This window comes from Nucisporomicrobium flavum (assembly GCF_016464385.1).
Lineage (GTDB): Bacteria > Actinomycetota > Actinomycetes > Mycobacteriales > Micromonosporaceae > Actinoplanes > Actinoplanes flavus_A.
This window is the reverse complement of sequence record NZ_JADMLH010000026.1, coordinates 17,587-73,411: the sequence shown is the minus strand read 5'-3', so window position 1 is coordinate 73,411 and position 55,825 is coordinate 17,587. Positions and strand designations below refer to the sequence as shown.

Genomic DNA, 55,825 nt, shown 5'->3' with positions numbered 1-55,825 from the left:
CTGCTGGTCGAAGGCCGTGATGGCGAACATGACGCCGGTGAAGCCGCCGAGCACGAAGGTCACGATGAACCCGACGACGAACAGGAACGGCGTACGCACGACGATCCGGCCGCGCAGCATCGTGAACAGCCAGGCGAAGATCTGGATGCCGGACGGGATGGTGATCAAAGTGCTGGCCGCGCTGAAGAAGCTGTAGGACAGCTGCGGCAGCCCGGTGGCGAACATGTGGTGCACCCAGACGCCGAAGCTGATGATCGAGATGGTGACGATCGCCAGGACCATCAACGGGTACGCGACGACGCCGCGGCGGCAGAACGCGGGCAGCACCGCCGAGACGATGCCCAGCGCCGGCATCACGATGATGTACACGTCCGGATGCCCGAAGATCCAGAACAGGTGCTGCCACAGCAGGGTGCTGCCGCCGTGCCCCGGGTCGAAGAAGTGGGCGCCGAAGCGACGGTCCAGGAACAGCATGGCGTTGGCCAGGTTCAGCGCCGGTAGCGCGAAGATCACCATGAACGAGGTGCCGACGATCGCCCAGACGAACAGCGGCATCCGGTTGAGCGACATCCCGGGTGCGCGCATCTTGACCACGGTGACGATGAAGTTGATCGCGCCGGCGGTGGTCGAGACGCCGAGGAACAGCAGCCCGAGCGAGTAGACGTCGAGGTTGATGCCGGTCGAGTACGGCGTGTCGGTCAGTGGCACGTAGCCGAACCAGCCGCCGTCCGGGGCCCGGCCGACGAGCTGGCTGGTGAACATGACGGTCCCGGCGAACACGAACACCCAGTAGCCGAAGGCGTTCAGGCGGGGGAAAGCCATGTCGCGGGCGCCGATGAGCAGCGGCACCAGGAAATTGCCGAAACCGAAGAACATCGGCGTCGAGAACAAGAAGATCATCGCGGTGCCGTGCATGGTGAACAGCTGGTCGTACGCCTCCGGCGACAGCACCGTCGCGTTCGGCCGCGCCAGCTGCGTGCGCAGGATCATGGCGTCGGTGCCGGCCAGGATGAAGAAGACTCCGGCGGTCACCATGTACCGGCGGCCGATGCGCTTGTGGTCCACCGTGCTGAACCAGCTGCGCAGCGACGGCCGTTCACCCCAGTCCTGCTCGAGCTCGGCAACGGCCTCGTCGCGAGAGGTGGAGCGCGACTGTTCCTCGGTGTCGACGGACATGCGGCTCCTACTTCAGTGATTGCAGGTACGACAGCAGGTCCTGGAGGTCCTGCGCGGGGACGGGCTGCGGCGGCATCTTGTTGCCCGGCTTGATGGTCTGGGAGTTGACGATCCAGCCGCCGAGGTGGCCGGCGTCGTTCGGGGCGGCGCCGGCGCCGATGCTCCAGCGGGAGCCGATCGTGGTCAGGTCGGGCCCCACCTCGCCGGTCGCGGGGGTCCCGCGCACGGTGTGGCAGGACGCGCACGAGCTGCGCTCGAAGACCTCCCGGCCGCGTTGCTGGGCGGCGCTCAGCGTCGTCGTCGCGGGACGCGCGAGGGATGCCACCCACGTGTCGAACTCCGCGCGGGGCTGGGCAACCACCATCAGCGCCATGAACGCGTGCTGCTTACCGCAGTACTCCGCGCACTGGGCGCGGTACTGCCCCACGTTGTCGGTCTTCAGCCAGGTCTGGTTCACCTTGCCGGCGATCAGGTCGGTCTTGGGCATGAGCTGCGGCACCCAGAAGCTGTGCTGCACATCCGCCGTCCGCAACCGCACCCGGACCGGTTCGCCCACCGGGATGTGCAGCTCGTTGGCGGTCACGGCACCGGCGGGGTCGGTGTATCGGATCTCCCACCACCACTGGTGCCCGATCACCTCGACGGTCGCCGAGGGGTCCTGACGCGGCGCGGCCAGGGCGTTGAGGTCACGCAGCCCGAGACCGTAGACGGTGACCAGGATGGCGAACGGGATGACGACACCCAGCACCGCGATGCCGCCGATGGCATCGCCACCGCGGATCGTCGCCCGGGCCCGGCGGCGGCGCCACAGAGCCCAGCCGAGCAACAGCATGACCTCGGCGAAGACGGCCATCGCGATCCAGAACATCAGCCACCACAGGCCCTCGATGCGCTGGGCACCCTCGCCCGAGGCCTGCAACGTGGACTGCTGGTGGCGCGCGCAGCCGCCGAGGACCAGCGCGCACCCGACGGCCGTCAGTCGCCACGGTGCACGGGCCCCGCGCCGCGATGGGTCACGCCGCATCCGTTCCTCCTCTCGTCGCGGGGCGCACCCCTGCCCCGCACCGCCGACGCTCAAAACGGCCGGTCGACAGAAATTCAGCCGCCGGGTTTCGCCGGGCCCGGCCGTTTGAGCCGCTGTGGCCGGGGCAAGGGCGCGCCCCGGAGATTCGCGGAGGAGCAACCATGCCGAACAACTTGCCGACACCGCTGCTCGACGGCCGCCGGGCGGCACGGGACCGGCGCAACCTCGGCTGGGGTGCGCTGGGGCTGGGCGTGGCGGGCGCGCTGACCGGCCTGACCGTCGCCCCGCCCGACGCCGCCCAGGGCCAGGCGCAGCGGTTGATGTACCTGCACGTGCCCGCGGCGTGGACGGCGTACCTCGCGTTCTTCGCCGTCCTGGTCGGCAGTGGGGCGTACCTCGTCTGGTCGGATCCGCGCTGGGACCGGGCCGCGCGTGCCGCGGCCGAGATCGGTCTGGGCGCCACCGCGGTCACCTTCGCCGCGGGGACCGTCTGGGGACGAGCGACCTGGGGGGTCTGGTGGGCGTGGGATCCGCGCATCGTCAGCACGATCGTGCTGTTCCTGGTCTACGCCGCCCAGCTGACCCTGCGCTGGTCCAAACCGGATCCGCACCGCGGCGCCCGGCACGCGGCCTGGCTCGGCGCGGCCGGCTTCGTCACCGTGCCCGTGGTGCACTTCTCGGTGGTCTGGTGGCGGTCACTGCACCAGCAGGCCACGGTCCTGGCGCCGAGCGTGAGCCCGCCGATCGACACCATCATGCTGGCCTCGCTGCTGGTGTGCGCCGCAGCCGCCAGCATCACCGCGGCCTGGTTGTTCCTATGGCGCCTCGCCGTCCTGGAGGCCCGTACGGGCGTCCGCGCCGCCGCACCACACGCGGTACCGGCGGGCCGCCGATGAGCCCGCGACGCAGCCGTGCGCTCCTGCTCCTGCTCGTGGTCGCCGGCATCGCCCTGCTGATGACAGCCGGCCTGCAGAACACCCTGACCTTCTACCGCTCCCCCAGCGAGGTCACCCAGGGCTCCTCCGCGCACGAACGGGTCCGGCTCGGCGGGCAGGTGGTGCCGGGGTCGCTGCGCACCGACGCCGGTCTCACCCGGTTCCGGATCAGCGACGGCACCACCGAGATCCCGGTCGAACAGGTCGCCGATCTGCCGGGCACCCTGCGCGAAGGCCAGCAGGCCGTCGTCGAGGGCACCCTCGACGACCGGGGCGTCTTCCGCTCCGACACGGTCATGGCCAAGCACGGCAACGAGTACCGGCCCGCCGAGGCGGGCGGACAGGACAGCCGGTGATCGGCCAGGCGGGCAGCGTCGTGCTGGGCGCCGGGCTCGTCGCCGCGGTCGCCACCACCCTGTTGTGGTCACGGGTGGCGCTGCTGGGCGTCTCCGCCCGGCCGGCCCGCGCGGCCACCTGGACCACCCTCGCCATGGCGGCCGCAGCCTGCGGCGTGCTGGAGGCGGCGCTCATCGGTCACGACTTCAGCGTCCGCTACGTCGCCGAGAACGGCGGCCGCGACGTCCCGCTGTACTACACCGTCACCAGCCTGTGGGCGGCGCTGGACGGATCGCTGCTGCTGTGGCTGCTGATCCTGGCCGGCTGTGCCGTGGCGATGGGCGGCCGACGGCCCGGGCGGGCGGGTCCGCTGCGGCCGTACGCGATGGCCGTCGCCGGTGCCGCGACGGTCTTCTTCTTCGCCCTCACGTACTTCGCCGCGAACCCGTTCACGGCAGTGTCCCCGGTCCCGGCCGACGGGCCCGGGCCCAACCCCCTGCTGCGTGAGCACCCGGCCATGGGCGTCCACCCGCCACTGTTGTACGCCGGCTACATCGGCATGGTGGTGCCGTTCGCGTACGGTGTCGCCGCCCTGCTCGCCGGGCGCACCGACCGGCTCTCCGTGGCGCTGATGCGCCGGTGGACGCTGATCGCCTGGGCGCTGCTCACCGCCGGGATAACGATGGGCGCGTGGTGGTCGTACGCGGTACTCGGCTGGGGCGGCTACTGGGCCTGGGACCCGGTGGAGAACGCCTCGCTGCTGCCGTGGCTGACCGCGACCGCCCTGCTGCACACGCTGGCGGCACGACGCCGGACCGGCGCCCTGCACCCTTGGACGGTCGCGCTGGCCTGCAGCAGCTTCCTGCTGGTGCTGATCGGCACGTTCCTGACCCGCTCCGGCGCCGTGGCAAGCGTGCACGCGTTCACGACCTCACCGCTCGGCCCCATGCTGCTGGGCTTCGTCCTGGCGAGCGTCGCCGGCGTCCTCGGGCTGCTGGTCTGGCGGTCCCGCGAGCCCGATTCGGTTCCGGCGTCGCCGCTGCTGGCCCGCGAGTCGGTGATGACGGGCAACGCCGTGCTGATGGTGGCCCTGGCGGCGATCGTGCTCACCGGGACCCTGTTCCCGTTGCTGGTGCAGGCGGTTCAGGGCGATGCGGCGTCCGTGGGGCCGGGGTACTTCAACCGCTCGGCCGTACCCGTGGCGCTGGTGGTGCTGCTGCTCATGGGCGTGGCGCCGCTGCTGCGGGCGGACCGTGCCGCGGACCTTCGGCGGCTGGCCATGCCGGCGGCGGCAGGGCTCGGCGCCGCGGCCGTGGTCGGATTGCTCAGCCGGCCCGGAGTCCTGCCGCTGACAGCCTTCGCGCTCGGCGCCTACGTCCTCACAGGACTCCTGCAGGCGGCCGTCCGGCAGCGGAGGAGCCTGCGCCGGTCGGGTTGGCTGCTCGCGCACGCCGGGATCGCCGTCGTGGCCGTCGGGGTCGCCGCGTCGTCGGCGTACACGGTCAGCACCGAACAGCAGCTCAAGGTCGGCGAGACAGTCACCGCCGGCGATGTGACCGCCCGGCTGGTGCGGGTCGACCGTACGGCCGGACGCGGCGACATGAGCAGCCGCGTCCACCTGGAGCTCGGTGGCGGCGCCGACGGCCGCAGCGAACCGGCGTTGCGCTACTACCCGGCCCGGGACCTCACCGTCAGCGTCCCGGCCATCCGATCGCACATCAGCGGAGACGTGTACGCCACCGTCCTTGCCGCCACACCGGACGGGACCGCGGCCACCGTACGCCTGGCCGTGAATCCCCTGGTCTGGCTCGTCTGGCTCGGCGGCGCCCTCACCGCCCTCGGCGCAACGGCGGCGGCGCTACGGCCACCGTCTCGGCGGCGAGCCCGAATCCCGGCGGCGGATGCCGAGGCACCGGTCGGTGCGGCATGAGGCGGGGACGGGTTCTCTCGGCGCTGCTGGCGGCTGCGGCCGTGACTGCCCTGGGTGTCACGTTGGCGTCCGGCGTCGGGCGGCCCTCAGGGGATGCGGCACCGACGGCGGCCGGCCCGGTCACCCAGGCGCGCAGCGGAACCGCTCCGGCCCTCACCGGAACCACCCTGACCGGCGCCACGTTCGATGCGGCGGCGCTGCGCGGCAAGGTGGTCCTGGTCAACGTGTGGGCGTCCTGGTGCGACCCGTGCCGGCAGGAACTGCCCGTGCTGGCCGCCGCCCAGCGCCGGTGGGCGGCCCGCGGGCTGGCGGTCGTCGGCATCGACATCCGCGACAACGCGGAATCGGCCCGGGCGCTGCTCTCCGGCCTCGGCGTGCAGGACCTGCAGAGCATCGCCGATCCCCAGGGCACCACCGCGGTCGCGTGGGGTGCCCGTGGGGTGCCGGAGACCTTCGTGGTCGACCGGTCCGGGCAGGTGCGCTGGTGGGCTCAGGGTGCGGTGGACGCCGCCTGGATGGAGCAGCGGGTCAGCCCGCTGATGAGCTCATGACCCTCCGCCGGTTCCTCACGCTCGGCCTGCTCGTCGTGCTCCTGGGCGCCGCCGGAACGGCGGTGTGGCGCTCGGCCGGACCACGGCCCGAGAGCGCCCACAGCATCGCCGAGCAGCTGCTCTGCCCAACCTGCCAGGGCGAGTCCGTGGCCCAGTCCCAATCCCCCATGGCTGCCGCCATGCGCGACACCATCGATCAACAACTCGCCGCCGGACGAACACCGGAGCAGGTCCGCCGGTTCTTCGTCGACCGGTACGGACCGGACGTGCTGGCCGAGCCGTCGTACCGCGGTCTCGGGCTCCTCTTGTGGCTGCTGCCGGGGCTGACCGTCGCGCTCGTCGCCGGGCTCGCCCTCCGCCGGCGACGACGAAAGCCCGACGGGCCCTCGCCCGCAGAGGCCCCCGCCGAGGCACCGCCGGCACGCAGAAGACCGTCACGCGCCTGGGACGCCGTCGCGGTCGCTGTGATCGCCCTCGTCGCCGCCGTGGCCGTCGCGAGCCCGCACCGCGCCTCCGACACGCGGCCCGCTCCGACGGCCGACCGAAACACGTCCCTGCAGTCGCTGGCACAGTCGCTGGAAGACCAGGGACGCTACGCCGAAGCAGCGGAGGTGTACCGCGACGTGGTGACCCAGCGCCCGGACGACCGCACGCGGCTCAAACTGGCGTTCGCCCTGCTGCGCGCCGAGCGGGCAACGGAGGCCGCTATCACCGCCGAGCAGGTGCTCCACGACTCCCCCACGAGCACCGACGCCCTGCTGATCCTCGGCCTGGCCCAGCGCGCCTCCGGATCACCCGCGGCGACGGCGACGCTGCGCCGGTTCCTGAAGGCCGCACCCGCGGACCCGGCCGCCGCCGAGGTCCGCCGGCTACTCGCCGCACCCTGAGGGCCGCGCCCGCGTATCCGCACCCTGGCAAGGTCGCCGCGGCGCGACGGGATGCACGAGCACTGCCGGATCTGCGCGGACACGTGCCGCCGCTGCGACCAGGCGTGCCCCGACCTCCTCGGCGCCATGAGCTGACGCCGCGCCGCGTACCGGGGTGTCTGCTGCGTACCGATCAGCAGGCGTCCGGTACGAGCATGTTGCAGACGTCCTGCACGCCGGGAACCGCCCACACCCGGCGTCCGGCTGCCTCCCGGATGTCCACCGAATCCACCATCCCCTCCAGGATGACGACGCCGTTCTGCACGGTCACCTGGACGTGGCGGCCCCGGATCCGGGTGTCGGCCACCAGCTCGTCGGCGACACACTCCACCAGCTCCTGGTCGTACTCGTCCCACGGTCCGGACGGACACGGGTTCATCAGCGACTCCTCGTACCGGAAAGCGGTGGCGCCACGGACCCGGGACGCCACAGCGAAGAATCCTCGCAGGAGGACATCGCAGCCCCCGGGCGACCATATGACGGTTGTATGACAGAACGCGGTCAGGCCGACCGGAGAACCATGAACGCGGTCGACTCCAGGCCCCGGACGATCGCGGTCAGGCAGGCGAAGTCGACCGGCTTGGTGGCATACCCCTGCACCGGGAGGAACTCGGCCCGCACGATATGTTCGGCGGCACTGGAGTCGACGAGGATGATCACCGGCGTGTGCGCCGTGTCCGGGCGCTCGCGAAGCTGCCGCAGCAACCGGCGGCCGTCGTGGCCGGGCAGGTTGAGGTCGAGCAGCACGACGTCGGGCGGGCGTGCCGTCTCGTACGGCGGCTCCCGGTCCAAGTAGGCACGTGCCTGCCGAACATCCCGCACCGCATGCACCGGGTTGGCCACCTTGTGCAACTCCCACGTCTCTCGGAGGAAGAGCACCTCGGCCGGGTCGTCCTGCACGAGGAGGAACTCGACGGTCCCGCCACTCACCGCGCCTCCCCCGGAATACGTGCACTGATGCACGAAAGGCGATCGTAGCGTCAGAACCGGGTGCGCAGGTACAGCCGGGCCCCGGTGAAGAGGGCGAGCGCGGCCATGGCGGCCAGCACGGCCCAGAGCACACCGGTCGACAGCGGCGGGTTGATGCCCGCGTTCGCGCGGGCCATCGCCAGCGAGGAGGTGTCCTGGGCGGCGGGCAGCGCCGCCGGCGCGAGCATCTCGTAACGCACCAGGCCGGTGCTCTCCAGCATCTTCATGTGGTTCATCACGAAGGTGTTCGCGTCGTCGGCCAGCTTGCGGACCACGGGATCGCGGGTGGCGGCCCGCACGGCACCGATCACCGGGAAGATCTTGCCGTGCGCGTTACGCAGGCGCGTCACGAAGATCTGGTCGAACTGGCGGCCACGCGCGTTCTGCATCTCGTTCAGCCACCCTTGCTGCTGGGTGGTTGCGGTGGCCGGCAGGACGGCGCCCAGCTTGTTGGCCGCGTCCACCACCAGCTGGTCCAGCCGTACGTGCTGGTCAGCGATCATCTGCCCGACCTTGCGCACCTGGGCGCTGCCGCCGCGGGTGGCCGCCATCTGCCCGGCGGGTATCTCCCAGAGGCCGGCCTGGCGCACCCCGTTGAGCAGCAGCATGTCCGCGGCGTTGAGCTGCGTCGGACCCACCGGCGCGGCGGCCGCGGCCCCGGCGGGAACGGTCACGAGCACCACGACGGCGGCCAGGACGGCGAACAGGCGGGTCATCAGCACCTCCAGGAGATTCTCCCAGAGGTACGCGCCGCGCCGCCGAAGGGTTCACATGTGCACGTAAATTCTCGGCGGGGTCATACGGACTCCGCCCACCGCCGCCACCACTGGGCGTCGGTCACCTCACCTGACGCCTCCACGAGCGCCTCCACGACCGAAGCGAACGCCCGGGGCCGGGTCATCGACAGGTCACCCACCAGGCGAGCGATCTCGGTCGCGCGCCGGCGCATCACGTTCCCGACGAGGTCCCGCCCGGCGGGCGTCAACGTCACCCACGCGGCGCGCCGGTCGTCGTCGCGGTTGCGGCGGGCCACCAGCCCCTTGCGAACCAGGCGGTTGCACATCCGGGTGGCGGTCGAGGACGTCACCCCGAGCTCCTGCGCCAGATCGACGATCCGCTGCGGCCCCGGGGACACCAGCAGTACGAGCGTCCGGTACTGCGCCAGCGTGACGTCCTCGTCCAGGCCGGCGAGCGAGCGCGCGGCCAGGCCGACGAACACCCGGCTGAGCGCCAGCAGCGCCGCTGTCACCTGCTCTTCGGCCTCGTCGCGCGGATCGGCGGCGGGAACGGTCATGGGCACACTGTGGCACAGCACGCAGGGGTCACCCGGAACGGGCGCCGCCACGACGGTGGGCCCGGGTTCGGGCTGCTGGGTCATCCATCCGGACTCACCGCTGCAGGATCCGGCTGGTGCCGAGCGGACGGTCGAGCCGCGTCGATCCGCTCCCGCTGGGGTACGACGGTGTAGCGGGGGTCCGTCGCGGAGGCCGTCCCGGCGTGGAAATAGCCGAGCCGGGCGAACAGGGAGCCGGCCGCGAGAGCCAGGCCGCCGGCGACGTCCAGGGCACGGCTACGGCGCATCGCCGACACTCCGAGCAGGACCGCGCCCGCGCGGGTGGACCACCGTGACGCCCGCAGGTAGCGGCCCGCGCGGCCCTGCGACAGCGGCTCCGCGACCATACCGAGGCGCCGGTGCACCGCCCGGTCGGCCGCCTGTTCCACGACCGCACCGAGGATGCCGGTCAGCCGAGCAGGACCGGCCTGCATGAGCGGGGAGGTGGCGGCGACCAGCCCGCCTGAGCAGTGGATTGCCCAGCCAGTACGCGACGACGGCGGCGATCGACGCGCCCCGCCGCCGCAGACCCACGGCCACCGGAGCCGTGCAGCAGGTGCACATCATGGACGGGGTACCAGCCAGGCCGCCGGCCAGGGCCGACCGCAGCCGCCCCCGCCGGTTGAGCAGGCGCGGCAACCACGCCCGCGGCACCAGCGTCTGCAGGGCGGCGCTGATCAGCAAGGCGGCCAGCAGTGCCCGCCAGACCGCCCGGGCGTACGCCCCCGTGAAACTCGTCGCGGCATCCCACGACGGAGCATCGCCGGCCTGCACTCCGCCGGTTCGCAGAATGTCGGAACCCGGCCAGACGCCGCTACCGGCCAGCCCGGGAATCTTGGCCCCGTACGGCACCCACTTGGCCCACAGCAGCAACGCCGTGGTGAGCACCGCGGCGACGATCACGCCGACCGCGAGCCGGACCCGTACGGCTCCGGCAGCTGCGGGCTCGACGACCTCTTCCATGTGTTCTCCTCGGTCCGGGCACGCCTCGACGCGGCTTTCCTGATCCGCCCCCGGCCAAACCTGCGCGGCACCGTGTAGTCCACGACGGATGAGGGAAGGCACCGCCGCGTGACCACACACGCCGCTCCCCGCCGCAGAAGCCGCCCCCCGCGCTACGACGCCGTCGTCATCGGCGCCGGGCACAACGGGCTGGTAGCCGCCAACCTCCTCGCCGATCAGGGCTGGAGCGTCCTGGTGCTGGAGGCCCAGGACACTCCTGGCGGGGCCGTGCGCTCCGCGGAGGTGCTCGCTCCGGGATACACCTCCGATCTGTTCAGCGCTTTCTATCCGCTCGGCGCGGCCTCCCCGGTGCTGCGCGGGCTGCAACTTCAGGAGCACGGGTTGCAGTGGTCGCACGCGCCCACCGTCCTGGCCCATGTGCTGCCCGACGGCCGCTCGGCGGTGCTGTCCCGGGACCTCGACGAGACGGCGGCGTCGGTCGACGCGTTCGCCCGCGGCGACGGTGAAGCCTGGCGGGACCTGGTGCACCGCTGGGACCGGGTGGGCGACGCCGTGCTGGACGCGCTGTTCCAGCCGTTCCCGCCCGTACGCCCAGGCCTCGACCTGCTCCGGCGGCTCGGGGCCGCCGACGCCGCGCGCTTCGCCCGCTTCGCCACCCTGCCGGTGCGCCGGATGGGCCGGGAACAGTTCCGCGGTGAGGGAGCGCAGCTGCTGCTGGCAGGGACGGCGCTGCACTCCGACATGTCCGCCGACGAGCCGGGCAGCGCGATCTTCGGCTGGCTCATGACGATGGTCGGCCAGCGTTACGGTTTTCCCGTTCCGCGCGGCGGCTCCGGCATGCTCACCGAGGCACTGATCCGCCGGTTGCGCGCCGCCGGCGGCGAGCTGCGGTGCGGCCGGCCGGTCGAGCGGATCCTGGTGCGCCACGGCCGCGCCCACGGCGTACGGATCCGGGGCGGCGAGATCGTGCTGGCGCGCCGAGCTGTCCTGGCCGACGTGGACGTGCCCACGCTGTACCGGGAACTCGTCGGTGAGCGCCACCTCCCGAGCCGGTTCCTGCAGGACCTGCGCCGGTTCATGTGGGACCCGTCCACCGTGAAGCTCAACTGGGCGTTGACGGGCCCCGTGCCGTGGAAGGCCGGCGAGGTGAGCCGCGCCGGCACGGTCCACCTCGGAACCGACCTGGACGGCCTCACCGACTACACGGCCGCGCTCACGACCGGCCGCCGGCCCGAGAGGCCGTTCGTCCTGCTCGGCCAGATGACCACAGCCGACCCCACGCGGTCACCGCGGGGCACGGAAGTGCTGTGGGCGTACACCCACCTTCCCCGCAACCTGGCCCGCGACCAGGCAGCCGTACGCCGGCAGGCGCAGACCGTGGAGGATCTCCTGGAACGCCACGCGCCCGGCTTCCGGGACCTCGTCTCCCGGCGGCTGGTGCAGAGCCCCTCCGTTCTCTCCGGCGCCGACGGCAACCTGGTGGGCGGTGCCATCAGCGGCGGCACCACCAAGCTGTTCCAGGAGCTCATCTTCCGGCCGGTGACGGGCCTCGGCCGCGCCGAGACCCCGATCCGCAACCTCTACCTGGCCTCCGCCGGGGCGCACCCCGGCGGAGGCGTGCACGGCGGTCCCGGCGGGAATGCCGCCAGGGCCGCCCTGCTGCATGCGGGCTTCCGCGGTTCGGTGCGCTCAGCAGGAGTACGGCTGGCGCTGCGCACGATGTACTCGGGCGCCGACCGCGGTGTGCTGCCCCCGCCGGCGCCGACCACGCCGGGCGACTGAGCCCTGGTGGGTTGTCACGGCGCTCTGGTCCGGCGCCCGGCCCGTCGTCCCGTGGTCGGCCGGCGGGCGACCGCCGAGGTGCGGGTCGCCATGGGCGGCCGTCGGCGGACCGATGGCAGGACCATCCACTCGGCTGAGACGTCACATGGCCGGTGGGGCTGCACCGTGGCGTCCGCGAGAGGGCGATGCTCGTCCTCCGAGGGAAGCGATGCGCTCGCCGCGGGGGCGCAGAGAGGCCGGCACGGCACCAGCCGGGTGACCCCGAGCCGGCGCAGGACGTCGTAGAGCTCCGGGGGCACGTCCACTGCGGCGAGGCGCGCTCCGCTGGAACCGCTGGCCCGGTATGCGTCGACCAGTGCCCGCGCGGTCACCGCTCCGGCCGTCGCCGCCTGCCGCAGATCCACGACGACGCGCCCTCGACGGGCACGGACGACCGCGTCCACGAGCGCCCGGCGCAGCACCGACGCGTCCACATCGCCGTGAACTGTCAGGACGGACGCGTCCCGGGTGTGGTTCATGCTGATGCCGGTGCGCGCGCAGGACGGTTCGGCGGGTCGTTCCGCCCCGTCGTCGAGCCCGCGGCGGAGCTGATCCAGGATCCGGCGCAACAGCCGGGAGACGTTCATCTGGGACATGCCGAGGACGGCAGCTATGCGGTCCTGGGTCATCTCCGCGAAGAAGTACAGACTCAGGATGTGACGATCCCGCTCCGGCAGGTCCTGTACCAGCCGGCGCAGGACGAGCTTGTCGCACACCGACATGAGAGCAGCGTCTTCCGCGCCGATGAACTCCTGCCGTTCGGCGGCGTCATCCTCACCGGACACCCTGGCGTTCAGGGAACTGACGTCGTAGACGGCGGCGGCGCCGAGCGCCTCCACGACCTCGTGATCGGCGATTCCGAGCACCGCACCGATCTCGGCGGCGCCGGGTGCTCGCCGCAGGCGCTGGGTGAGCGCGGACTGCGTCCGGGTGACCTCGAGGTAGCGCTCCTGCAGCCGGCGCGGCACGTGCACATCCCACCCGTGGTCCCGGAAGTGACGCTTGAGCTCACCGGTCACGGTCGGGACGAGGTAGCCGAAGAAGGGCTTGCCGCGGGCCGCGTCGAACCCGTCCACCGCTTTGACGAGCCCCAGTGCCGCCACCTGCCGCAGGTCGTCGGCGCTCTGCCCACGGTTGAGGTACCGGTACGCCAGCCGCGTCGCGAGCGGCAGGTTCAGCTCGATGATCCGCGCCCGGATCCGCCTGCGTTCGTCGCTGCTTGCCGCCGCGTCCTCCATCTGCCGGAACAGAGCCGCCGTCGCGCGTTCCCTGTCGTCGACGGAGCCGTGCTGCGGCCGCTCATCGGCGGTCGCGGGCAGGGCAACAGCATGGTGAAGCGTCACGGATCTCCTCCGAGCGACAGGGAGAAGCCCGCCGGACTGCATCCGCGCGAGCCAGGGAGGCGTGGGCAGGCCACGAGAGGAAGGAGCCGACGAGTCGGCGGAGAAGGCGGCCAAGCAGGGCACGCCGCTACGACACCGGCTGTCCGGGCTCGTCCATCGGGTGCATCCACGGGGACGCATGGCGCCGCTGTCTCGACGCCGTGGTACGAGCTCGGCGCAGGGGATTCCCCCGCCTCCCGTTGTCAAACATGGGATCGGATCGAGTTTTTCAGCCCACCGCGTCCCAGCCGCGTCCGTCCGCGAGGACCAGCCGGTGCAGGGCACGCCGGTGCTCGGCCGTGGCGTGCGCTCCGGCCCAGGACGTGCACGCTTGTCTCCCCGCCCTCGTCAGCGGGAGAGGGAGCCGAGCGTGACCGGGATGTCGGTGACCGTTCCGTTCCGGTCGACCTTGACGGTGGCTTTCACGCCCGGCTTCACCTTCCGGAGGGCGGCGTAGACGTCACCGACGGTGCGTACGTTGAGGTCCTCGAAACCGACGATCACGTCGCCGGCCCGGATGCCGGCGGTCGCCGCCGGGCTGCTCGGCTGGACCTGGCGCACCAGGGCACCGCTGGTGACCTTCATGCCGAGCGCCTGCGCGATCTGCGGGGTCACGGTGGTCAGCACCACCCCGAGATAGGGGTGCGCGACTTTGCCGTCCTTGAGCAGTTGCTCGGTCACGTCGACCACCGTGCTCGCCGGGATGGCGAAGCCCAGAGACACGGCTCCGGCCGACGGCGGAATGTACGCCTCGTTGATCCCGACCAGGCGGCCCCGGGCGTCGACGAGCGCACCGCCGGAGTTGCCGGGCGAGATCGGCGCATCGGTCTGGATCAGGTCGACCAGCGGGCGGCCCCCCGTGGCGGAGCCGGGGATCTGCCGGCTGATCCCGGAGATGATGCCTTGGGTGACGGTGTTCTCGAAGCCGAGCGGGCTGCCGAGCGCCAAGGCCGTCTCGCCTTGCCGGGGCAGTTCCTGTCGTACCGTGACGGCGGGCAGCCCGGTACGGCTCACCTTCACCACGGCGAGGTCGGTCAGGTCGTCGGAGCCGGTGACCTGGCCCGGCAGCTGCGTACCGTCGGCGAAGGACACCTGCACCCGGGTCGCCGCGCCGACGACGTGGGCGTTGGTGACGATCACCCCGTCGGCGCGGTAGATGACACCGCTGCCGAGGCCCTCACCGGTATGGATCGTGACGACCGAGGGCTCCACCGCCGAGACCATGTCCACGATGCCGTTGTCCGCCGCGGCGGCCGCCGATGCCGACGGCGCCGCCACGGGCGAGGTTGCGTCGTCTGTGCAGCCGGCGGACATTGCCACGGTCATCGCCGCGATCATCGCCGCCGCCGCGGCACGCTTGGTCCTCATCGGGTCTCCTCCTCGGGATGGAGCGCTCCGGCGGTGTGTCCGCCGCGATGCCGTCCTGCCCGGTGCGGGGCCGCGAACCCGGTGCGGTCCTGTGACGATCTCGTGACAGTCCTGCGTCGGCGCGGGCTGCCGGCGGCTCCCCGGCGGCCGCTGCGGGCGGCCAGGCGGGTCGCGTACCCGGCAACCGGCACGGCTAGGGCGGCTCCGGGCGTGCCGTAGCGGATCACCAGGAGCGGCGCGAGGCATCCCAGGGCGAACGCGAGCAGCAGCCGGTGCCACGACATCCGGGCCATCGCACGGACGATCCGCCGCCGGCCCGCCCCGGTCACCCCGCGTCCCGCCGGGTGTGCTGGACCGCGGGCTCCGCAGACGTCCGCGTCGAGGTGCCGCTCAGCAGCCGCGCCGAGTTCACCAGGCCGACCAGGCTGAAGGCCTGCGGGGTGTTCCCGAGCTGACGTCCGGATCCCGGGTCGTACTCCTCGGACAGCATCCCGACGTCGTTGCGCAGCCCCAGCAGGCGTTCGAACATCCGCTCGGCGTCATCTCGGCGGCCGACCGCGTACAGGGCATCCACCAGCCAGAACGTGCAGGCCAGGAAGGCGCCCTCGGTGCCCGGGAGGCCGTCGGCGCCCTCGTGGCCGGTCCGGTAGCGCAGCACGAAGCCGTCCTGGCACAGCTCGCGCCGCACCGCCTCGACGGTGCCGGCCACCCGGGTGTCGGAGCCTGGCAGGAATCCCACCCGCGGGATGAGCAGCAGCGACGCGTCCAGGGCCGGCGATCCGTACGATTGGGTGAAGGTGCCGCGATCGCTGTCGAAACCCTTGGCGCAGACCTCCGCGTGGATCTCGTCGCGCGCCGCCCGCCAGCGGTCCACCGGCCCGTCGAGGCGGTGGCGTTCCACGGCGGTCACGGCCCGGTCGAACCCGGCCCAGGCCATGACCTTGGAGTGCACGAACTGCCGCCGGCCGCCGCGCACCTCCCACAGCCCGTTGTCCGGCTGCCGCCAGGCGCCCTCGAGGTAGTCGAGCAGGGCCCTCTGCAGGTCCCAGCCGGCATCGGTGGCGGCGATGCCGGCCTCGCGTGCCAGGTGCAGACCGTCGAGCACCTCGCCGTAGACGTCCAGCTGCAGCTGGCCGGCCGCGGCGTTGCCCACCCGGACCGGGCTGGAGTTCTCGTACCCGCTCAGCCAGTCCAGCGTGTACTCGGGAAGCCGGCGGGTGCCGTCCAGGCCGTACATGATCTGCAGATCGGCGGGATCGCCGGCGACGGCGCGCAGCAACCACTCCCGCCACGCCTTGGCCTCGGCGACGTATCCAGTGCCCAGCAGCGCCTGCAGGGTGAACGTGGCGTCGCGCAGCCAGCAGTAGCGGTAGTCCCAGTTGCGCGGGCCGCCGATCTGCTCGGGCAGCGAGGTGGTCGCGGCGGCCACGATGCCGCCGGTCGGTGCGTACGTCAGCGCCTTCAGCAGGATCAGCGACCGGCGCACCGCCTCGGGCCAGCGGCCGTCGTAGTCGCAGCGGGCGATCCAGTCGTGCCAGTACCGCCGGGTCTGGGTGAGCGCCCGGAACGGATCGGCCTGCTCGGGTCGCGGCAGGTGCGAGATCTGGTGGGTCAGCACGAACGGCACCTTTTCCCCCGCCCGTACGGTGAAATCGGCGACGGTGGTGCGGTCCCGGCCGCGCACCGGCGCGTCGGTGCGCAACCACACGGCATCGGGGCCTGCAACGGCCTCGAGGTCGTGACCCTGGCGGCGGACCCACGGCACCACCCGGCCGTAGCCGAACCGCAGGATGAGGTCCATGTGCATGGGTACCTCGCCGGAGAGGCCCTCCACGATCCGCACGACGTCGGCGGCCTCGCCGCGCGGCGGCATGAAGTCGAGCAGCCGCACGACACCGTCGGCGGTCCGCCACTCGGTTTCCAGCACCAGGGTGTCGTCGTGGTACCGGCGGCCGGTCGCCGCCCCGGCCCCGGCCGGGGCGATGCGCCAATGCCCGGCCGAGTCGTCGCCGAGCAGAGCCGCGAAGCAGGCGGTGGAGTCGAAGCGCGGCAGGCACAGCCAGTCGATGGAGCCGTCCCGGCCGACCAGCGCGGCGGACTGCAGGTCACCGATGAGCGCGTAGTCCTCGATGCGTCCAGGCATGCGATCCTCCTCAGCCGGCCAGATCCAGTACGACCTTGATGTCGTCGGGGCGGCCCCGCAGGGCTTCCTCGAATCGGGCCAGTGGCACCCGGCGGGTGATCAATCGCGACAACCAGTCGAGGTCCGCCTTGGCCAGTGCGTCGGCCGCGGCGGCATAGTGGCTCAGGTTGGCGTTCACCGACCCGACGACCACGTCGTTCTCCAGCACCATCTCCCGGTTCGCGGCACCGACGTCCACGGAGATCTTGCGGCCCACCGGCGAGACCCCGGTGAGGCACACGATCCCGTACGACGCCGTGCCCGCCATCGCCTCGAACACCAGGCTCGACACCCCCGTGGCTTCGATGATCACGTCCGGTGCGACCCGCTGGACCACCTCGGCCATGCCGGCGGAGTGGTACTGCGCGCCCAGCGCCTCGACAGCCTCGGGCTTCGGCCCCTCGGTGGCCAGGTCCAGGACATGGACCTCGAGCCCGCGCTGAACTCCCAGCAGCACCGCGAGGAGCCCGATGGGCCCGGCGCCGGTCACCAGGACGCGGCTCGGCTCGTACCATGCACGGGAGCCGACCCGGTCCACCTGCTCCCACGCCTTGGCCACCACAGTGGTGGGTTCCATCAGGACGCCCACGTGCTCGAGCCGTGGGTCGAGCTTCACCGCGTAGCCGGTCTCCACAGCCCACAGCTCGCTGCCGTACCCGTCGATCTCCTTGATGCCACGCTCGGTGTAGCGGCCGTTGCGGCACATGTCGAACTCGTCGTGGGCACAGGCTCCGCACGGCACGGGGTCCGGCCGGCGGACGACGCCCACGACGAGGTCACCGGCGGCGAAGCCGCTGCCCGGCGGCGCGGTGCGGACCCGCCCCAGCGACTCGTGGCCGAGCACGAGCCGGTCGCGGCCGGGCGGCGCCCACCCGTACTCCCCGGCGACGATCTCGCGGTCGGTGCCGCAGATGCCCAGGGCGAGTCCCTCGACCAGCATCTCCCCCGGCCCCGCCTCGGGGTCCGGCACGTCACGGACCTCGGCGGAGCCGGACGTCAATGGTTCCACGGTCAACGCACGCATGTGACTCTCCTCAGCGGGACGGGTGGGCGAGTTCGGGGGCGTCGCTGTCCAGCGGCACGGCCGGCCCCGGCACCAGACCGAGCTGCACCGCCGGGCGTGATCCCACGGCGGTGAACAGCCAGTCAGCCGCCGTACGCACCCGGTTGGCCGGCAGCGCGGTGAGGTGGTATCCGCGGGTGACCAGCCGGGCCGCCGGTCCGGACAGCGGCACGTGCAGCGGATCGGCCGCCGCCTGCCAGCCGCCCAGATCGACCACGAACCCGAGGCCGCGATGGCGGTACGGCCGGCGCCGCCCGGAGCCGTACGAGGCCGCGATGTTGTGCGCGGCGAGCCGGCCCTGGCGCAGGGCGTGCTGCGCGGTCATCGGTGTCGGCTGCCCGGGACGGGCGGGATCGGGCACGGCGGCAGCGTCGCCGCAGGCCAGGATCTCCGGGTGCCCGGGCACGGCCAGGTACTCGTCGACCCGCAACCGGCCGTCGGTCATCGGCAGGCCGGTGCTCCGCGCCAGCGGGTCCGGCCGCACCCCGACGCACCACACCAGCGTGCGCGACTCCACGAACCGTCCGTCGGTGAGCTTGACCCCGGTGCCGGTGGCCACGGCGACCGACGTGCCCATCTCCACCTCGACGCCGCGCTCCCGCAGCACGCGCTCCGCCGTGGCAGACAGTCTCTCGTCCATGCCGGGCAGGACGTGGTCGGCGGTGTCCAGCAGCATCCACCGCGCGGGGGTGCCGGCCAGCCGGGGATGCCGGCTGAGGACGTCATGCGTCAGCAGCTGCATCTGCGCGACGACCTCCGTACCGGTGTAGCCGGCGCCGACCACGACGAAGGTCAGCCGGGCGGCCCGCTCGGCCGGGTCGGTGGCCGCGTCCGCCAGCTCGATCTGGCGGATGACGTGGTCGCGCAGGTGCAGCGCCTCCGGGATGCCGCGGAAGCCGTGCGCATGATCGGCGACGCCCGGGATGGGCAGAAGCTTGTTGACGCTGCCGGCAGCCAGCACGAGCCGGTGGTAGCCCAGCGCTCCGCGTTCGCCCTCCGGCCCGGTGAACGAGACGGTACGAGCGTCGACGTCCACGCCGTCGGCCTGGCCGAGGATCAGCCGTACGCCGGGCAGGGTGTCGCTCAGCGGCACGGTCACCCGGCGCGGGTCGAGGACTCCACCGGCCACCTCCGGCAGCAGTGGCAGGTAGAGGAAGTAGTCCGCGGGGTTGAGCAGCACCACCTCGGCGGCGCCGCGGGAACGTCGTAGCAGTGTCCTGGCGGCCTCGTACCCGGCGAAGCCGGCCCCGACGATCACGATGCGCGCTCGCGCCATGCCGTGCCCCGATCATCCGTAGCGTGCGGTCCCGGGCCCGCCTACCCTGCCGCGGTGTCCGGAAACGGTGAACGGGCGGCTTCGCCGTCCACCGTCACCGTCACGTGTTCGATGGCCGGATGACGGAGCAGCTCGGAGCGCAGCTGGGCGACCCGGCGGACCAGGTACGCGGCCGGCTCCCGGCAGGTCGCCCGGGCCGGGGTGACCCAGGCGTTCACCAGCAGGCTGGACGGTCCCACGTACACGGCGTGCAGCTCATGGACCTCACCGACCCAGTCAGCCTGCGCGACCTGTGCCCGGATCGGCTCCAGCACGTCCGGCGGCGCCGACTCGTCGAGGAGCAGGGTCTTGGAGCGGCGCGCCAGCAGGAACGCCACGACGATGAGCAGGACGCCGATGCCCATGCTGCCGACCGCGTCCCACCCCGCCCAGCCGGTTGCCGCGTGCAGCAGGAGCGCCGCCAGGGCCACGACCAGGCCGATCAACGCCGCGGTGTCTTCCAGGAACACCGTCGTGGCGCTCGGATCCGACGCGCGTCTGAGGTGCTCGACCAGGGACCGTTGCCGCTGCTGCGACTCCGCTCGCAGCTGTTTGCGCGCGGTGTGCCACGAATAGCTTTCGAACCCGAAGGCGATCACCAGGACACCGATGCCGACCCACAGCGACTCCAGCGGCTCGGGCGTCAGCAGGCTGCGCACGCCCTCGCCGATCGACAGGGTCCCACCGACCAGGAAGATGCCGAGCGCCGCCAGGAACGTCCAGAAGTAGCGTTCCTGGCCGTACCCGAACGAGTGGCGGGAGTCCGGCTCCTTCTTCGCCACCGCGATCGCGAGGTTGGCGAGCACCGCCACGATCACCGTACGGGTGCTACCGCCATCGTTGTTCTCCTCAGCCACGGCGGCGGCCTACCCGGTCCTTCCGGGGTCGAACCCGCTCAACCGGCCTGGGACAGCGCGAACGCCACCAGGAAGCCGGCGACCGTGATCAGGCCGATGAGCAGGTGCGCGTTCTCGAAGGCCTCGGGGATCATGGTGTCGGCGATCATCGCGAGGATCGCGCCGCCCGCGAGCGCGGTGATGGCGGCGAGGACGGCGGCAGGTGCACCACCCAGCAGCGTGAAGCCCGCCACGGCGGCGAGACCGCTGATCACGGCGATGCCGGTCCACAGCCCGAACACGTACGCCTTCGACCGCCCGGCGTGCCGCATGCCGGCCGCGCTGGACAGGCCCTCCGGCACGTTGCTGATGAAGACGGCGGCGACCGTCACGACGCTGATCGCGCCGCCGCCCAGCAGGCTGGTGCCGATCACGATCGACTCCGGTATGCCGTCGAGCAGCGCGCCGAGCGCGAGCGCCAGGCCCGATCCGCCCTGTTCGTCCTCGGAGGGCTGCTGCTCACCGGACCGTTTGCGGTGCCGGGCGCCCCGCCGGGCGAGCAGGACGTTGCAGCCGGTGTAGATCACCGCGCCGGCGACCGCGCCGAGGGCGGTGGGGGTCAGTCCAGCCTGCTCGTGGGCTTCCGCGATGAGCTCGAAGGCCACGGCCGACAGCAGCACCCCGGCGCCGAACGCCATCACGGAGGCGATGATCTTCTGAGGTACGCGCGCCAGGTAGCCGACTGCCGCGCCGACCATGAGGGCGGAGCCGGCCAGAAGTCCCCAGCCACCCGCTTGCAACCATCCAGGCATGCGGCCGCCCTTGCCCCGCGTTCCGGCGCGCAAACGCCACCCGCGATCTTGCCCTGGCGCTCGATCGCCGGAACCGCGGCGTGAGCGCCGCGATCGATCGGGTGAAAGCCGGAGCCGCGGGGTATCGCGGGTCGACGACGGCGTCGTGAACCAGAAGCCCTTGCCCGGATCCTGCGTCTGCTGCAGGAGGTCGCGTGGCCGGGGGGCTCCGGACGGGAGGAGAGGCAGTGCGATTGGGTCTGACGTGGGGCGGCGCCGCTGCGGTGATCGTCTCCACCGTGTGCCTGTACACGGCGTTCCTGCTCATGCTCCGAGTGGTGGGGCAGCGGGCCTTCGCAGCCATGTCCAGCTTCGACATGGCCGCCACGATCGCGTTCGGCGCCGTCATGGGTCGTGCCGTCCTCGGGTACACACCGACGCTCGCGGCGGGCTTGCTCGGCATGGCAACGCTGCTGGCTCTGCGGGCCGTCTTCGGCGTCTTGCGACGCAACCACCGCATCGATCGTGCGCTCACCAACCTGCCGGTCCTGCTCATGGCCGACGGTGCGGTCCTGCACGACAACCTGCGCGCAGCGCACGTCATCGAGGATGAGCTGCGGCAGAAACTGCGGATGTCGGGCATTCACCGGTACGAGGACGTCGCCGCGGTCATCCTGGAACGCACGGGTACGATCAGCGTGCTGCGCCGGGGCGAGACCATCGCGCCCGAGCTGCTCGGCGACGTGCAGGGCCGGGAGCTGCTCGCCACACGCAACGTCCGCCCGTGACTGTCAGACCTGCGGCGTCTGCTGATGCACGAGCAGGCGCCAACCCTCGGGACGGCGTACGTAGGTGCTGCAGATGATCGCCCGGTACGGAGGTTCGCCGGGCCGGGCGGCAGTCGCCTCGTAGACCACCACGGCGGCGTCGTCGCCCAGCGGTGTCACGCGGCGTTCGACCAGGTCGTACCTCTGCCAGGGCGTCACACCGTCCCAGGACGCCAGCGTCCGGCTCTTGTCGAGCAGGGCGCCGGGCACGACGACGATCGCGTCGTCGGCGAACATCGTCGCGTAGAAGGCGGGGCCCTCACCCCGGCTGAGAGCCGCCCAGCCCGCCCGCTCCAAGGACATCAACTCGTCGGTGTCGGTTCCGGTCATCGTCGGCCGCTACCCGCACCGCATCGTGGCAAACGGGGACCGCCTGCCGCTGTCGCCTATGCCGAGCGCCACCGCTCGGCGTCGGCCTGCCGGAAGACCAGCCCGTTGCCCGGCGAGGAACGGTCGACGGCCACGGCGCCACCTTCGGCGCCGGCCGCGCCGTCGAAGAGCATGCTTTCGATGCGTACGTGGTCGTGGAACCACTCCAGGTGGCGCAGGTTCGGTGTCGCCGCGGCCACCGCCAGGTGCTGGTGGGGTGCGCAATGCCCGGACACCTCGAGGCCGTGCGCGGCGGCCACGGCGGCGGCCCGCTGGAAGCCGGTGATACCTCCGCACCGCGTCACATCCGCCTGCAGGCAGTCGACGGACGGCGCCAGGCGCTCGAAGTCGTCAAGGTCCCAGCCGTACTCCCCCGCCGCCACGTCCGCGCGGACGGAGTCACGGACCTGAGCGAGTCCCGGCAGGTCGTCGGAGCTGACCGGCTCCTCGTACCAGCGCACGTCGAGATCGGCCGCCGCATGCATGACCCGGATCGCCTGCTTGCGCTGGTAACCGCCGTTGGCGTCGACGAACAGCTCCGCCTTGCCGATGGTGGAGCGGGCAGCGGCCATCCGGGCCAGGTCCCGGGACACGTAGGTGCCCCACGATTCACCGATCTTGATCTTCACCCGTGGGATGCCCTGCTCGTACACCCAGCGGGAGAGCTGGGCGTGCTGCTGCTCCGTGTCGTAGGTGGTGAATCCCCCACTGCCGTAGACGGGTACCTCGGGACGGACCGTGCCCAGCAGGCGCGTCAGCGGCAGGTCGTGGCAGCGTGCCTTCAGGTCCCACAGGGCGTTGTCGGCAGCGGACAGCGCCAGAGCCCCGATGCCGCGACTGCCGGCGTTGCGCAGGCGCCGGTGCATCGCCGTCCACGCCGCCGGCACGTCGTCCGGGTCGATGTCCTCGACCGCCGCGGCGAGCATCCCGGTGACGACCTGCACGGTCGCGGCGGGGCCGTAGGTCCAGCCCAGGCCCGTGTGCCCCGACCCGGCGGCCCGGACGAGCACCAGGGTGGTGCTCGTCCAGGCCAGGGTGCCGTCACCCTCCGGCGCATCCGTGGGAACCGTGTAGGCGGAAGCGGTCAGCGCCGCCATCGCCGCCACCCGTATCCCAGCGTGGCCGCGGCCGTCGCGGCGACCACGGCGCTGGTCAGCCATCGCACCGGGCGCCCCGGGGCCGTGGGGCGGTCGGCCCATCTCTGTTCCGGCACGCCGCGCCCGTCGTCGCCGTCCAGCCCGGCCGCCAGCAGCTCGGCCAGGTGCACGCCGCGCCGCGCCCCGGAGTCGCTCTGCTCGACCTGCGTGCGGCAGCTGAACCCGTCGGCCAGGATCACGTCGCCGGGGTCGGCGTCGCGCACCGCCGGCAGCAGCACCCGTTCCGCGCACGCCTCCGACACCTCGTAGTGCCCCTGCTCGAAGCCGAAGTTCCCGGCGAGGCCGCAGCATCCGGAGTCGAGGACGTCGGCTTGGACGCCGGCCGCCGACAACAGCTTCGCGTCGGCGTCGTACCCCATGACCGCGTGATGGTGGCAGTGGGTCTGGATGTGCGCGGTCCGTCGCACGTGCGGCGGCTCCCAGCCGGGCGTGTGCTCGATGAGCAGTTCGGCCAGGGTCACGGTCTGCCGGCGCAGCCGTTCCACGTCCTGGTCGTGCGGGAACAGCTCTTCGGCGTCGCTGCGGAAGACCGCGGTGCAGCTGGGCTCCAGGCCGAGGATCAGGTGCCCGGCGCGCAGGTGGGGCCGTAGGACCTCGACCGTACGCAGCAGCACCCGTTTGGCCGTGTCGAGCTGCCCGGTGGAGATCCAGGTGAGCCCGCAGCAGACCTTCTGTCCGGGGACGACGACCCGCCAGCCGGCGTCCTCGACGACCTGTACGGCGGCCCGTGCGATGCCCGGGTCGAAGTGGTTGGTGAAGGTGTCCGGCCACAACACCACCTCGCCGCGCTCCCCGGAGCGGCCGGGGGTGTGCCGGGCGAACCACTCCTGGAAGGTTTCGGCCGCGAAGACCGGCACCTCCCGGCGGGTGTCGACACCGGCCGCCTTCTTGGCCAGCCAGGCGAGCCCTGGCGCGTGGGACAGCACGTTGACCAGCCGTGGCGCCGTCGCGGCCACGGCGGCGGCAGCAACCGGCAGCCAGCCCATCGAGTAGTGCGCGCGGGGCCGCAGCCGTCCCTCGTAGTGGTGGGAGAGGAACTCGGCCTTGTACGTCGCCATGTCGACGTTGACCGGGCAGTCGGCCTTGCACCCCTTGCACGCCAGGCACAGGTCGAGGGCGTCCTTGACCGCGTCGGAGCGCCAGCCGTCGCCAATCGCCCCGCCGCGGGCGGCGCCGTCGAGCATCTCGAACAGCATCCTGGCCCGGCCCCGCGTCGAGTGCTCCTCCTCCTTCGTGGCCATGTACGACGGGCACATGACACCACCCTCGTGGCGCCGGCACTTCCCGACGCCCACGCACCGCAGCACGGCACGACCGAAGCTGCCCTCGTCGTTCGGGTACTGGAAGTGCGTGGCCACGTCTCCGTGGTTGTAGTCCACGCCGAGGCGCAGCTGACCGTCGAGAGGATTGGGCGCGGTCACCTTGCCGGGGTTCATCCGGTCGTCCGGGTCGAAGATCGCCTTGAACTGGCCGAACGCGGTCACCAGCTCCTCGCCGAACATCACCGGCAGCAGCTCCGCGCGGGCCTGGCCGTCCCCGTGCTCGCCGGACAGCGAGCCGCCGTAGCGGGCCACGAGCTCGGCCGCCCGGTGCATGAAGGACCGGAACTGGGCGATGCCGTCGCTGCTGGTGAGGTCGAACGGTATGCGGCAGTGGACGCAGGCCTGACCGAAGTGGCCGTACAGCGACGTCTGCTCGTAGCCGTACTCGGCGAACAGGGCCTGGAGGTCACGCAGGTAGTCGCCGAGGTCGCCCGGGTCCACCGCCGAGTCCTCCCAGCCCGGCCAGGTGTCGGGCAGCCCCGGCACCCGGGCGGTCGCGCCCAGCCCGGACTCCCGCACCTCCCACAGCTGCTTCTCGTGCCGTTCGTCGTCGAAGAACGCCACCCGTACGTCGTCCCGGTCCAGTCCTAGGGAGTCCAGCACCCCGTCGGTGGCGCGGTCGACGTCGGCCTTGCTGTCGCCGCCCATCTGCACCATGAGGTACGCCCGTCCCTCGGGCAGCAGCTCCAGGGCGTCCGGGTGGAGATGCTTGGCCCGTTCGAAGTGGATTAGGTTGTGCTCGATGCCCTCGAGGGCGATGGGCCGGTGGGGCAGGATCCGGGGAACCGCGTCGCCCGAGGCGCCGACGTCGGGAAAGCCGATCATGACGAGGCTGCGCACCTTGACGATCGGCACGAGCTTCAGGCGCGCGCGCAGGACGGTGACGCACGTGCCCTCGGTGCCGACCAGCGCCTGCGCCACGTGGAAGTTCTTCTCGGGCAGGAGGCTGTCGAGGTTGTAGCCGGAGACCCGACGCGGGATGTCGGGGTACCGGGTCCGGATCTGCGCCAGGTACCGGTCCCGGAGGGTCCGCAGCTGCCGGTAGATCTGGGCCGGTCGGCCGCCGGCGGCGACGATCTGCTCGTACTCGTCCGTGGGCGTCTCCCCGACCCACATGCGGGTGCCGTCGTAGAGCAGCACCTCCAGCTCGACGATGTTGTCGACGACCTTGCCCGTACGCTGCGCCGTCGCCCCGCACGAGTTGTTGCCGATCATCCCGCCCAGGGTGCAGTGGTCGTGCGTGGCCGGCTCGGGGCCGAACTCCAGGCCGGTGTCGCGGAGCTGATCGTTGAGCAGGTCCAGCACGATGCCGGGCTCCACGAGGCAGGTGCGGCCCTCGGCGTCGACATCCAGCAGCCGGTGGCAGTACTTCGACCAGTCGATGATCACGGCGACGTTGGTGCACTCCCCGGCCAGGCTGGTGCCCCCTCCGCGGGAGGTGATCGGGGCGCCGTAGCGCCGGCACACCGCTACGGCGGCCACGCCGGCCTCGACGGTGCGGGGCACCACCACGCCGATGGGCACCTGCCGGTAGTTGGATGCGTCGGTGGAGTACGCGGCCCGGGACCCGGCGTCGAAGCGGACCTCGCCGTCCACCTCGGCCGTCAGGTCACGTGCCAGCGCGGCGACGTCGATGTCGCCGCCTCGGGGAACCCGGACGACGGGCGCGGGGAGCTTGACCGTGGTCATGCCCGAAGCTCGTTGATCTTGTCGCGGACCACCGTCGCCATCGTCGCCATCTTGTGCGGCTGGCCGCGCAGGAAGGCCTCGGTGAAATGCTTGGCCTGCTCGTACTTCACCTTGCCCGGCATCGGCGGCTCGTTCGGGTTGACGTCCACGTCCACCAGCGCCGGGCCCGGGTGCGCCAGCGCTTCCGCGATGGCGCTGCGCACGTCGCCCGGCTTGCTGACCTTGGCGCCGTACGCTCCGCAGCCGCGGGCCCAGGTGGAGAAGTCAGCCTCGGGCTGCTGGTGCCGGACCGCGTACTCGGGATAGCCGAGCACGATCTGCTCCCAGAGGATCTGCCCGTACGAATTGTTGTTGTTGACGACCACCTTGATCGGCAGCTCGTGCCGCACGGCGGTCAGGAACTCCGCCATGAGCATCGCGAACCCGCCGTCGCCGACGTACGCGACGACCTGCCGCCCGGGGAAGGCGTGTTGCATCGCGATCGCGTACGGCAGCCCCGGCGCCATGGTGGCGAGGTTGCCGGACAGGTAGAACTGCCGGTCGCCGCGAATCGTCCAGTGCCGCGCGGACCACGTCGCGATCGTGCCCGAGTCACAGGTGAGAATCGCGTCGTCGGCGGCGAGGTCGTCGAGCACGCCCATGACGTACTGCGGCGCGATCGGGTCCCGGCTCTCGTCCTCGAGCGCGGCCATGTCGGCGCGCCAGGAGTCCATCTCCTTGCGGTACTTCGCCAGGAAGGACCCGTCCCCGCCGGTCAGCATCGGCAACAAACCCTGCAGCGCCTTCTTGGCGTCTGCGGCGACGGGCGCGTCGATCGGCATGCGCAGGCCGATCAACGTGGCGTCGGAGTCGATCTGCACCACCTTCACCTCCCCGGGCTCGGGCAGGTACTTCCCGTACGGGAACGACGTGCCGACCATGAGCAGCGTGTCGCACTCCTCCATGGCTTCCTCGCTCGGCTTGGTGCCGAGCAGGCCCAGGCCGCCGGTGGTGACCGGGTGGTCGTCGGGGACCACGACCTTGCCGGGCAGGGTCTTGACCACCGGGGCGCCCAGCCTCTCGGCCACCGCGATGACCTCGTCGCGGGCGTGCTTGGCGCCGACACCCACGAGGATCGCCGGCTTCTTCGCGGCGTTGAGCACCTCGGCGGCCGCCCGCAGCTCGCGCTCACCGGGGGGCAGCTGCGGCCTGTCGAGAGCAGGCATGCTGGTCGTGGGCCGCCCTGGCCCGACATGGCGGTAAGGATCCTCACCGACATCGGCCACCTGGATGTCGGTGGGGAACGTCAAGTGGGAGACGGTCCGCTTGATCAGTGCGTTGCGGATCGCCAGATCCACCACTCCCGGCACCTGCTGCGGGTTGCTGATCATCAGGTTGTAGTCGGCCACGTCCTGGTAGAGCCGGTCGAGATGCACCTCCTGCTGGTACCGGCTGCCCAGCATCGACGTCTCCTGCATGCCCGTGATCGCCAGCACCGGCGCGTGGTCCAGCTTCGCGTCGTACAGACCGTTGAGCAGGTGGATGGCGCCCGGGCCCGAGGTCGCCGCACAGACGCCGAGCCGGCCGGTGGCCTTGGCGTAACCGGTCGCCATGAACGCGGCCGCCTCCTCGTGGTGCACGAGGACGAACTTCAGCCTGTCGGAGTGCCGCCGGAAGCCCTCCATGATCCCGTTGATCCCGTCGCCGGGGAGCCCGAAAACGGTGTCCACCCCCCAGGCGATCAATCGCTTTGCCAGGCTCTCCCCCACGATCTCGGGCATGGGTAACCCCTTCCGTCACGACGGTCGACATCCGGTACGACGACCGGCCGGCGGCGCACCTACCCGGGCGCGCGCCGGGCAAACGGCCGTCCCGGAAGCCCGCGCCGCCTCACCGCTCGGTGAGCACCCGGACCGCGTGATCGGCCAGATCAGCGTCGACGAGCACGTCGTAGTGGGACGCCGTCAGCGTCGGCGGGGTGGAGAAGGACCGACGCCCACGGGTGGCGGCATAGCCCACCAGGGCGATGGTCGCGCCCAGCACGGCGCCCAGCGCGGCGGCGTTGACGACCAGCCACCACGTCGACACCGACGACGTCACCAGATCGAAGAGCCCGAGAAGCCATCCCGTCAGGGCGCCGACGATCAGACCGGACACCGCCCCCCGAGCCGTCACCTCCCCGGTCGACAACCGCCCGGTCCCCCGGTCGGCGAAAGTGAGGCCGCGGCCCACGATGCTCGTGCGGCCTGCCGGGATCCCGGCCTCGGCGAGAGCCTGGACGGTGCGCTCGGCCTCGGCGTGATCCTCGTGCACCGCGATCACCCGCTGGGCCACCCCCAGCTGGGCCGCGCTGCGTGCAGGCTGATGGTCGTGGATGGTCATCGTCGCCTCCCTCATCGGTACGAAGCGGCAGCCCTACCCGGAAGCCCAGCGGTGAAATCGCTGGATCGGACGCCTGACGTCGCGTCCACCTCATGTTCGGGCGGTCGTTCGTCAGCGGCTCGCCCGGGCGAAGGTCCACGTCAGGTCCGGGCCGTTGGCACGCGTCCGCAACCGCAGCGTCTCCCCCTGGCACTCGTACGTCCCGCCGCGCAGGATCGGCTGCACGTCGACGGCGCCGCTGGCGCCCGGGAGGGCGTCACGGTCGATGTCGGCGAGGCTCACGTCGTCCAGCAGCGTCACGTCGAACGGCTTGTCGAGCCGTACGGTCGCGCTGAGATCACTCCAGCTGATCTTTCCCTGCGGATCCCACCGGCCCGTGCCGTTGTCCCCCTGGAACGCCACGGCGCCCCGGAACGAGCCCTTGTAGGCAACCTGGCCACGGACGTCGGCTCCGGCGGCCTCGGCGGTGAAAGTCAGCGGCCGGGAGGCCTTGAAGTCCACCTCGGTCCGGCCGTCGTCGCCCACGGTCAGCACGGTGCCCGTCCCGCCCGCGATGCGGCCCCGCACGTCGCCCAGGTCGCCGGTCGACGCGACCCCGGTCGCCCGCCACCGGCCGGTGACGCAGGACGGCGCCGTACCGGCGGGGGCGCTCGGGGGCACGGAGGGTTCGGCCGCCGGTGAGCTCGACGTGGCCGGCGCGGTGGTGCCGCCGCTCGCCGACGGAGTGTTCCCGCTGTCGTCGCTGCATGCTGCGGCACCGGTCAGCAGGACCGCTGAGAGCACGAGCCTGTGCACGTTCATGATGGTCACCCTCTTCGGAGTCAATCGATGGAAAGGCGGATGTCGATGCCCGGGACAACCGCCGTTTCTGTGACGGCTGCATGACGATTTGTTGACCGTTCGCCGGGTCGGCCGTCGTTTCCGCCGTCTGCCTCTCGGGTAGGCGCGGCACGAAGCCCGCACGACAACCGGGAGGGACCATGATCAGGCTGGAGACACGCCGCGATGACGCGAGCCGATGGCGACTCGTCGTCCGGACCTCGTCCAGGGCTGACGTGCTCGCCCACGAGGCCGGCGGACGGGACCGGCCGCCCTGGCCGGAGGCGGTCGCGCAGTTACGGGAGGGAGCAGGCGAGCTGGAGGTCGTCCGCGACGAAACCATGCACTTCCGCTGGCTCCTGCACGCTGCGGACGGTTCCGTTGTGGCCGAGTCGCCTGCCGTGCACCGTGACGCCGGCCTCTGCCGGATCAGCTACGCCAACGCCCGGCGCGCCGCGGGTACGGTGCTCGGACGGCTCCGGCCGACTGTCTCCGGTGCCCGGTCCGGCAGCTGACCGCGCGCCTCACCTGCTGCTCCGGCTCTCCTGACGGCATTGCTCGGCGAGGCGGTCGACGTCGGTCTGCGCGTGCTGAAGATCGTTCAAGATTCTCTGCAACTTCGCGGTCTGCAACCTGCGCAGCGCTCCGGCGGCCTCATCACCGCCCGCCAGTGCTGCGCGAGCCCGCTCCAGACCCTGAGTGCAGCTGGCCGGAACGGTGATCTGGCCCCCGCTGGGTGCGACGCCGACCGGGATGTCACGCGCAGGCCCGGAGAGCTCGGCGTCCGCGCCCGGCCGGATCAGGGCGAAGACGGCGGCGCCCAGTACGGCGCCGACAAGGAAAGTCAGAACGGGCACGAGCCACCGGGCACGCCGGCCTGCACCGGATCCGTTGTCGGCCATGACGAGTCCTCTCCGCGGGGACCCGGCCATACCCCGGCATGCGAAGCCGCAAGCGGCCGTGGCGGTGTGTGAGGCAGGCCCGTTGAGGGGTAGGACCGGCCTCGATTCCGGCGGCCTGGCCCTTCCGGGCGCGCCGCCGGACGAACGGAGGTCGCCATGTCGTGCCCGGTGCGCTCGTGAGCCGGCGTCCCGATGCACCGGACGGGCCGGCGCTGGGCTTCGCAGGGCGCCTGATCCGCGCCCGGTGGATCGTCGTGGCCGTCTGGGCCGTGCTCGCTCTGACGGCAACCGGTGTGCCGTCCGCAGGCGGCGGTGTGGACGGCTTCGTGTCCGCGGACAGCCCGCCGATCCAGACCGAGCTGCAGTCGTTCGAACGCTTCGGTTTTCCCCTGCTCAGCAGGGTGGCCGTGGTCCAGCGCGATCCGGCGGGTCTGACGAACCTCACCCAGGCCGAGGCGGTGGCCCGGGCAGCCGCCGTGACCCAGCAGCAGTACGACGACACGGGACCGATCCTCGGTGCGATCCCCGTACCCAACAGCTTCGGCTGGTTCCCCGGCAGCCGGGAGAGCGGCACCACCATCATGACGCTGCTCTTCATCCCGCCGGACGTCGGCTTCTCCGCGCAGTTCCGCGCGGCGCAGACCTTCGCCGAACGCCACTTCGGCCCGGAGGACCACGTCGTGGGCGTCACGGGAACCGTCCCGGCGCGGGTCGAGCAGGGCGAGGTGGTGGGCCGGTCCCTGCCCACCGTCGAGCTCGCGACCCTCGCGGCCGTCCTCCTGATCGTCGCGGCGGCCTTCCGTTCCCTGGTGGCACCCCTGCTCACGTTGATCACTGCCGGGGTGGCCGTCCGGGTCACGCTCCAGGTCGCCGCGATGGCCGGCGCGGCGCTGCACGTCGACATCCCCAGCGAGGTCGAACCGCTGCTGGTCGCGCTCCTGCTCGGCGTGGTCACCGACTACATGATCTTCTACCTGTTCGCGCTGCGCCGCGAGCTGGCCGACCACGACCGGCTGGCGGCCGCCCGCCGGGCCACCCGCAGCACCGGCCCCATCGTCGCCGTCGCAGGGCTGACCGTGGCGTGCGGCACCGGCGTGCTGGTCGTGGCCGAGTCGGCCCTGTTCCGGGCCTTCGGACCCGGCATGGCCCTGGCCGTCCTGGTCGGTATGGCGGTGGCGACCACGCTGGTACCGGCCCTGCTGGCCATCCTGGGGCCCGCCCTCTTCTGGCCGGGCGGGGGCAGGATCACCACCGGACGCCTCGCCCGTACGGCGCTGGACCGGCGCCGGCGCCGCATCCGCCGGCTCGTCCGGCCCCGGATCGCCCTGCCCGTCCTGCTGGCCGGACTTGTCGTGCTCACGGCCGCCGCCCTGCCGGTGCGGAACATGGACATCGGCCTGTCGTTCGTTCCGTCGCTACCCGCTGACAACGAGGTCAGCCGGGCGGCGGCGGCCGCCCGGGCGGGATTCGCCGACGGCATCGTGTCGCCCACCGTGCTGCTCGTGCAGGGCAAGGACGTGGCGCAGCAACGCGAAGCGCTAGCACGCCTGCAACGGATGCTCGGCGGGCGCTCCGGTGTGGCGGGTGTCATCGGCCCGGCCGACCAGCCGTCTCGCGAGGCGGTGGGGTTGGTGCTGGCCCGGGACGGGGACGCCGCCCGTTACCTCATAGTCTTCGACAGCGCGCCGCTGGGAGCGACGGCGATCGACACGCTCGCGGCGCTACGTACCGATCTGCCGGCGCTGCTGAGCGCCGCCGGGCTTTCCGATGTGACCGCCGACCTGGCGGGCGACACGGCGATCGGCGAGATGGTGGTCCGGCAGACCACCGACGACCTCGAGCGCATCGTGGTGGCCACGCTGCTCGTCAATCTGCTGATGGTGATGTTCTTCCTGCGGGCGCTCGTGGCGCCGGTGCTGCTGCTGGGGATGAACGTGCTCGCGCTCGGGTCGGCCCTCGGGATCACGACGTGGTTGTTCGACACCGTCCTGGGCCATGACGGGCTGACGTTCTATGTGCCGTTCGCCGTCGCGGTGCTGCTCGTCGCGCTCGGGTCGGACTACACGATCTTCACGGTGGGTCACGTGTGGCAGGAGGCTCGGCGGCGCCCGCTGCGGGAGGCGCTGGTTGCGGTCGTACCGCCCTCCTCGCGGACCGTGACCACCGCGGCGGTCACGCTCGCGGCCACCTTCGCCCTGCTGGCGGTGGTGCCGCTGCGCCCGTTCCGGGAGATCGCTTTCGCGATGTCGCTCGGCGTCCTGATCGACGCCGTCCTCGTCCGGTCGCTGCTGGTGCCGGCGATGCTGGCGCTGCTCGGCCGAGCCAGTGGGTGGCCCAGCCGGCTGCGCTGAGGCGGATCAGCGGCGCCGCGCGAGGCCGAGACCGGCGAGGGCCACGGCAGCCGCGCCGGCGAGCGCCTTCCGGTGCATCGACGTCCACGACCACATGTCGCGTGACTTCGCCTTGGCGTCGAACATGCCGTGCGCGCCCCGGTCCGCTTCGTCGTCGCGCGGCTCGAAGACGTTGCTCCCGTACCGTGGGCCCTGCGCCGCCGTGAGCTGGCCGCCCACCGTCTTGCGGGCCATGTACCAGTCCAGGAACCACGGCGCGACCCGGTTACCGAGGATCGTGTACGCCGTGGAGACCCCGACCCACATGTTCCGCCTCGGGTGTTCGGCCAGGAAACGGACCGCTCGCGCGGCGATCTCCGGCTGGAACACCGGCGGTACGGGTTGCGGGTGCTCGTCGAAACTCGTCGCGTTCCAGTCGAACTGGACGGTGTTGACCCCGGGAAGCTGCACCATGCAGACCTTGACCGCGCTGCCGCAGTGCTTCAGCTCCGTGATCACGCTCTCGGTGAACCCCTTGACCGCGTGCTTCGCCCCGCAGTACGCCGCCTGCAGGGGGATGCCGCGGAACCCCAGCGCGCTGCCCACCTGCACGATCACTCCGCGGTCACGCGGACGCATGTGCTCGAGCGCCACCCGCGTGCCGTTCACCTGACCGAAGTACGTGACCTCGGTGATCCGCCGGTACTCCTGCTCGGGGATCTCCCAGAAGTACCGCAGGTCCCCGGCGAACGCGTCGTTCACCCACAGGTCGATCGGCCCGAGCTCGCGCTCGACCGCGGCGGCCGCCGACCGGACCTGCGCCAGATCGGCCACGTCGGTCGGCACGGCCAGGCCGCGGCCGCCGGCGGTCTCGACATCCTTGACCGCGCCGTCGAGCCCGGCACGGCCCCGGGCGAGCACCGCGACATCCCACCCGTGCCCGGCCAGCTCCCGGACGACGGCGCGGCCCACACCCGCGGATCCGCCGGTCACCACAGCTGTTCGACGCTCAGCCACTTCGTCTCCTCCTCGATGAGCGGTTCGCATGACGACGCGCGTACCCGGCGGCAGCCACCGTGACGCAGCTCCGGTCGTTTCCGGATCCAGCTCCCGGGTACGGCCCCGCGGGCCGGAACGGTCCGACGGAGGGGGTAGAAGCGTGCATGTCCTGGCTGACCGGTACCGGCTCGTCACGCCGATCGGCAAGGGCGGCATGGCCGCGGTGTGGCGGGCCGATGATCTGGTCCTGGACCGTACGGTGGCCGTCAAGCTCCTCAGCCCCGGTCTCACCACCGATGCCGTGCCGGGTGACCTGATCCGCCGGGAGGCGCGAGCGGCGGCGAAGCTGTGTCATCCGCACATTGCGGCGGTCTACGACTACGGCGAGGAGGCCGTCGGGGACGCCATCCAGCCGTACATCGTCATGGAATACGTTCCCGGGTCCACCGTGGCACAGCGAATCGCACGCGACGGGCCGATGGAGTGGCCGGATGCCGCCGCTCTGGGCGCCGAGGTGGCGAGCGCTCTGGCGGCCGCACACGGCATCGGCCTCGTGCACCGCGACGTCAAGCCGGGCAACGTGATGCTGACGTCCGCCGGGGCGAAGGTGGTGGACTTCGGCGTGTGCGCGGCCGCCGGCGACCGGCCGACCGACGCGGCGGGACGCATCTGGGGCACGCCGGCCTACCTACCGCCGGAACAGCTGCACCAAGGCGAGGCACTGCCGGCCGGCGACGTGTACGGCCTCGGCCTGCTGCTGTACGAATGCCTCACCGGCCGCCCGCCGTGGCGCCTGACGGGCGTGGACGAGGTTCTGGCCCAGCGCCGCCGCATTCCCGTGCCGGAGCTGCCGGAAGCACCCAGCCTTCCTGCCGACGTGACCCGTCTCTACCACCGGTGTCTCGCGGCAGCCCCGCAACACCGTCCGTCGGCCGAGCAGGCCGCGACCGTGCTGGCGCTCGCCGCCGAGGGACGGCAGGTCCTGCGACGCGGCGTTCCGGCGATCGCCGCCCAGGCCCACGGCATGGCGGCCACTGTCGCGCACCGGCGCCCGGCGCTGTCGCGCAAGATGGCGGTGACGGTGGCGGCGCCCGTCCTCGTGGCAGCCGGGCTGCTGGCCGTGCAGCTACCCGGCTCGGGATCGCCACGCGACGTTGCTGAGGCCGACATGCCGGCGCAGGACCGGACGGCCGCGGTTCCGTCGTGCGCCGCCGAGTACACCGGCCGCCGCGACGGCGCCGGTTCGTTCACCGCACGGTTGCGCATGACGAACACCGGCGAGCGCACGATGCGGCACTGGACGTTGCGGTTCATGGTGCCGGACGGGCAGCAGGTCGCCGAGACCTCCGGCGGGACGTGGACGCAACACCGCGGCACCGTACGCATCAAGGCCGCCCAGCCGGTGGCTCCCGGCGGCACCGTCACCATGTCCCTCTCCGGCACCGTCGACGCGCACAGCGACGAGGTGCCCGACGGCTTCGCCGTCGACGGTGTGGCGTGTGCCCGCGCGGTGACCCGGGTGCGAGCGTCGACAACCCCTCATGCGGTACGGCCGGCCCGGGCGACACACACCGGCTCCTCCCCCGACGGTCCACGACGGCGGGCCACGCGCTCCACCACATCCCCGCCGTCCGCCACCGATCCCACCGCGCCGGTCTCCCCGACGAGCCGGGCACCGGAGCCTGATCAGTCATCCGGTTTCCCCTCCCCGGAGCCCCGGCCGACGAGGTCGGCCGGGGCTCCAACGGTCAGCCCGTCCACCGGCGCCACTGTCCCGGACGACCCGCCGGCCACGCGTCCGGAGCCGAGCACCTCGGCTCCGGCCCATGAGCCTGACAGCGCTCCCTCCACCGGGCCGCCCCGACCGGCCACCGAGAGCCCGAGCCCTCGATGACCGGGCGCGATCAGACCCTTCCCCACCGGTCCGGTTCACACGGCGCGCAGTCGCCCCTGCGGCACGCTTCCAGCTGGGCGCAACAAGCAAAGCCGAAGAACAGCGCCGTGCCGGTGGCATTCGCCCACAGAAGCAGAGCCATCACAGCGGTCAGCGGTCCGTAGATGTCACTGAAGGAGAGTCCGCTACCGACATATGTCGCCAGGAGTGAGGACAGCCCGAACCACAGAACCGTCGTGATGAGGACGCCGGGCATGAGACCGGCGGGCGAGGGCTGACGCCGGCGTGGAGCGTGGCGGAACAGCAGGGTGGTGCCGAGAACGATGAGCAGGACGGCAAGCGGAAGGTGCAGATGCCGCCACAGGATGCCGACCGGCACCGCCCAGTCGTAAGCCTGGTCGAGTGCGGCGTCCACCGCCGAGCCGGCGACCACCATGACGAAGCCGGCAACCGTCGGCACGCCCGCCACGATGGCGAGCACCAGAGCCCGTACGTACTTGTGCACGCTGGGGCGGTCCCGCTGGACGCCGTAGATACGGTTGGCGCCACGCTCGACCTGCGCGGTAGCGGCCGTCATCGCGACGGCGCCGGTCAGCAGCCCGAGCACCTGGGCCACTTCTCCGCTCTCGCCGGACGTGCCGGACAGCAGCCGCCGTACGAGGTCGTCGCTGCGGCCGGGCGTGAGTTCGAGGGTGACCCGGACGACGAACTGGCCGCCCTCGTCCACGCCGGCTTCGTCGGCGAGCCCGGTGAGCGCGATGAGCAGGGGCACGACGGCCAGGCAGAGCAGCAACGCCAGGGCACGGGCGTGGCTGAAGGCGTCGCCGTACCGGAAACGCAGGGCGCTCTGCCGCAGCAACGACACCGCTCCGTGATCTCTCACGATGTCACGCAGGGACGGCTCAGCTCGTTCCGTAGCCGGTGCCGATGGGACCGGGCGAACGCTGCTCATCGTGAACCTCGCCATCGGACGGCTGGACAGAGCAGGGAGTGGCCCGCGCGGCGCGGCGGAGGCGGCCGAGCCCGGCCGAGGCGGCGTCGCCGGTACGGTGGCCGCGACGCAGCTGCCGTTCCGGCAGGGGCCACCAGCGGCTGTCGCCGTCGCGGCACCTCGGCCGGCGGCGATGTCCGCGCGACAGCGGCAAGCGCGAACCCGCGCCGGTGCACTGGCACGGCGGCGAGGCCCGGCGAGGCGGTGACCTCCGGAGTGGCGGCCGGCCGGCGCGAGGTTCCCGCGCACCGCCGCGGGCCGGTAGGCGGTTTCCCGCGCCCGCCGGTCGCGGTAGCGCGCTGCGGTGCCGATCCGGCAGCCTCCGCGGGTACCGGCCCCGCATCCGCTTGGGCCTCCGGGCGGCGCGACGCGGCGACACCCCGGCACGGCATCAAGCGAGTGACACCGGTGCGCTGCAGCAGCGCCAGCAGATCGGCGGCGATGTTGACCACGCAGAGCCGCGCCCCCACGTGCCCGGCGGCGCTGTACGCCGCCATCAGCGCCTGCGCGGTGGCGACGCTCGGCTGCGTGAGCCGGCGCAGGTCCACCACGAGCGTACGGGGACGCCGGCTCACCAGGGTGTCCACCAGCGCGTACCGCAGCTCACCGCCCACCGGTGCAGCGCCGCCGACCACCGTGGCGACCACGCAGCCCACCTGCGCCTCGTACGTGTGCACCCGGACGTCCCCATTCGCGGACTCCGGCGTCGCCGGGGCGAGGCGGGACCGTAGACGCGCAAGCGCCTGATTGAGCAGGCGGGAGACGCTCATCTGGGAGACGTGCAGCTCGGCGGCGATCTCGTCCTGGGTGCGGTTGTCGAAGAAGTACCGGCGCACGGCGTAGCGGGCGCGTTCGGGGAGGCTGCGGAGAGCCGGTTCCAGCAGGACGCGGTCGGGAGCCGACTCCAGGCCGGGGTCGATGGCACCCAGCAGTTCCTGCCGCTCGCAGGGATCATCGGCCGAGCCCACGGGCCGGTTGAGCGAGTCGGCCCGGTAGGCCGACGCACCGGCCGACGCGGCTCGGACATCCGCCTCCGCCACGCCGATCACCTCCGCGATCTGCGCCGCGGTCGGTTCGTGGTGCAGCTGTTGCAGCAGATCCGTCCGGGCCCGAGCGATGTCGAGGCACAGTTCCTGCAGCCGCCTGGGGACATGCACGCTCCAGGTCCGGTCCCGGAAGTGCCGCTTCAGTTCACCGAGGATCGTCGGGTATGCGTACCCTGCGAAGCTGGTGCCCCGGTCGGGGTCGAATCCGTCGACCGCCTTCACCAGGGCCAGGGCAGCGACCTGCACGAGGTCCTCGATCGGCTCGCCGCGGTCGGCGTAGCCGTGCGCCAGGTGGCGGGCGAGCGGCAACTCCCGGCGGATGGCCTCCTGCCGCAGCCGTTCACGCCGTGCCAGCGGGCAGCCGGGATCGCGCATCGAGCGAATCGCGTCGATGGTGGCACGGTCGCGCCCAGCCGGATCGGCGTGGGTCGAGACGGCGAGCGAGGACATGGTGCCTCCTCCAGGAATTCACACGGGACGTCCACTCGGCACCCAGACACGGGCGCGGGCGAGGGACCTGGCAGCGGAGCGGCGGCGCGGACAACACCGCGGCAGCTCGTGGCTCCGATGCCGCGAAGGTGGGCCGGTACGGCCCGGGTGCCGGGGCTTGACACCGGCGGCCGGAGCTTCAGGTCCCGGGATAACCCCGGCCCGGCCCGGGAAACCCGGGACGCCTCTTCGTCACGAAGCTGTCATGAGTCCGTGTCGCAACGGCTTCAGCGGACGACGGATGCTCGTACGGTGGCCGTCCGGCGACCCGCGGGCGCTGATCGCGCCATGACGATGGCCTTCTCGCCCTCGAACGGCCCGTAGGCCTGCCGTTCGGCGAGGTCGTACTGCCGCCGGTACGCCTCATAGGTGAACACCTGAACATTGCCGTCGAAAGTGAGTGTCTGACCCTTGGCGAGGCCAGGCCGGCCGTCGCTCAGCACGAGCAGGGACAGATCACCGAACCGGTCGGCCGCCATGACGAACGATTCCGAGGTGAGGATGCTGATGATCTTTCCCGACACCGTGACGGTACGGCCGATGACGTCACGGTCCCCGAGTGCCACCGTGGGCCGTGCCGGAGGCACCTCCTCCGATCCGGAGGCGCATCCGGCCATGCCGGCCGGCAGCGCAAGAATGCAGGTCACAAGGCCTGCCTGCCAGGTTTTGCGCGCTGACATGAATGGTCCCCCGTTCCTGGGTGCGCGTCGGCGTTCCGGTCGGGGCACCGTCTTCCCCCTCGGGCCGTCTGCACACGGCCACACCGGTATTTCTCGGACGAATCGCATTCCCAGCGCAGCGTCATCAGCGGCAGTACGCTTCGTCGAGGTCCGCCCGGCGACCAGGCGGACTCCGGTCGCCAGGCCGACATCACGGCGGGAATGAGAGGGGCCCAGATGCAGCGCCGCGCCCCCGGGAAGCAAGCGGAAACGGACGTTGAACGTCTGACCACCGCCGTTCAGCGTCTGCAAGCGGAGGTTGAGGGCCTCCGGCGGTCCCAGCGGCACCGAGCCGTCATCGAACAGGCCAAAGGTTTGCTTGCGGGCCGGTTGGGCTGCACGCCCGACGAGGCCTTCAGCCACCTGTCCCAGATCTCACAGCGCAGCAACATGAAGGTGGCCGAGGTGGCCGCCGGCCTGCTGGGGATCGCCGCACCGATTCCGGAGCCGGCCTCTGGGCCATCCGACGAAGACGGATTCCGCCCGGAGCGCTACGTGACCGCGCGCCGCGGCACCACACCACCCCGGGGCGAAGCAACTCCTCCCCTGGTATCGCTGCTTCCCGAGGAGATCACGGCGCGGTACCACCTCGCCTGCGCAGCCCTGTCCGCCGCCGCCGACCCGTCCGAGCTGGCGGAGGTGGCCTGGTCGGAGGGGCTGCGCCACATCGGCGTCACGGCTGTGCTGCTGGCCGTCCTGGAGCCCGACGGCGCGGTCCGCCTCGTCGGCACCCACGGGCTGCCCAAAGGCCTGGCGAGCGCCTGGCAGCGCGTGCCGGGAACGCTCAAAGTGGCGTTCCTGAGCGCCGTGGTCAGCGGCCGCCCGCTGTGGATCGACCGCAAGGGAGCCGCCGAGCTCGGCTACGAGCTGCTCGGCGAGGGCGACCTGCGAGCGTGCATCCCGCTGCGGGACCGGGACCGCACGTTCGGTGTGGCCTCGATCATCTGGGCCGAGGGCGAACTACCCGAACCGGGCATCCGGGCCTACGTCAGCGCGGTCGCCGAGGCCTGCGGACGCCGGCTGTCCCAGCTGTTGCAGGACGGCCAGGGTGCGCCGGTGGCCTCACCCGCTGCCCACTGGGTGGAAGCGATCCTCGAGACCCTGCCCGGATCCTTCGCCCTGCTCGCCCCGGTACGCGACAGCGCAGGGGAGATCGTCGACTTCCGGTTCGACCGGTGCAGCCCGGCAGCCGTCGACGCCGGCGGGCGTCGCGCCGATGAGTTCTGCGGACGGCGGCTGCTCGACCTCTACCCGCACGTGACCGGCACCGGCGTCTTCGACGGATACCTGCACGCGCTGCGCAACGGTGAGCCGTTCCAGCTTCCACCGACGCCCATGTCGGTGCCGACCGCCCAGGGAGAAGTACTGACGGTGGTGAGCATGCGCGCCGCACGGTTCGGTGACGGGCTGCTCGTGAACTGGCAGTTCCACGACGCCGAACGACGGCTGACGTCCCATCTGGAACGGCTCCAGCGGGCCGCTGAAGCCGGCTGGGCCGAGTGGGACCTGGTGCAGGGCCAGGTCACCTGGTCGGCGGAGGCGTACCGGATCCTGCAGCGCGACCCCGGCCGGGGGCCCATCAAACTCGGGTCGCTCCCCCGCTACGTGGCCCCCGAGGACTCCGCCACACTGACCGCCGCCATCCAGCGCCTGACCGGCGCGCAGGAACCGCTCGACCTCACCGTGCGGCTGAATCGCGGCGGCACGCCGTCGGTGATCCGCCTGGTCGCCGACCCCGTGGTGGCGAACTCCGGCCGGGTGGTGGCGGTGCACGCGACCATCCGCCTGGTCAGCGGCGGCGTTTCTTGACCGCGAGGGCGTTGCACACGTCTCGCACACCCGGGACGGACCACGCCCGCGCCACGGCCGCGGAACGGCTCGCCTCGGTGTCGGCCTCGCCGTCCAGGATCACCACGCCGTTCTGCACGCTCAGGTCGAACTGCCCGCCTGTCACCGCGGCGTCGTCGAACAACGCCTCGGCCACCGCCCGGGCCAAGCGTTTCTGCGGGTCGGTGACATCACGCCCAGCCTCCGGTTCGCCGTCCGGCCGCGAACGCCCGACGTACGACTGGCCGTTGTACCAATCGGGGTACCACCAGGAATACATGGCGTTCTCCTGCCGTGGTGAATCATCGTCATCAGCGACGATGGCCGTCCGGTATGGCAACAGACACGCGACGGCATGACAGTTCGATGACGTGCGGTGACCCGAGGTCAGGCCGGCGCGATGAGACTCGCGTAGTCACCGGCAGCCAACGGGTCTCGCGACAGAGACCCGTCACCGCGCGGCACCTGCAGGACCTCACCGTCGCGGGTGAACACCACCGTGCTGACGTCCATGCGCGACGTGAGCGTGCAGACGATCTGTCCGTAGGCCAGCGTCTCATCGCTGCGCGCGTTGCCCTCGTCGGTCTCGGGGACCTCCACCCGCGCCTGCGTGGTCCCGGCCGGCACATCCACACTCAACGACGTCGTAGCGAGCGCCGTCGTGAGGCCGTTGGCGCGCTCGGCCTCGGTGGGACCGGCGGCGAGGGTCTCCAGCTGGCGCTGCACGGTGGGCGGCGCGCCGACCCGGCGGACCGCCTGCACGATGCGGGCGTCACGGACGAGGCAGAGCACCTCCACCACCTCGCCAGGCGCCTCCGTGCCGGCGGTCGTCGCCGTGGGGCTCGTCAGCGGGCGTCTCGGGAGGTCGGCCCGGCGCGGCTCGTCCTCGGGCGGCAGTCCGCAGGCGGCACTGAGCAGGCAGGTCACGAGTCCGGCGGCGAGCCGGCCGAGGCGGGTCGTCATGGGAACTCCATCCGGAACCGGGCGCCGCCACCGGGACGGTCACCGACGCTCACGACGCCGCCGTGGGCGGCGGCGTGCTGCGCCACGATGGACAGGCCGAGCCCCGTGCCGTCGCCATCCCCGCGGGCGTTCGCCGCCGAGCCGCGGACGAACCGGTCGAAGATCACCGTACGGTTCTCCGGCGCCACACCCGGCCCAGCGTCGTCGACCTCGATGACATGGCGGTCGCCGGCGCGGCCGAGACGCACCGCCACCGGCCCCCCGCCGTAGCGCACCGCGTTGTCCACGAGATTGCCGAGCGACTGTTCGATCCGGCGGCGGTCCACCGGCCAGACGCCGGGCGTCCCTGGCGCCACCTCAACCAGGTCCTCGGACAGAGCGCGGCTACGGCAGACACGCGTGACCAGCTCACGCATGTCGGTGGGCTCCCGGTGGGCCGGCTGGTCACTGCGGGCCAGCTCGAGCAGATCATCGACGAGGTCCTGGAAGCGGCTGATCTCTTCCGTGATGAGGCCGATGGCCGCGGCAGCCTTCGGGTCCAGCCCGTCACGGCGCCGGTCGACGACGCTCGCGGCGGCGGACAGCGTCTGCAGGGGCGAGCGCAGCTCGTGGCTGACGTCCGCCGCGAACCGGCGATCACGCTGCAGGCGCCGGGACAGCTGGTCGGCCATGTGGTTGAAAGAGATCGACAGTTGCGCCAGGTCCGGTTCGGTATCCGGGTCCAAGCGCGTGTCGAGGTCACCGTCGGCGATGTTCCGGGCGGCAGTGGCCACAGCGGTCAAGGGCCGCAGCGCGTGGCGGGTGACGTAGAAGCCGAGGGCCGCACCGCCGGCGGCCACCATGATCGCCACCGCGGTCAGCACGAGCGCCAGAAGCTTCAGCGTGCGCTCCAGCTCGGTGAGCGCCACCACCTCGTAGAAGACGCCCGACGACAGGGGAATCCCCACGACCAGCGCGGCCTGCCCGTCCTCGACGATGCGCTGCAAGCCGGCTTCGCCCTGCCCGGTCATCTCCTGCAGGGCCCGGGGCACGGCGGCACCGGCGGAGGGGTCGGCACTGCGCGAGTACCACTGGCCGTCGCGATGCAGCAGGACGTACCGATCCGCGCCCGTGTCCAGGGACCGCAGCACCTCGCCAACATCGGAGGAACGGCTGGGAAGCCCCGCGTCGACGACGGTCGCGTCGAAATACGTCGCGCGTAAGGCGGTCCGTTCGCGTTCGTGGATCAACGTGCTCCGAGCGAGCTCGTACGAGACCATCGAGACGCAGGCGGACAGCAGCAGCGCGCCGACGGCGAAGGCGGCGCTGACGCGGGTCCGCAGTCCGACCTTCATCGCCGCGGCTCGGCGTTCAGGCCGTCCTCGTCCTCGCCCGGTAGCGCGAATCCCATACCCGCATGATGCCCCGGGCAGCCGCGGGCCACATGCACGGCACCGTCCGCCGCCGCATTTGTCACCCGACTGTCATACCGCCGGGCATGTTCTGCCGAACCTGCCGGGCAGGCTCGATGCTGACCCGAAGCAGCCGCGGCATCGAAGGACGACGCTCATGACCACCAGCAGCCTGGTGACCGCCCTCGTGGTCGGGCTGATCCTGGGCCTCAGTGCCCGATGGATCGTGCCGACCCAGCGTGACATCCCCTTCTGGGTACCGCTCGCCGTCGCCGTCGGCGCCGCCATGTTCGGCACCGTCATGGGCAGGTTCGCCGGCATCGGCACCGACGGAGTGACCGCCACGGAGGTGATGCTCCAGGTCATCTCGGCCACCACGGCGGTGGTCCTGGTCGCCATCTCGGCGGATCGGCGGCCGCAGGACAACCGGTACCCCGGCGCCGGCCGGTCGCGATGACCGTCGTGCCCGGCGGCGACGGGACCGCGGTCCTCATCTGCGACGCGTGCGGCAGCGACGACAGCGCCGTCGACGCCACGCGGGACGGTGACCTGGTGTGGCCGGTGGTCACCGCGCTCGGCTGGACCGGATCGGCATTCGCGACCGGGCCGCACCGGTGCCCGCAATGCAGCCACGCAGCCGCGCCGCCGCAGGAAGCGGCCGGCGAGAGCCGGCCCGCCCACCACAGCGCCTCCTACAGCATCCAGACCCACGACGACGTCGACGTGACAGCCATCACGCCGCTGGCTGACCTGGATGCCGCACTGGCCGAGCGGCTGCGCGACGACCTCATGCGGGCGGCCGCCGTCCGTCGCCACGTGGTAGTGGACCTGCACGCGGCCCACTTCATCGACTCAGCGGCTCTGGGCCTGCTGGTGCGGGCACGGCAGGAGGCCAGGCAACACGGCGCGACGTTCGATCTGGTCGCGCCGTCACGGTTCGTACGCACGGTCCTGCACACGATGCGCCTGGACGGCGTCTTCCGGACGTTCCCGGACCTGCGTTCGGCGGTGAACGCGATGTCTCCCGCGGGCGGGCGCCGATGAGCGGGCAGGGATCGGCATCCGGGCAGGGGCGCGCACATCCGTCTCCGTAAGGCCTGCCGGCAGTCCGGACGCCGTCGTGGTGCAGCAGCTGGCCGACCGCCGAGGATCGCGACTGACCTGCGGGCACCACGCCCTATGACATCCGGCCGACCCGGGTACGCCGATCGCCATGACGACGAAGAGAAGACCATGGATGGCGTGTGCGGCGGTTGTCATGGCAGCCGCGATGAGTGGATGCGGCACGGAGGTCCCGCGGACCATTCCCGAGGACCGGCACCCGCCCTTTCAGGAAAGCGTGATGGGCGCCAACGCGCGCATCGGCTCGATCCTGCTGCGCAGCGTTCACATCGAGGCACCGTCCGACGTCCGGTACCGTGCGGGCGCCGACGCACGCGTCTGGTTCACGGCGTTGAACGAAGGGCCTTCCTCGGATGTCCTCCGTTCCGTCACGAGCCCGTACGCCCGCGCGGGCCAGATCCGCTGGGACAGCAACTGCGACGGATCCGCCACGGTGGTGCCGGCCCTCGTGCTGCGGCCGGTGAAGCCGAACCTCGCGGAATCTCCGCCGGGCGTGCCGCCGTTCGACGCCTACCACGCACGCCTCGTCGAGTTGAACCGTGCGGTGCCGGCCGGAACAACCGTCCCGGTCACGTTCACCTTCGACCACGCCGGGTCCGTCACGGTGGACGCCCTGGTCCAGCCGAGCAACGCGGTACGTCCGGAACCCAGCAACCGCTGCCATGGCGGCGCGTCGGCGGCACCGTCCCCGTCCTGACAGCTCCCATGTCATGCAACCGTCACAGCCATGCGCAACGTTCGCCGAAGACGCCACCTAGCCTTGGTCACGCGTCGACCCCCTGTCACCGCCGGCAACCGGAGATCCGATCGGCTGGGTGATCACGAATGGCTTCATCGCGTAATCGGCTCACCGCCGTGCAGCGGGTGACTGCAGGGGCGATCTGCGCCTTGCTGCTCGTCCTCGTGAGCGGCTGCACGTCCGCAAGGCGCCACGAGGACGCCCCCCGGCCCCGGAGCACCACACTGCTGAACACCATCGAGGCCAGCAACGTCGGTACGCGGATCATCATCACCGCCGGTGTCTCGGCTGTGCTGACGAGGCAGTCGTTCGTCGTCCGCGACGCCGACCTGCCCGGCCAGGGACTGCTCATCCTCGGTGATGGGGCCGCGGGGCTGGAGCCGCCGAGTCTGGTGACCGTGTACGGCGTCATCGACCGCTTCAGCTACAGCCACTTCGTCACCACGTACGACCTCGGCCCCGAGCCGGTGTACGAGCGGTACGAGGGCCGCAAATTCCTCGTCGCCGCGGACATCACCACGCGGGCCTGAGAAGTGCACTCCGCGGCCGGCCTCGGCCAATCGCGCACGAAAATATGACAGTTTGAAGACCACCTTTCCGGGGTCGCTGTTCCGGCCCATCATTTACGACCGAAATGGCGGGGCAAAACAGGCGTCCCCGCAGCCGCAACAGTGCCTAGAGTCGCTCATGCCTTTCTTCTCCACGAAAATCCTGGGCCACGCGGCGCTGGTCTCCGCAATGGCACTCGGGTCCGTCTTCGCCATGAACGACGTCGCGGCCGCCGCGAAGCCGCAGGCGACGCCGTCCTTCAACGGGCCGGTGTACGCGGTCGCTTACAGCGGCACCACCGTGTTCGTGGGCGGCTCTTTCACCGCGGCCATCGTCGGCGGAAAGAAGGTCAGCCGTCAGCGACTGGCTGCCGTGGACGCACGGAGCGGTAATTTGCTGCCGTGGGCGCCCTCCGCCGACGCGACCGTCCGGGCACTCGCAATCTCCGCCGGTGTCGTCTACGCCGCCGGCGACTTCTCCGCGATCTCCGGCAAGAAGCGCGACTCCCTCGCCGGCATCACGGCCGCATCGGGGGCCGTGACGTCCTTCCAGCACAAGGTGTCGGGACAAATCAACGCCCTGAGCGCCGGCAGCGGGCGCCTGTTCGCCGGTGGCCGGATCACGGCGATCGACGGCAAGGCCCGCGCGAACCTCGCGGCATTCGCCCTCCCGGCGGGAACGCTGAAGAATTGGAAAGCCGGAACCGACGACACCGTCCACGCCCTTACCGTCGCGGGCAGCCGCCTCTACGTCGGCGGCCGCTTCCACAAAGTGAACGACGCCCGTTCCACCCTGCGCCTCGCCGCGGTCGACACGTCCACCGGCGCGCTGCAGACCGGCTTCCGTCCGGCAGCCGCCTCGGCCGTGTACGCCCTCACGGCGGACTCGACAGGCGTCTACGCAGCACACGGCGGTCAAGGCGGACGCGCCGTCCGGTACAACGCCAAGGGCGTGATCAAGTGGAGCCGCGTGTTCGACGGCGACGTGCAGGCGATCACCCGGCTGGGCGGTATCACCTACGTCGGCGGGCACTTCGACAACGCCTGCACCACCGCACGGAACGCGGCCCAGGGGGTGTGCAGTGACGGCTCCCTGCGCCGTATCAAGTTCGCCGCTGTCGGCACGGACGGAACGCTGACCGGATGGGCGCCGGAGGCCAACGGCGTCGTGGGCGTACGCGCCCTGGCCGCCGCGCCTGAGCTCGGCCAGATCAGCGCCGGCGGCGACTTCACCGTGGTCGCCGGCACCTCGACCAAACGCTTCGCGTCGTTCTGATCCGTCGGGCGCGAGTCGCCGCTCGAGCGATGGTCGCCCCATCGCTCGAGCGGCCCAGCGCGCGTTGCGGACCCCTCAGCCGGGTAGGGCCGCCGGACCTCATCCGCCCCCCGGCAAGGGCGACGCGTACGGCAAGGCACTGCAGGCCATGGCGGCCGAAGACGGCGCCGCCCCCGCCCGCGCCGGCGACTACGTCGTCGCTTTCGTCAACGAGGACGCCGAGGGAATGTACGCATGGCAGAACGGCCACCTGATCTGGCGCGAGGCCGCCGAAGACGCCACTCCGTTCCTCTGGCATCCCCTTCCTGCACCACTACGGCTGCAACGCTCAACTGCCCGGCACCGGACCGTACGACGTGACGGTGCGCATCGACCCGCCGACCTACCAGCGCCACAACCCGGTCAACGGAGCCCGGTACGCCGAGCCGGTGGAGGTCCACTTCGACAAGGTGACCTTCAGCAACGGGCGCAGCCCAGCCCCTGCGCGCAACGTCGAGGGGCAGACGCCCCGACGGTGCGGTACGACGCGGCAGCCTGAGACACCCCCCGGCCCAGCCACGCGCGGCGGGCGGAACACCGCCCGCCGCGACCTTGGTGGCACAGACCGGCCTGGCGCACGAGGACGCCTGCGGCGTCACACAACCGTCACATATTCGCGGACTGGTCGCGATGTCGGCACACCAGGCTGAGCCACAACGAGTTCGCGTGTGGTGCCCGAAAGTGAGGAGCTCTTCGTGACCGCTGCAACCGCCGCCCGACGATGACGCCGTGAGAAGCCCCGACGAGTCCTCGACAGTCGCGTCGGCCTGCACACCGACGCGGCGGGCGTGGTGTGGATGGCGTTTCTTCTCTGTACGTCCGCACCGGTACAGACCGCCCAGCGGCGTACCCCGGCGCAGACCACCGACTCGCCGCCCACGGTGACCTCAGCGGGGCCGGCATGCCGACCCGCCTTCACGACTGTTCAGCGTGAGACAGGCGACGGTAACCGCTGCCCACCGTCACCGCCGCAGCGAACAACGGCAAGTATTCCCATGCATGGATGCCCGGCGCCGACCCGATGCCGGGTGCCACGAGAAGAAAGGCACCCCCCGACATCCCGAGGGCGCCCACCCGCGCGCGCCAGTCGGAGAACAGGGCGGAAAGGCCCCCCGCGCCGACCGCCATGAGCAACGCATCCGCGGCCACGGCGGCGTTCGTCATCAAACCTCGCTGCGTCAGCGCCAGCACGACGACGACCGCAGCGGCGACTGCCAGCTCCCGCACGAGGACGGTCGCACCGTCCTCGGCTTTCCCCTCCGGCCCCATCGCGCTCCACAGGTTCCCGGCTGCACAGCCACTTCCAGTCAACACTCCGGATGCCACAGTAGCGAGACGCTCCCACACAGCGACCTGCTGCTAGGTTGATCTAGGTGTGCCGGGAAGTCTGGTCGGCGGTCGACGAGGGCTGCGCGGATGCGGGAGTGCACATGACGGAACGGCCACACCGATGAGCGCCATGGCGTGGTTCGCGGTGCTCGTTTTCGCCGCGGCCTACGTGTTGATCGCGACGGAGAAGATCAACCGGGTCGCGGTCGCGGTCGGTGGCGCGTCCATCATGCTGGCGGCCGGCGCGACGAACGCGGAGCGCGCGTTCTTCTCCGAGGACTCCGGCATCGACTGGAACGTCATCTTCCTGCTGCTGGGGATGATGCTGATCGTCGGCGTGCTCAAGCGCACGGGCCTGTTCGAGTACATGGCCATCTGGGCGGCGAAGAAGGCGCGGGGCCGTCCGTTCCCCATCATGGTGATCCTCGTTCTGGTGACCGGCGTGGTCTCGGCCGCCCTCGACAACGTCACCACCGTTCTGCTGGTCGCGCCGGTCACCCTGCTGGTGTGTGAGCGGCTCGGCGTCCCGCCCGTACCGTTCCTCATCGCCGAGGTGCTCTCCTCCAACATCGGTGGCGCCGGGACGCTGGTGGGCGACCCGCCCAACATCATCATCGCCAGCCGCTCGGGGCTGACCTTCAACAGCTTCCTGAGCGTGCTGGCACCGTTCGTCGCGGTGGTGCTGGCCGTCCTCGTCCTTCTCTGCCGGATCATGTTCCGCGAGGCGTTCCGGTACGACGCCGAACGGGCGGCGCGGGTGATGGCTCTGCGCGAGCGTGACGCCATCCAGGATCCCCGGCTGGTCACCTTGAGCCTCTGCGTCCTCGGGGCGGTGCTGCTCGCGTTCGGCCTGCACACCCTGCTCGGTATCGAGCCGTCGGTGGTGGCCCTGCTGGGTGGGCTCCTGCTGCTCGCGCTGTCCCGGCTGGATGCCACCGAGGTCGCCAAGGACGTCGAATGGCCGACCCTGGTGTTCTTCGCCGGACTATTCGTCATGGTCGGCGCCCTGGTCACCACCGGTGTCATCGACGACCTGGCGCACGCCGCCACCGGCGCGGTCGAGGGCAAGCTGTGGCCGGCCACTCTGCTGCTGCTCTGGGCCTCCGCCGTGTTGTCGGCGATCGTCGACAACATCCCGTACGTCGCCACGATGAGCCCCATCGTCGCGGAACTCGTCAACGCCGAAGGCGGTCTCGACAAGGCTCAGGTGCTGTGGTGGGCCCTGGCCATCGGCGCCGACCTCGGCGGCAACGCCACCGCGGTCGGGGCGTCCGCGAACGTGGTCGTGCTCGGCATCGCCGAACGCGCCGGACACAAGATCACCTTCTGGGGTTTCACGAAGTACGGCCTGATCGTCACGGCGATCTCCGTGACGCTCGCCGTGCCGTACCTGTGGCTGCGCTTCTTCGCCTTCTAGGCGCCCAGCATGCGGTCGAGCAGGCTGTCCAGGGTGATCGCCCCGGTCATCACCCGTTCCCTGTCGACTACGGCGACCACCGGCACGTTGGCGCGTGCCATGACCGCCGCCACCTCGAGCATCGTGGCGTCCTTGCTCACCGCAGGCAGCTCCGTACGGTGCTTGGGCAGCAGGTCCGCCACCGTGCGCTCGCCGATGCCCTCGAAGATGACGTCGGCCGCGGCCTCGTCGATGACGCGGGCCAGGGCGGGATCGTCCTGGCAGTACGACGGCAGGGCCATCCGCAGCACCTGGGTTCCGGCGAGCACCGTCAGCGGGCGCCCGCGACCGTCCACCACGATCAGCCCCGGCAGGTCCTGAGCGGCCAGCACCTTGACCGCCTCCCGGGCCGGCATCGTCTCCGCCACCGTGGTCATCTGCATCGCCACGTCACCAGCACGCATCTGCGGCCTCCTGCCTCGCCCGGTTCACGATACGCGGATCACCGGCCGCGGACGGCGGCGATCCGGCGGCGCAGCACGCCGTGCCAGGCCGGGGTCTCGTGCGCGTCGTCGAAGCCGCGGGCCACGACCACGTCCGTCGACGAGTGGAGCATGATTGACAGCACGATGGTCAGCGCCACGAGGTGGAAGATCTCGTTGGCGGCAATGATCCCCGACTCCAGGACGAGCAGGCCGTAGACGACCGACGCGAAGCCCTTGGGTCCGAACCACATCGCCGCGGCCTGCTCCCGCAGATCGAGGCCGGAGCGCAGGAACGACAGCCACAGCGCCACGGGACGGGCCACGAAGATCGCGAGGACCGCGAAGATCCAGCCGGTCCAGGAGATCTCGGCGAGGAACTCCAGCGAGATCAACGCGCCGAAGACCAGCAACGCGGCCAGCTTGAACAGCTCGGCGAGGTTCTCGCCGAAATGCTCGAACGCGGCCCGTTGCCGTGGTCCGAACGTCGCCACCGTGATCCCGGCGGAAAACGCCGCGAGGAACAGGTTGGCGTGCGTCACCTCCGCCACGCCCAGCACGAGCAGGCCGATCGCCACACCGTTGAGCGGCTCGTACGCCGTCGACGCGGAGAAGAAGCGGCTGCGCTCCAGCAGGATCGCCGCCATCGGGATGGCCACACCGATCAGGATCCCGAGCGACACCTCCAGCGCCAGCTCGCCCAGGTGCAGGTCGTCCGAGCCGGCAGCGACCGCGAGGAACACGATGACGAACGGCAGCGCCAGACCGTCGTTGACACCGGACTCCACGTTGAGCAGGTGCCGCAGCCGCGCCGGGACCTTGTCGTTGCCGACCAGTGCCGAGGCGAACACCGGGTCGGTCGGCGCCAGGATCGCCCCGATCAGCAGCGACTCGGCCCAGCCCAGCCCGGCCACGTAGTGCGCGGCGACTGCGGTCACCACCAGGGTCAGCGGCAGCCCCCAGCCCAGCGCCCGTCCCGGCAGCTGCCAGGCGCTGCGCAGATCCGCCCACCCCACCCGCATACCGTCGGTGAACAGCACCGCGAACAGCGCCAGCTCCGCAAGCGTGCCGACGATCGGCGAATCGGCCTGCACGTCGACGATCCCCGTGGTCTCCGGCCCCACGAGGAAGCCGGCGACAAGGAACAACACCGCGGTGGACAGGATCGTGCGCTTGGCCAGGGCAGACACCAGCACGGCCAGCAGCAACACGACCGCGAAGGTCAGAAGAAGCACAACAATCTCCTGGTACGGGCTCAGCCCTGGTAGACGTCGGGAATGCTGTCGTTGTCGCGGTCGATCCGTTCCGCCTCGTGAATCTGGCGGTAGACGCGGTTGCGCAGGCGCAGGATGACCGCCGCCAGCAGGGCGGCGACCAGTGAGCCGGTCAGCACAGCCACCTTGACGTGGTCGTCGCGCTCGGTTCCGATACCGAAGGCCAGCTCGCCGATGAGCAGCGACACGGTGAAGCCGATGCCGGCCAGCGTCGCCAGCCCCACCACGTCGATCCACGCCAGCCCGGCATCGATCTTCGCGCGGGTGAACCGGGCCGTCAGCCAGGTGGCGAGCGTGATGCCGACCGGTTTACCGATCACCAGGCCGGCCATGATGCCGACCGCGACCGGGTCACTCAGCGCGGACCTCAGCCCGCCGAACCCGCCGATGGTCACCCCGGCCGACATCAGCGCGAAGACCGGCACCGCGATCCCGGCGGAGATCGGACGGAAACGGTGCTCCAGGTGCTCGGCCAGCCCCGGCCCGGCGTCCGGGCCACCCGCCGCGGCACTGCGGACCACGGGTACGGCGAAGGCGAGCAGCACCCCCGCGACGGTCGCGTGCACCCCGGACGCGTGCACCAGCGCCCACGTGGCGAACGCCAGCGGCAACAGCAGCCACCACGAGCGAACCCGGCGCTGCACCAGCACGGCGAACAGCCCCAGCGGCACCAGAGCCCCGAGCAGCGGCAGCACCGCCAGGTGCGCGGTGTAGAAGACGGCGATGATGAGGATCGCCAGCAGATCGTCCACCACGGCCAGCGTCAGCAGGAACGTTCGCAGCGCCGACGGCAGCCACCGGCCGATGACGGCCAGCACGGCGAGCGCGAAGGCGATGTCCGTGGCCGTCGGGATGGCCCAGCCTTTCAGCGCACCGCTGAGGTTGAAGCTCACGTACACCAACGCGGGGACGACCACACCACCGACGGCGGCCGCCACCGGCACCGCGGCACGGCGCACATCCCGCAGGTCACCGGCCACGAATTCGCGTTTGAGTTCCAGCCCGGCGACGAAGAAGAAGATCGCCAGCAGGCCGTCGGCGGCCCACTTCGCCAGGGACAGGTCCAGGTGCAGCGCCGACGGACCGACGGTGAAGGCCAGCATGTCCTCGTACCGGTCCGACCAGGCAGAGTTCGCCCAGACGAGCGCGACCAGCGCGCCGACCAGAAGCAACGCCCCGCCGATCGTCTCCTTGCGCAGGACGTCAGCGATCCGGCTCGCCTCGGCCCACGAGCCGCGACCGAGGACGGGATAGACAGGACGGGACTTTTCAGGCACAGGTGCTCCGTTTCGGAGGGTCGGGCCAGCACTTGCCGACCAGACTTCCCGGCGCACCGGATTCAACCCTACCGGAGCCGTCCCGACCAGCACGGGAATCGCCGGCTCCGGCGGCAGGGCAATCCTTACCGTCTTCTGACGGCTGTCGCGCGACCCGTCCGGACCCGGGCAGACCGCCGTACCGCTGCCCGACGGCCGAGCGCGGCCGTCGACGCCTCGATCCACAGGAGGACCAGCGTGCGAATTCCCCGTTCACGACAAGCACTGTTGCGATCACGCCACGCCAGGATCGGCATCGCCGTCGCCGTCCTGGCCGCGACGGGAGCCCTCACCGTCACGTTCGTGTCCGCGGGCGGCAAGAGCACCGCTGATGCGGCCACGGAGCTGCAGCAATACGTTGCCATCGAGACCGTACGGCCGAACGTCACGGATCCGCGGATCCGCGCGAACGGCTCGCGTGGCCGCTTCATCGTCGACTGCGGCACGAACGCCAACGGTAAGTTCAGCCCGGACAACCCGGTCGCGCAGCCGGGCATCAAGAACGGCGCCAAGCACGTGCACGACTTCGTGGGCAACCTCGCCATCACCGCGAACTCGTCCGATGCCGACCTCGACGCCTCCGGCACGACCTGCAGGAACGGCGACAAGTCGTCGTACTTCTGGCCGGTCGTGCGCATCGACAAGTCGGTACGGTCCGGCGCCGACACCCGCCGGGCCCTCGCCGCGACCACCCCTACCGTGACGTGCCCGAACGTGCGCGACCGCCTCCCCGCCGTGCCGACCGGCGCACGCACCGCCGTGTCGGAGAAGCTGCGCAGGCTCGACGACGCGACGGCCCGGGCCGACGACCGCATGGCGGCCAACCGGGGACGCATCGACGCCCGCTCCAACGACACGTTGCTGACAGCCCTGCGCGCCGAACGGGCCCGCCTCATCAAGGGCATCAGCGACAGCATCGCGGTGGCCGGCGGCGGCCGCAGCTCAGGGCTCGTCTCGCTCGTCGAGTGCGACGTGAGCTACGACGGCATGCACGCCGCCATGCGGCACACCGCCGCCGACGTCAGGGCCCACACCGTCGCGTCACCCCAGGTGCGATGCCCGACCGTACGCGACAAGCTGCCGGGCGTCCCCCCGGCCGCTGTCGCCGAGGTCAACCGGAACCTCACCGAGCTGGACCGGCAGATCGCCGAGGCCAACGAACGTCTCGTGACGACCCGTGGACAGGGCGGCCCGGACTTCGTCGCCAACGCCGTCGTCGGACCGCTCAACGCCCGGCGCGTCGCCGTCCTCGACCGCATCGCCACGGCCATCGGCCGCCACGCCGACCGGCCGGGGGGTCTCAGCGGCCTCGCCACCTGCGCCGTCAGCGGGCTGAGCAGCGTACCTGTCACCCCGCAACCCTCCCCCGGCGCCGCCGCCCCGCTGCCCGACCCACGGGGGCCCAACCTCGAGCTGCCCAACAACACCGGCGGAATCGTGCGGCCCGCGTCCGTGCTGATCGAGTACCGCGGCAACCCCACCAGCAAGGTCGTACCGATGCCGAAGTTCCTTCGCGCGCTCACCGGCGACGCCAAACCCACCAGCCGGGGCCCGGCCAACGCCCGCGCCGCCTGGACCTGCTCGGGATTCGCCGACCGGCTCTCCGACCGGTACCCGATCTGCCCGGCGGGCCGGCAGGTGCAACGGGTCCACGACTTCCCGGGCTGCTGGGACGGCAAGAACACCGACAGCACCAACCACCGCAGCCACGTCGCCTTCGCCGACAAGACGACCGGCGCGTGCCCGGCGGGCTTCGTGGCCATCCCCCAGCTGCGGGTCACCATCTCGTACGCCATCCCGCGCGACGTCCAGAAGAAGGGTCAGTACGCGCTGGATTCCTTCCCGGAAGAGGATCACAATCCCTTCTCCGACCACGACGACTTCGTCAACGTCAACTCCGCCCGTACGATGCAGCGCATCGCCACCTGCATCAACACTGCGCGCACCTGCCCGGGCCGGTGAACGCACGGTCTCGCGCCGCCGGGTCGTGCGTTGTCGCCGGCGGCGCGAGACCGGCCGTCGTCCGCATCGACCCGCGGCCCTCGCGAGTGTTCAGGACCGTAGATCGCGGCGGCGATATCCGCCGAGACCGGCGCCGATCAGCACGACGGCTGCCGCCAGCATGACCGCCGAGGCGACCGGGTCGACGTCGGTGAGCGGCACCGGCGCCACGTGCGCGAACGGCGAGATGTCGCGCACCCAGGGCGGCGCGGCGATGCTTTCGGCGAGGATGAGCAGCAGGAACCCGCCGATGCCGGGGAGGCCACCGATCAGTCCTGCCCAGCGTGGCGCCCAGCCGACCGCGAAGACCGCCGCGCCGAGGCTGAGCAGCACGATCGGCAGGACGTTCCAGCTGCCCCGCAGCGCCGCATCCACGGCGAACTTCCCGCCCGTGGCGGTGACGCCGGCCCAGGTGAGCAGGCCGGCCCCGGTGACCAGGACCGTTGCGGCGGCAGCCGTGGCGGCGGTCTCGGCGGCGAGCAGGCGGATCCTGGTGACGGGCTGACTCGCGAGCAGGGTCAGCCGGCGGTCGTTCTCGGCGCCGAGGAACGCACTCATCCGGGCCGCGGTGAAGCCGCCGACAGGCAGGGCGAGGATGGCGAACAGAGTCGCGGCGAACCCGGCGATGCTGCCCAGCTCGTCGAATCCCGCCTGGGCGGCCTCACCCGCCAGGACCGGGTTGTCGCTCAGGAAGTCGGTGACCGACACGGCCGTCAACCCGATCAGCAGGTAGTAGGCGCCGACACCGAGCATCCAGCCGGTCAGGGGCCGCAGCATCCGCCGGATCGCGAAAGTCTCCACGCTCGCCAGCAGACGCGTCCGGGGCCGCCGCCCTGCCGCTTCCGGGATCAGGCCGCCCTGAACGTCGCGACGGCCCGCCGCGACCAACGCTGCGGCGGTGACGACCGCAGTGACCGCGGCCAGCAGCAGGAGCGGCGCCACCCGGTTCTGCACGTAGGGACCGCTGAGCGCGAGCAGGCCGAACGGTGAGAGCCAATGCAGCCAGCCGAGGGTGGCGACTCCGTCGCCGATCATGCGGGCGAGCAGGCCGAGGCCCAGCACCGCCACGGCCGTGCCGGTCGCCGGCGATCGGGCCGGGAAGATCTGGGCGGTCAACCCGGCCACCGCGGCGAAGAACATGCCCAGCAGGCCGGTGCCGGCACCGTGCAGCAGGGCACCGGCCGGTGCCGTCCCGGCTGCCAGCAGGACGGGCGGGGGGGGGGGGGGGGGGGGGGGGGGGCCCCCCCCCCCCCCCGGGGGGGGGGGGGGGGGGGGCCCCCCGCCCCCCCCCCCCCCCGCGCCCCCCC

General features: G+C 71.7%; 54 protein-coding genes and 1 pseudogene (1 of these 55 cut by a window edge). 20 read left to right on the top strand and 35 right to left on the bottom strand.

Going from position 1 to position 55,825, the window contains the following annotated elements; translation table 11 throughout:
- Together ctaD and coxB are read right to left on the bottom strand one after the other, a co-directional pair.
- Nucleotides 1-1,176, bottom strand: partial view of a cytochrome c oxidase subunit I gene (ctaD, locus tag IT780_RS37795; protein ID WP_199516675.1) — the 5' portion only. The gene continues 759 nt to the left of window position 1, outside the view; 1,176 of the gene's 1,935 nt are visible here — the first part of the coding sequence; its start codon is at nucleotides 1,174-1,176; the stop codon falls past the left edge of the window.
- Nucleotides 1,177-1,183: 7 nt separating this feature from the next.
- Entirely contained in the window at nucleotides 1,184-2,200 is a 1,017-nt protein-coding gene (gene coxB / locus IT780_RS37790) for a cytochrome c oxidase subunit II (protein WP_199516674.1), read from the bottom strand.
- Nucleotides 2,201-2,361: 161 nt separating this feature from the next.
- On the opposite strand from coxB, the gene ccsA reads away from it, so the two are divergent.
- The 6 genes from ccsA to IT780_RS43640 are packed head-to-tail and all read left to right on the top strand — an operon-like array spanning nucleotide 2,362 to nucleotide 6,974.
- Nucleotides 2,362-3,096 carry a cytochrome c biogenesis protein CcsA gene (gene ccsA, locus IT780_RS37785; protein ID WP_199516673.1) on the top strand — a complete coding sequence of 245 codons (735 nt, stop codon included), beginning with the start codon at nucleotides 2,362-2,364 and terminating at the stop codon, nucleotides 3,094-3,096.
- Nucleotides 3,093-3,491, top strand: coding sequence for a cytochrome c maturation protein CcmE (locus tag IT780_RS37780; protein WP_199516672.1), 399 nt, complete (start codon nucleotides 3,093-3,095; stop codon nucleotides 3,489-3,491). The genes ccsA and IT780_RS37780 overlap by 4 nt, the downstream gene beginning before the upstream one ends.
- On the top strand, nucleotides 3,488-5,401 hold the full coding sequence (locus IT780_RS37775) for a heme lyase CcmF/NrfE family subunit (RefSeq protein ID WP_199516671.1): 1,914 nt from the start codon (nucleotides 3,488-3,490) through the stop codon (nucleotides 5,399-5,401). The genes IT780_RS37780 and IT780_RS37775 overlap by 4 nt, the downstream gene beginning before the upstream one ends.
- 41 nt (nucleotides 5,402-5,442) lie before the next feature.
- Entirely contained in the window at nucleotides 5,443-5,952 is a 510-nt protein-coding gene (locus IT780_RS37770; RefSeq protein ID WP_199516670.1) for a TlpA family protein disulfide reductase, read from the top strand.
- Nucleotides 5,949-6,839 (top strand): cytochrome c-type biogenesis protein CcmH, encoded by an 891-nt coding sequence (locus IT780_RS37765; RefSeq protein ID WP_199516669.1) that lies wholly within the window; start codon nucleotides 5,949-5,951, stop codon nucleotides 6,837-6,839. Before IT780_RS37770 ends, IT780_RS37765 begins: the two co-directional genes overlap by 4 nt.
- A gap of 51 nt (nucleotides 6,840-6,890) precedes the next feature.
- Complete coding sequence (locus IT780_RS43640; protein WP_504739632.1) at nucleotides 6,891-6,974, top strand: four-helix bundle copper-binding protein; 84 nt, start codon at nucleotides 6,891-6,893, stop codon at nucleotides 6,972-6,974.
- Nucleotides 6,975-7,011: 37 nt separating this feature from the next.
- On the opposite strand, the gene IT780_RS37760 is transcribed toward IT780_RS43640, so the two are convergent.
- The 6 genes and pseudogenes from IT780_RS37760 to IT780_RS37735 form a co-directional block, all read right to left on the bottom strand.
- Entirely contained in the window at nucleotides 7,012-7,308 is a 297-nt protein-coding gene (locus IT780_RS37760) for a BON domain-containing protein (protein ID WP_199516668.1), read from the bottom strand.
- A 71-nt stretch (nucleotides 7,309-7,379) separates the two neighbouring features.
- Nucleotides 7,380-7,808: a response regulator gene (locus IT780_RS37755; RefSeq protein ID WP_199516667.1), complete on the bottom strand. Its 429-nt coding sequence runs from the start codon at nucleotides 7,806-7,808 to the stop codon at nucleotides 7,380-7,382.
- Between the two features lie 50 nt (nucleotides 7,809-7,858).
- Nucleotides 7,859-8,563, bottom strand: a complete 705-nt coding sequence (locus IT780_RS37750; protein WP_199516666.1) for a DUF4142 domain-containing protein — start codon at nucleotides 8,561-8,563, stop codon at nucleotides 7,859-7,861.
- Nucleotides 8,564-8,643: 80 nt separating this feature from the next.
- Nucleotides 8,644-9,141: a MarR family winged helix-turn-helix transcriptional regulator gene (locus IT780_RS37745; protein WP_199516665.1), complete on the bottom strand. Its 498-nt coding sequence runs from the start codon at nucleotides 9,139-9,141 to the stop codon at nucleotides 8,644-8,646.
- A gap of 80 nt (nucleotides 9,142-9,221) precedes the next feature.
- Nucleotides 9,222-9,614 (bottom strand): hypothetical protein, encoded by a 393-nt coding sequence (locus IT780_RS37740; protein ID WP_199516712.1) that lies wholly within the window; start codon nucleotides 9,612-9,614, stop codon nucleotides 9,222-9,224.
- 43 nt (nucleotides 9,615-9,657) lie between these two features.
- A pseudogene (locus tag IT780_RS37735) lies at nucleotides 9,658-10,143 on the bottom strand (permease); the annotation flags it as partial.
- A gap of 108 nt (nucleotides 10,144-10,251) precedes the next feature.
- Between IT780_RS37735 and IT780_RS37730 the strand changes: the two are divergent.
- Entirely contained in the window at nucleotides 10,252-11,925 is a 1,674-nt protein-coding gene (locus tag IT780_RS37730; protein ID WP_199516664.1) for a phytoene desaturase family protein, read from the top strand.
- Nucleotides 11,926-11,939: 14 nt separating this feature from the next.
- On the opposite strand, the gene IT780_RS37725 is transcribed toward IT780_RS37730, so the two are convergent.
- From IT780_RS37725 to IT780_RS37690, 8 genes are all read right to left on the bottom strand, one after another.
- Nucleotides 11,940-13,307: a SigB/SigF/SigG family RNA polymerase sigma factor gene (locus IT780_RS37725; protein ID WP_199516663.1), complete on the bottom strand. Its 1,368-nt coding sequence runs from the start codon at nucleotides 13,305-13,307 to the stop codon at nucleotides 11,940-11,942.
- A gap of 387 nt (nucleotides 13,308-13,694) precedes the next feature.
- Nucleotides 13,695-14,714 carry a S1C family serine protease gene (locus IT780_RS37720; RefSeq protein WP_199516662.1) on the bottom strand — a complete coding sequence of 340 codons (1,020 nt, stop codon included), beginning with the start codon at nucleotides 14,712-14,714 and terminating at the stop codon, nucleotides 13,695-13,697.
- On the bottom strand, nucleotides 14,711-15,007 hold the full coding sequence (locus tag IT780_RS37715; RefSeq protein WP_199516661.1) for a hypothetical protein: 297 nt from the start codon (nucleotides 15,005-15,007) through the stop codon (nucleotides 14,711-14,713). Before IT780_RS37715 ends, IT780_RS37720 begins: the two co-directional genes overlap by 4 nt.
- Before the next feature lie 32 nt (nucleotides 15,008-15,039).
- Entirely contained in the window at nucleotides 15,040-16,857 is a 1,818-nt protein-coding gene (locus tag IT780_RS37710; RefSeq protein WP_199516660.1) for a glycoside hydrolase family 15 protein, read from the bottom strand.
- A gap of 10 nt (nucleotides 16,858-16,867) precedes the next feature.
- Nucleotides 16,868-17,920, bottom strand: coding sequence for a glucose 1-dehydrogenase (locus IT780_RS37705; RefSeq protein WP_199516659.1), 1,053 nt, complete (start codon nucleotides 17,918-17,920; stop codon nucleotides 16,868-16,870).
- A 10-nt stretch (nucleotides 17,921-17,930) separates the two neighbouring features.
- The gene (locus IT780_RS37700; RefSeq protein WP_199516658.1) at nucleotides 17,931-19,235 is read right to left on the bottom strand and encodes an NAD(P)/FAD-dependent oxidoreductase; all 1,305 of its coding nucleotides are present in this window, start codon (nucleotides 19,233-19,235) and stop codon (nucleotides 17,931-17,933) included.
- A 41-nt stretch (nucleotides 19,236-19,276) separates the two neighbouring features.
- Nucleotides 19,277-20,131, bottom strand: coding sequence for a cation diffusion facilitator family transporter (locus tag IT780_RS37695; protein ID WP_199516657.1), 855 nt, complete (start codon nucleotides 20,129-20,131; stop codon nucleotides 19,277-19,279).
- Nucleotides 20,132-20,169: 38 nt separating this feature from the next.
- Nucleotides 20,170-20,922 carry a ZIP family metal transporter gene (locus tag IT780_RS37690; RefSeq protein ID WP_199516656.1) on the bottom strand — a complete coding sequence of 251 codons (753 nt, stop codon included), beginning with the start codon at nucleotides 20,920-20,922 and terminating at the stop codon, nucleotides 20,170-20,172.
- 227 nt (nucleotides 20,923-21,149) lie between these two features.
- Between IT780_RS37690 and IT780_RS37685 the strand changes: the two genes are divergently transcribed.
- Complete coding sequence (locus tag IT780_RS37685) at nucleotides 21,150-21,689, top strand: DUF421 domain-containing protein (protein ID WP_199516655.1); 540 nt, start codon at nucleotides 21,150-21,152, stop codon at nucleotides 21,687-21,689.
- A 3-nt stretch (nucleotides 21,690-21,692) separates the two neighbouring features.
- On the opposite strand, the gene IT780_RS37680 is transcribed toward IT780_RS37685, so the two are convergent.
- The 6 genes from IT780_RS37680 to IT780_RS37655 all read right to left on the bottom strand — a co-directional run bounded on the left by IT780_RS37680 (nucleotide 21,693) and on the right by IT780_RS37655 (nucleotide 29,427).
- Complete coding sequence (locus tag IT780_RS37680; protein WP_199516654.1) at nucleotides 21,693-22,058, bottom strand: nuclear transport factor 2 family protein; 366 nt, start codon at nucleotides 22,056-22,058, stop codon at nucleotides 21,693-21,695.
- Between the two features lie 56 nt (nucleotides 22,059-22,114).
- Complete coding sequence (locus IT780_RS37675; protein WP_233414165.1) at nucleotides 22,115-23,194, bottom strand: enolase C-terminal domain-like protein; 1,080 nt, start codon at nucleotides 23,192-23,194, stop codon at nucleotides 22,115-22,117.
- The gene (locus IT780_RS37670; RefSeq protein ID WP_199516652.1) at nucleotides 23,182-26,265 is read right to left on the bottom strand and encodes an FAD-binding and (Fe-S)-binding domain-containing protein; all 3,084 of its coding nucleotides are present in this window, start codon (nucleotides 26,263-26,265) and stop codon (nucleotides 23,182-23,184) included. Before IT780_RS37670 ends, IT780_RS37675 begins: the two co-directional genes overlap by 13 nt.
- Nucleotides 26,262-28,025 carry a thiamine pyrophosphate-dependent enzyme gene (locus IT780_RS37665; RefSeq protein WP_199516651.1) on the bottom strand — a complete coding sequence of 588 codons (1,764 nt, stop codon included), beginning with the start codon at nucleotides 28,023-28,025 and terminating at the stop codon, nucleotides 26,262-26,264. The genes IT780_RS37670 and IT780_RS37665 overlap by 4 nt, the downstream gene beginning before the upstream one ends.
- Before the next feature lie 109 nt (nucleotides 28,026-28,134).
- A complete protein-coding gene (locus IT780_RS37660) occupies nucleotides 28,135-28,626 on the bottom strand; it encodes a general stress protein (protein WP_199516650.1) in 492 nt (163 codons plus the stop codon).
- 111 nt (nucleotides 28,627-28,737) lie between these two features.
- On the bottom strand, nucleotides 28,738-29,427 hold the full coding sequence (locus IT780_RS37655) for a hypothetical protein (protein WP_199516649.1): 690 nt from the start codon (nucleotides 29,425-29,427) through the stop codon (nucleotides 28,738-28,740).
- 179 nt (nucleotides 29,428-29,606) lie between these two features.
- Here IT780_RS37655 and IT780_RS37650 point away from each other — a divergent pair, with 179 nt between their 5' ends.
- Nucleotides 29,607-29,960 carry a hypothetical protein gene (locus IT780_RS37650; protein WP_199516648.1) on the top strand — a complete coding sequence of 118 codons (354 nt, stop codon included), beginning with the start codon at nucleotides 29,607-29,609 and terminating at the stop codon, nucleotides 29,958-29,960.
- A gap of 9 nt (nucleotides 29,961-29,969) precedes the next feature.
- Here IT780_RS37650 and IT780_RS37645 read toward each other — a convergent pair whose 3' ends face one another.
- Entirely contained in the window at nucleotides 29,970-30,347 is a 378-nt protein-coding gene (locus IT780_RS37645) for a hypothetical protein (RefSeq protein WP_199516647.1), read from the bottom strand.
- 176 nt (nucleotides 30,348-30,523) lie between these two features.
- Here IT780_RS37645 and IT780_RS37640 point away from each other — a divergent pair, with 176 nt between their 5' ends.
- On the top strand, nucleotides 30,524-32,698 hold the full coding sequence (locus tag IT780_RS37640) for an MMPL family transporter (RefSeq protein ID WP_199516646.1): 2,175 nt from the start codon (nucleotides 30,524-30,526) through the stop codon (nucleotides 32,696-32,698).
- Nucleotides 32,699-32,704: 6 nt separating this feature from the next.
- Here IT780_RS37640 and IT780_RS37635 read toward each other — a convergent pair whose 3' ends face one another.
- Nucleotides 32,705-33,724: an SDR family oxidoreductase gene (locus IT780_RS37635; protein ID WP_199516645.1), complete on the bottom strand. Its 1,020-nt coding sequence runs from the start codon at nucleotides 33,722-33,724 to the stop codon at nucleotides 32,705-32,707.
- Between the two features lie 112 nt (nucleotides 33,725-33,836).
- On the opposite strand from IT780_RS37635, the gene IT780_RS37630 reads away from it, so the two are divergent.
- The gene (locus tag IT780_RS37630; RefSeq protein WP_199516644.1) at nucleotides 33,837-35,570 is read left to right on the top strand and encodes a serine/threonine-protein kinase; all 1,734 of its coding nucleotides are present in this window, start codon (nucleotides 33,837-33,839) and stop codon (nucleotides 35,568-35,570) included.
- Nucleotides 35,571-35,580: 10 nt separating this feature from the next.
- Here IT780_RS37630 and IT780_RS37625 read toward each other — a convergent pair whose 3' ends face one another.
- The 3 genes from IT780_RS37625 to IT780_RS43355 all read right to left on the bottom strand — a co-directional run bounded on the left by IT780_RS37625 (nucleotide 35,581) and on the right by IT780_RS43355 (nucleotide 39,178).
- Nucleotides 35,581-36,453, bottom strand: coding sequence for a YihY/virulence factor BrkB family protein (locus tag IT780_RS37625; protein ID WP_307831593.1), 873 nt, complete (start codon nucleotides 36,451-36,453; stop codon nucleotides 35,581-35,583).
- A gap of 65 nt (nucleotides 36,454-36,518) precedes the next feature.
- Complete coding sequence (locus tag IT780_RS37620; protein ID WP_199516642.1) at nucleotides 36,519-38,057, bottom strand: sigma-70 family RNA polymerase sigma factor; 1,539 nt, start codon at nucleotides 38,055-38,057, stop codon at nucleotides 36,519-36,521.
- Between the two features lie 266 nt (nucleotides 38,058-38,323).
- Complete coding sequence (locus IT780_RS43355) at nucleotides 38,324-39,178, bottom strand: hypothetical protein (protein WP_307831592.1); 855 nt, start codon at nucleotides 39,176-39,178, stop codon at nucleotides 38,324-38,326.
- Between IT780_RS43355 and IT780_RS37610 the strand changes: the two genes are divergently transcribed.
- Nucleotides 39,131-40,624 carry an ANTAR domain-containing protein gene (locus IT780_RS37610; protein WP_307831591.1) on the top strand — a complete coding sequence of 498 codons (1,494 nt, stop codon included), beginning with the start codon at nucleotides 39,131-39,133 and terminating at the stop codon, nucleotides 40,622-40,624. The two genes, IT780_RS43355 and IT780_RS37610, sit on opposite strands and share 48 nt — an antisense overlap.
- On the opposite strand, the gene IT780_RS37605 is transcribed toward IT780_RS37610, so the two are convergent.
- From IT780_RS37605 to IT780_RS37595, 3 genes are all read right to left on the bottom strand, one after another.
- Nucleotides 40,605-40,922 carry a BON domain-containing protein gene (locus IT780_RS37605; RefSeq protein WP_199516639.1) on the bottom strand — a complete coding sequence of 106 codons (318 nt, stop codon included), beginning with the start codon at nucleotides 40,920-40,922 and terminating at the stop codon, nucleotides 40,605-40,607. The genes IT780_RS37610 and IT780_RS37605 overlap by 20 nt on opposite strands.
- A 107-nt stretch (nucleotides 40,923-41,029) precedes the next feature.
- A complete protein-coding gene (locus IT780_RS37600) occupies nucleotides 41,030-41,605 on the bottom strand; it encodes a GerMN domain-containing protein (protein ID WP_199516638.1) in 576 nt (191 codons plus the stop codon).
- Nucleotides 41,602-42,939 (bottom strand): sensor histidine kinase, encoded by a 1,338-nt coding sequence (locus IT780_RS37595; RefSeq protein WP_199516637.1) that lies wholly within the window; start codon nucleotides 42,937-42,939, stop codon nucleotides 41,602-41,604. Before IT780_RS37595 ends, IT780_RS37600 begins: the two co-directional genes overlap by 4 nt.
- A 214-nt stretch (nucleotides 42,940-43,153) precedes the next feature.
- On the opposite strand from IT780_RS37595, the gene IT780_RS37590 reads away from it, so the two are divergent.
- The 6 genes from IT780_RS37590 to IT780_RS43580 all read left to right on the top strand — a co-directional run bounded on the left by IT780_RS37590 (nucleotide 43,154) and on the right by IT780_RS43580 (nucleotide 47,370).
- Entirely contained in the window at nucleotides 43,154-43,453 is a 300-nt protein-coding gene (locus IT780_RS37590; RefSeq protein ID WP_199516636.1) for a GlsB/YeaQ/YmgE family stress response membrane protein, read from the top strand.
- Nucleotides 43,450-44,040: an STAS domain-containing protein gene (locus IT780_RS37585; protein ID WP_199516635.1), complete on the top strand. Its 591-nt coding sequence runs from the start codon at nucleotides 43,450-43,452 to the stop codon at nucleotides 44,038-44,040. The genes IT780_RS37590 and IT780_RS37585 overlap by 4 nt, the downstream gene beginning before the upstream one ends.
- Nucleotides 44,041-44,338: 298 nt before the next feature.
- Nucleotides 44,339-44,815, top strand: coding sequence for a copper chaperone PCu(A)C domain-containing protein (locus tag IT780_RS37580; protein WP_199516634.1), 477 nt, complete (start codon nucleotides 44,339-44,341; stop codon nucleotides 44,813-44,815).
- Between the two features lie 128 nt (nucleotides 44,816-44,943).
- A complete protein-coding gene (locus IT780_RS37575) occupies nucleotides 44,944-45,387 on the top strand; it encodes a hypothetical protein (RefSeq protein WP_199516633.1) in 444 nt (147 codons plus the stop codon).
- Nucleotides 45,388-45,544: 157 nt separating this feature from the next.
- Nucleotides 45,545-46,681, top strand: coding sequence for a hypothetical protein (locus IT780_RS37570; RefSeq protein ID WP_233414164.1), 1,137 nt, complete (start codon nucleotides 45,545-45,547; stop codon nucleotides 46,679-46,681).
- A gap of 296 nt (nucleotides 46,682-46,977) precedes the next feature.
- Nucleotides 46,978-47,370, top strand: coding sequence for an iron transporter (locus tag IT780_RS43580; RefSeq protein WP_199516708.1), 393 nt, complete (start codon nucleotides 46,978-46,980; stop codon nucleotides 47,368-47,370).
- 265 nt (nucleotides 47,371-47,635) lie between these two features.
- On the opposite strand, the gene IT780_RS37560 is transcribed toward IT780_RS43580, so the two are convergent.
- Nucleotides 47,636-47,989, bottom strand: coding sequence for a hypothetical protein (locus tag IT780_RS37560; protein ID WP_199516632.1), 354 nt, complete (start codon nucleotides 47,987-47,989; stop codon nucleotides 47,636-47,638).
- Between the two features lie 181 nt (nucleotides 47,990-48,170).
- Between IT780_RS37560 and IT780_RS37555 the strand changes: the two genes are divergently transcribed.
- A complete protein-coding gene (locus tag IT780_RS37555; protein ID WP_199516631.1) occupies nucleotides 48,171-49,466 on the top strand; it encodes an ArsB/NhaD family transporter in 1,296 nt (431 codons plus the stop codon).
- Here IT780_RS37555 and IT780_RS37550 read toward each other — a convergent pair.
- The 3 genes from IT780_RS37550 to nhaA are packed head-to-tail and all read right to left on the bottom strand — an operon-like array spanning nucleotide 49,463 to nucleotide 52,412.
- Entirely contained in the window at nucleotides 49,463-49,909 is a 447-nt protein-coding gene (locus IT780_RS37550; protein ID WP_199516630.1) for a CBS domain-containing protein, read from the bottom strand. The genes IT780_RS37555 and IT780_RS37550 overlap by 4 nt on opposite strands.
- A 38-nt stretch (nucleotides 49,910-49,947) precedes the next feature.
- Nucleotides 49,948-51,162, bottom strand: a complete 1,215-nt coding sequence (locus tag IT780_RS37545) for a cation:proton antiporter (RefSeq protein ID WP_199516629.1) — start codon at nucleotides 51,160-51,162, stop codon at nucleotides 49,948-49,950.
- Between the two features lie 20 nt (nucleotides 51,163-51,182).
- Nucleotides 51,183-52,412, bottom strand: a complete 1,230-nt coding sequence (gene nhaA / locus IT780_RS37540) for a Na+/H+ antiporter NhaA (RefSeq protein WP_307831599.1) — start codon at nucleotides 52,410-52,412, stop codon at nucleotides 51,183-51,185.
- A 333-nt stretch (nucleotides 52,413-52,745) separates the two neighbouring features.
- Here nhaA and IT780_RS37535 point away from each other — a divergent pair, with 333 nt between their 5' ends.
- Nucleotides 52,746-54,479 carry a DUF1996 domain-containing protein gene (locus IT780_RS37535; protein WP_233414163.1) on the top strand — a complete coding sequence of 578 codons (1,734 nt, stop codon included), beginning with the start codon at nucleotides 52,746-52,748 and terminating at the stop codon, nucleotides 54,477-54,479.
- 90 nt (nucleotides 54,480-54,569) lie between these two features.
- Here the strand turns inward: IT780_RS37535 and IT780_RS37530 are convergent, their stop codons facing one another.
- Nucleotides 54,570-55,658, bottom strand: coding sequence for an efflux permease Rv1217c-related protein (locus IT780_RS37530; protein ID WP_199516626.1), 1,089 nt, complete (start codon nucleotides 55,656-55,658; stop codon nucleotides 54,570-54,572).
- Nucleotides 55,659-55,825: the final 167 nt, after the last annotated feature.

What these genes read in the sequence shown, in the direction of transcription:
- IT780_RS37600 (WP_199516638.1), bottom strand. Translation starts at nt 41,605, where the DNA reads ATGACGACCCGCCTCGGCCGGCTCGCCGCCGGACTCGTGACCTGCCTG.
- IT780_RS37560 (WP_199516632.1), bottom strand. Translation starts at nt 47,989, where the DNA reads ATGGGGCCGGAGGGGAAAGCCGAGGACGGTGCGACCGTCCTCGTGCGG.
- IT780_RS37715 (WP_199516661.1), bottom strand. Translation starts at nt 15,007, where the DNA reads ATGGCCCGGATGTCGTGGCACCGGCTGCTGCTCGCGTTCGCCCTGGGA.
- IT780_RS37660 (WP_199516650.1), bottom strand. Translation starts at nt 28,626, where the DNA reads ATGACCATCCACGACCATCAGCCTGCACGCAGCGCGGCCCAGCTGGGG.
- IT780_RS37720 (WP_199516662.1), bottom strand. Translation starts at nt 14,714, where the DNA reads ATGAGGACCAAGCGTGCCGCGGCGGCGGCGATGATCGCGGCGATGACC.
- IT780_RS37665 (WP_199516651.1), bottom strand. Translation starts at nt 28,025, where the DNA reads ATGCCCGAGATCGTGGGGGAGAGCCTGGCAAAGCGATTGATCGCCTGG.
- IT780_RS37700 (WP_199516658.1), bottom strand. Translation starts at nt 19,235, where the DNA reads ATGGCGCGAGCGCGCATCGTGATCGTCGGGGCCGGCTTCGCCGGGTAC.
- IT780_RS37655 (WP_199516649.1), bottom strand. Translation starts at nt 29,427, where the DNA reads ATGAACGTGCACAGGCTCGTGCTCTCAGCGGTCCTGCTGACCGGTGCC.
- IT780_RS37590 (WP_199516636.1), top strand. Translation starts at nt 43,154, where the DNA reads ATGACCACCAGCAGCCTGGTGACCGCCCTCGTGGTCGGGCTGATCCTG.
- IT780_RS37765 (WP_199516669.1), top strand. Translation starts at nt 5,949, where the DNA reads ATGACCCTCCGCCGGTTCCTCACGCTCGGCCTGCTCGTCGTGCTCCTG.
- IT780_RS37605 (WP_199516639.1), bottom strand. Translation starts at nt 40,922, where the DNA reads ATGTATTCCTGGTGGTACCCCGATTGGTACAACGGCCAGTCGTACGTC.
- IT780_RS37740 (WP_199516712.1), bottom strand. Translation starts at nt 9,614, where the DNA reads ATGCAGGCCGGTCCTGCTCGGCTGACCGGCATCCTCGGTGCGGTCGTG.
- IT780_RS37645 (WP_199516647.1), bottom strand. Translation starts at nt 30,347, where the DNA reads ATGGCCGACAACGGATCCGGTGCAGGCCGGCGTGCCCGGTGGCTCGTG.
- IT780_RS37580 (WP_199516634.1), top strand. Translation starts at nt 44,339, where the DNA reads ATGGGCGCCAACGCGCGCATCGGCTCGATCCTGCTGCGCAGCGTTCAC.
- IT780_RS37555 (WP_199516631.1), top strand. Translation starts at nt 48,171, where the DNA reads ATGAGCGCCATGGCGTGGTTCGCGGTGCTCGTTTTCGCCGCGGCCTAC.
- IT780_RS37710 (WP_199516660.1), bottom strand. Translation starts at nt 16,857, where the DNA reads ATGCCTGGACGCATCGAGGACTACGCGCTCATCGGTGACCTGCAGTCC.
- IT780_RS37575 (WP_199516633.1), top strand. Translation starts at nt 44,944, where the DNA reads ATGGCTTCATCGCGTAATCGGCTCACCGCCGTGCAGCGGGTGACTGCA.
- IT780_RS37595 (WP_199516637.1), bottom strand. Translation starts at nt 42,939, where the DNA reads ATGAAGGTCGGACTGCGGACCCGCGTCAGCGCCGCCTTCGCCGTCGGC.
- IT780_RS37690 (WP_199516656.1), bottom strand. Translation starts at nt 20,922, where the DNA reads ATGCCTGGATGGTTGCAAGCGGGTGGCTGGGGACTTCTGGCCGGCTCC.
- IT780_RS37570 (WP_233414164.1), top strand. Translation starts at nt 45,545, where the DNA reads ATGCCTTTCTTCTCCACGAAAATCCTGGGCCACGCGGCGCTGGTCTCC.
- IT780_RS37750 (WP_199516666.1), bottom strand. Translation starts at nt 8,563, where the DNA reads ATGACCCGCCTGTTCGCCGTCCTGGCCGCCGTCGTGGTGCTCGTGACC.
- coxB (WP_199516674.1), bottom strand. Translation starts at nt 2,200, where the DNA reads ATGCGGCGTGACCCATCGCGGCGCGGGGCCCGTGCACCGTGGCGACTG.
- IT780_RS37585 (WP_199516635.1), top strand. Translation starts at nt 43,450, where the DNA reads ATGACCGTCGTGCCCGGCGGCGACGGGACCGCGGTCCTCATCTGCGAC.
- IT780_RS37670 (WP_199516652.1), bottom strand. Translation starts at nt 26,265, where the DNA reads ATGACCACGGTCAAGCTCCCCGCGCCCGTCGTCCGGGTTCCCCGAGGC.
- IT780_RS37550 (WP_199516630.1), bottom strand. Translation starts at nt 49,909, where the DNA reads ATGCGTGCTGGTGACGTGGCGATGCAGATGACCACGGTGGCGGAGACG.
- IT780_RS37745 (WP_199516665.1), bottom strand. Translation starts at nt 9,141, where the DNA reads ATGACCGTTCCCGCCGCCGATCCGCGCGACGAGGCCGAAGAGCAGGTG.
- IT780_RS37620 (WP_199516642.1), bottom strand. Translation starts at nt 38,057, where the DNA reads ATGTCCTCGCTCGCCGTCTCGACCCACGCCGATCCGGCTGGGCGCGAC.
- ccsA (WP_199516673.1), top strand. Translation starts at nt 2,362, where the DNA reads ATGCCGAACAACTTGCCGACACCGCTGCTCGACGGCCGCCGGGCGGCA.
- IT780_RS37680 (WP_199516654.1), bottom strand. Translation starts at nt 22,058, where the DNA reads ATGACCGGAACCGACACCGACGAGTTGATGTCCTTGGAGCGGGCGGGC.
- IT780_RS37705 (WP_199516659.1), bottom strand. Translation starts at nt 17,920, where the DNA reads ATGCGTGCGTTGACCGTGGAACCATTGACGTCCGGCTCCGCCGAGGTC.
- IT780_RS37635 (WP_199516645.1), bottom strand. Translation starts at nt 33,724, where the DNA reads ATGCGAACCGCTCATCGAGGAGGAGACGAAGTGGCTGAGCGTCGAACA.
- IT780_RS37650 (WP_199516648.1), top strand. Translation starts at nt 29,607, where the DNA reads ATGATCAGGCTGGAGACACGCCGCGATGACGCGAGCCGATGGCGACTC.
- IT780_RS37530 (WP_199516626.1), bottom strand. Translation starts at nt 55,658, where the DNA reads ATGTTCTTCGCCGCGGTGGCCGGGTTGACCGCCCAGATCTTCCCGGCC.
- IT780_RS37780 (WP_199516672.1), top strand. Translation starts at nt 3,093, where the DNA reads ATGAGCCCGCGACGCAGCCGTGCGCTCCTGCTCCTGCTCGTGGTCGCC.
- IT780_RS37675 (WP_233414165.1), bottom strand. Translation starts at nt 23,194, where the DNA reads ATGGCGGCGCTGACCGCTTCCGCCTACACGGTTCCCACGGATGCGCCG.
- IT780_RS43640 (WP_504739632.1), top strand. Translation starts at nt 6,891, where the DNA reads ATGCACGAGCACTGCCGGATCTGCGCGGACACGTGCCGCCGCTGCGAC.